Genomic DNA, 57,671 nt, shown 5'->3' with positions numbered 1-57,671 from the left:
GCCCGTTTTTCTGAAAAACCTGGCTTTGAGCATCTGCAGTCGTTGCAAAAGAAGGTAGTTAATGATGAGCGCAAGGCACTTTCTCTCCCTGATGGATTGCACGCCCGAAGAGCTTAGCAGCGTGATTCGTCGAGGCATCGAGCTCAAGGACCTGCGCAATCGCGGCGTGCTTTTCGAACCGCTGAAAAACCGTGTACTGGGCATGATTTTCGAAAAATCGTCCACCCGCACCCGTTTGTCCTTTGAAGCGGGCATGATCCAGCTCGGCGGTCAGGCGATCTTCCTGTCGCCGCGTGACACCCAGCTGGGGCGTGGCGAACCCATCGGCGATTGCGCAATCGTCATGTCACGCATGCTGGATGCCGTGATGATCCGTACCTTCGCCCACAGCACCCTGACTGAATTCGCAGCCAATTCTCGCGTCCCAGTGATCAATGGTCTGTCAGACGATCTGCACCCGTGCCAACTGCTGGCCGACATGCAAACGTTTCTGGAACACCGCGGCTCGATCAAAGGCAAGACCGTGGCTTGGATCGGGGACGGCAACAACATGTGCAACAGCTATATAGAAGCAGCCATCCAGTTCGACTTCCAACTGCGCATCGCCTGCCCGGAAGGCTATGAACCGAACCCCGAGTTCGTGGCCCAGGCAGGCGAACGCGTCACCATCGTACGTGCCCCGCAAGACGCAGTAACCGGCGCCCACCTGGTCAGTACCGACGTCTGGACCTCCATGGGTCAGGAAGAAGAAACCGCCAAGCGTCTGAAGACGTTCGCGCCTTATCAGGTCAACAAGGCACTGCTCGATCTGGCGGCCGACGATGTGCTGTTCATGCACTGCTTACCCGCGCACCGCGGGGAAGAAATCAGCGAAGACCTGCTGGACGATCCCCGCTCCGTTGCGTGGGACCAGGCTGAAAACCGTTTGCACGCGCAAAAAGCGCTGCTCGAATTCCTTGTACAACCGGCGTACCACCACGCATGAGTCAACCTCTTCTGCTGAACCTTCGTGATCTGGCCTGTGGCTATCAGGGCCAGAGCGTTGTGCAAAACCTCAACCTGCACCTCAACGCCGGCGACATCGGTTGCCTGCTGGGCTCTTCAGGCTGCGGCAAGACCACCACCCTGCGTGCAATCGCAGGCTTTGAACCTGTGCATCAAGGTGAAATCCAGCTGGGCGGCGAAATCATCTCCAGCGCAGGCTTCACCCTCGCGCCGGAGAAACGTCGCATAGGCATGGTGTTTCAGGACTACGCGCTTTTTCCTCATCTCAGCGTGGCCGACAACATTGCATTTGGTATTCGCAAACTGCCGAACAAAGACCGTATCACCGAAGAACTGCTCGAACTGGTCAACCTGAAAAACCTCGGCAAGCGTTTCCCCCATGAGCTTTCGGGTGGCCAGCAGCAACGTGTGGCGCTAGCGCGCGCCTTGGCGCCTGAGCCACAGCTGCTTCTGCTGGACGAGCCGTTCTCCAATCTGGATGGCGAGTTACGTCGCAAGCTGAGCCACGAAGTGCGGGATATTTTGAAAGCCCGCGGCACCAGCGCCATTCTGGTGACACACGATCAGGAAGAAGCCTTCGCTGTTAGTGACCACGTTGGCGTGTTCAAAGAGGGCCGGTTGGAACAGTGGGATACGCCTTACAACCTCTACCACGAACCGCTGACCCCTTACGTGGCGAGCTTCATTGGTCAGGGTTACTTTATTCGCGGCCAGTTACTGAGCCCGGAGTCGGTGCAAACAGAGCTTGGCGTCCTGCAGGGCAACCGCGCCTACACATGGCCAACGGGCGGCGCCGTCGACGTGCTGCTGCGCCCCGACGATATTGTCTATGCGCCGGACAGCGACCTGAAAGCCAGAATCATCGGCAAGACCTTCCTCGGCGCATCGACGCTGTATCGCTTGCAACTACCGACCGGCAGTCAGCTGGAATCCATCTTCCCAAGCCACGTCGATCATCTTCCAGGCGCAGAAGTTGGCATCCGTGTGGCGGCTGAGCACCTTGTGATGTTTCAAACCAGCGGCAGCACCGCTGCGCAAATCCCCCACACCGACTCAGGTGTAAGACGTTTGAGCAGCGCTCACTGAACTAGGTGAAGCACAAGCGACGTAACGCCCGCGTCGCCTGTGCTTCAAACCCGCCCAATATTCGCAAAGGTCGCCCGCGTCTGCTCTGCCAGCACTGAGGGCGCCAATTCGACCTCCAGCCCGCGTCGACCGGCGCTCACATAAATCGTCTCAAAACCCTCAGCGCTGCTGTCTATAAAGGTACGCAAGCGCTTCTTCTGCCCCAGCGGGCTGATCCCGCCCAACAAATAGCCGGTCGAGCGCTGCGCCGCTGCCGGGTCTGCCATTTCGGCTTTTTTCACTCCGGCGGCATGTGCCAGCGCTTTTAGGTCAAGACTTCCGACGACCGGTACGACAGCCACCAATAATTCACCCTTTTCACTGCTGGCCAACAACGTCTTGAACACCTGAGCGGGCGCCAAGCCAAGCTTTTCCGCCGCTTCATGACCGTACGAAGCCGCTTTGGGGTCATGTTCATAGCTGTGTATCCGATGTTCGGCGCGAACTTTTTTCAGCAGGTCCAGTGCAGGGGTCATGAGCATTCCTGTCGTTCGGTGATGGCACACTTGAGTGGGTGGATTCTAGGGCAATTCGGCCCTCAAGACGCGCTGGAACGGGCGTTCCATATGGATACCATATGAACTGGGCGCTGAATCGTTACATCCTCCCCTACCAATTTGTAGTCTTTGCTTACAGAAAAACCAATACCAAAACATCCGGTAAAAGTCAGAATGTGAATGGTCGTTCACTTTCGACCTTTGACAGCAGTGTTTCTTGTCTATATTTTTTCGATTCTGAATATATCAGCCAAAATTATGTTCCTATTTACCCGCACACGAAAAACCGGGATAAGCCATTCCCGGTATGTGTGCAGCTCCACTGCCACCTGACTGACGACGTCAAAAAACAACAAAAACGAGGTTTTACACATGACGACTGCATCGCAGCACCCCACGCTTTCAGGCCAGTGTATGGCCGAGTTTCTCGGTACCGCACTTCTCATTTTCTTTGGAACCGGTTGTGTCGCGGCGCTCAAGGTCGCGGGCGCAAGCTTCGGCTTGTGGGAGATCAGCATCATCTGGGGCATTGGCGTGAGCATGGCGATTTACCTCACGGCGGGCGTGTCAGGTGCTCACCTGAACCCGGCCGTCAGTATTGCGCTGTGCCTGTTCACCGACTTTGAAAAACGCAAACTGCCGTTCTATATCCTCGCGCAGGTCGCGGGGGCGTTTTGCGCCGCTGCACTGGTGTACACGCTGTACAGCAACCTGTTCTTCGATTACGAACAAGCCCATCAAATGGTGCGCGGCAGTAAAGAGAGCCTGGAACTGGCGTCTGTTTTCTCGACGTACCCGCATCCATCCTTGTCGACGCTGCAAGCCTTTCTCGTGGAAGTGGTGATTACCGCCATCCTCATGGGCGTCATCATGGCCCTGACAGACGACAAAAATGGTCTGCCACGCGGGGCAATGGCGCCTTTACTGATCGGCCTGCTGATTGCCGTCATTGGCAGTTCGATGGGCCCGTTGACCGGTTTTGCAATGAACCCTGCACGTGATTTCGGGCCTAAGCTGATGACTTTCTTTGCGGGCTGGGGTGAAGTTTCGTTCACCGGCGCACGCGATATTCCTTATTTCCTGGTTCCAATCTTTGCACCCATCGTGGGTGCTTGCCTCGGCGCAGCCATTTACCGCGGGATGATTGCCCGCCACCTGCCTGCCGTCGAACCTGTGGCAACGGATGCCCAAGCAAGCGCTGAAGTGAAAACCCAAGCGTCCTGATATCGACTTATGAAACGGGGCGCACGAGACTCTGCCCGTTATCTTCTCGCGCCCTGAACCCATTACTTCATTCTGCAAGGCAATCCCATGACCGACATTCAGAATAAGAACTACATCATTGCGTTGGACCAAGGCACCACCAGTTCGCGAGCGATCATCTTTGACCGTGACGCAAACGTGGTCTGCACCGCCCAACGCGAGTTCCAGCAGCATTACCCGCAAGCAGGCTGGGTCGAGCACGACCCGATGGAGATTTTCGCGACCCAAAGCGCGGTGATGGTAGAAGCCCTGGCGCAGGCCGGCTTGCATCACGATCAAGTCGCGGCCATCGGTATCACCAACCAGCGTGAAACAACCGTGGTATGGGACAAGGTCAGCGGCCGTCCGATCTATAACGCCATCGTCTGGCAGTGCCGACGCAGCACTGAAATCTGCGAACAGCTCAAGCGCGACGGCCACGAACACTACATCAGCGACACCACCGGCCTGGTGACTGACCCGTACTTCTCCGGCACCAAGCTGAAGTGGATCCTCGACAACGTTGAAGGTAGTCGCGAACGCGCCCGCAAAGGCGAACTGCTGTTCGGCACTGTCGACAGCTGGCTGATCTGGAAATTTACCGGCGGCAAAACCCACGTCACCGACTACACCAATGCCTCGCGCACCATGCTCTTCAACATCCACACGCTGGAGTGGGATGCGAAGATGCTGGACATCCTGGACATCCCGCGTGAAATGCTGCCGGAGGTGAAATCGTCCTCCGAGATCTATGGCCGCACCAAAAGCGGCATCGCCATTGGCGGCATCGCGGGCGACCAACAAGCCGCGCTGTTTGGCCAAATGTGCGTTGAGCCGGGCCAGGCCAAAAACACCTACGGCACCGGTTGCTTCCTGCTGATGAACACCGGCACCAACGCGGTCAAGTCCACCCACGGTATGCTGACCACCATCGCCTGCGGCCCCCGTGGCGAAGTGGCGTATGCGCTGGAAGGCGCCGTATTCAACGGTGGTTCAACCGTGCAGTGGTTGCGCGACGAATTAAAGATCATCAACGACGCCCACGACACCGAGTACTTTGCCAGCAAGGTCAAAGACAGCAATGGCGTGTACCTGGTACCCGCCTTTACCGGTCTTGGCGCACCGTATTGGGACCCGTATGCACGGGGCGCCCTGTTCGGCCTGACCCGTGGCGTCCGCGTTGATCACATCATTCGTGCAGCACTTGAGTCGATTGCCTACCAAACCCGCGATGTGCTGGACGCGATGCAGCAGGACTCCGGCGAACGCCTCAAAGCCCTGCGCGTGGACGGTGGTGCTGTGGCCAACAACTTCCTGATGCAATTTCAGGCTGACATTCTGGGGACCATGGTCGAACGTCCACAAATGCGCGAAACCACTGCGCTGGGTGCGGCCTATCTGGCGGGTCTGGCGTGCGGGTTCTGGAGCAGCCTGGACGAGTTGCGCGGCAAGGCCGTGATTGAACGCGAGTTCGAACCCACCCTTGAAGAAGCCAGCAAAGAGAAACTTTACGCTGGCTGGAAAAAGGCCGTGAGCCGTACCCGCGACTGGGAACCCCACGAAGAAAACAACTAAGTCCCACGCCAAATACAGCAGTTGGCGCTTCACGCGCTGGCTGCTGCATGCTGGCTTGCTCTCACCTGCGAGTAGCAGACGGCGCTTTCCTGCGGCATCATGGACGAATTTGCTTCGCCGCCCAAAGGAAACTCCATGAATCTGCCTCCACGCCAGCAGCAGATCCTCGAACTCGTTCGCGAGCGCGGCTATGTCAGCATCGAGGAAATGGCGCAGTTATTCGTTGTCACGCCCCAGACCATTCGTCGCGATATCAACCAGTTGGCAGAAGCCGATTTGTTGCGCCGCTATCACGGTGGTGCGGCGTATGACTCCAGCGTAGAAAACACCGCCTACGCCATGCGCGCCGATCAGATGCGCGATGAAAAACGCCGCATTGGTGAAGCCATTGCCGCCCAGATACCTGACCACGCCTCTCTTTTTATCAATATCGGGACGACCACCGAGTCCATCGCCCGGGCACTGCTCAATCACAACCACCTGAAAATCATCACCAACAACTTGCACGTTGCCTCGATCCTGAGCGCAAAGGACGACTTCGAAGTGCTGATTGCAGGGGGCAACGTGCGCCGTGACGGCGGTATCGTCGGCCAGGCCAGCGTCGACTTCATTAATCAGTTCAAGTTTGACTACGCCTTGGTGGGCATCAGCGGTATTGATTCTGACGGCAGTTTGTTGGATTTCGACTATCAAGAAGTGCGCGTATCCCAAGCCATTATTGCCAATGCCCGACAGACCATTCTGGCGGCGGACTCGAGCAAATTTGGTCGCAATGCCATGGTGCGCTTGGGGCCCATCTCCCTGATTGATTGCCTGGTCACCGACCAACCACCTGTCCCGGAGCTGGCGCAGTTGTTGGCACAGAACAAAATCCGCCTCGAAGTGGTTTAACCCCTCCTGCGCAAGATCGGGGCTCGCGCTGGCCGAGCCCCTCGGGCGCTTCGCGGGTCAGTCCTGACCTGCCCACCCAGCGTAAATGTTCGAAATTCTTCCTTTATCCGGTCTTCGATGAGTTTTTTCAATCGAAGCAGGCTGGCTGTGCGCGTGTTTATCCGCTACCATTTTCGAAAATGAACATTAATGTTCGAATTCAAATATGCGTATTCAACGCGAGGCTCCTTCATGTCGCACACCACCTTGCCTGCCACGCCTCTTGCCGAGGTTTACGACGTTGCCGTGATTGGCGGCGGAATTAACGGTGTCGGCATCGCCGCAGACGCTGCTGGCCGCGGCCTGTCAGTGTTCCTCTGCGAAAAGGATGACCTCGCCAGCCACACGTCCTCAGCCAGCAGCAAGCTGATCCACGGCGGCCTGCGCTATCTGGAACATTACGAGTTTCGTCTGGTGCGTGAAGCCTTGGCCGAGCGTGAAGTGCTGTTGGCCAAAGCCCCGCACATCGTCAAACCGATGCGCTTTGTATTGCCACACCGCCCGCACCTGCGTCCGGGCTGGATGATTCGTGCTGGCCTGTTCCTGTATGACCATTTGGGCAAACGTGAAAAATTGGCCGGCTCAACCAGCCTCAAATTTGGCGCCGACAGCCCGCTAAAAGCGGAAATCACCAAAGGTTTCGAATACTCGGACTGCTGGGTTGATGACGCACGCCTTGTCGTACTCAATGCCATGGCTGCGCGTGAAAAAGGCGCTCATGTCCACACCCAGACCCGTTGCGTCGGTGCGCGTCGTAGCAAAGGCCTGTGGGAACTGAACCTGGAACGCGCTGACGGCAGCCTGTTCTCAATTCGCAGCAAAGCACTGGTCAATGCCGCAGGCCCGTGGGTGGCCAAGTTCATCAAGGACGACCTGAAACTGGACTCGCCTTACGGCATCCGCCTGATCCAGGGCAGTCACTTGATCGTGCCGAAGCTGTATGACGCGCCGAACGCGTTCATTCTGCAGAACGAAGACCAACGCATCGTGTTCACCATTCCGTACATGGATCAGTTCACCATCATCGGCACCACTGATCGCGAATACACAGGCGACCCGGCCAAGGTCAGCATCACTGAGCAAGAAACGGATTACCTGCTGAATGTGGTCAACGCTCACTTCAAAAAACAATTGAGCCGCGACGATATCCTGCGCACTTACTCCGGGGTGCGTCCGCTGTGCAATGACGAGTCCGACAATCCGTCCGCCGTAACCCGTGACTACACGCTGGCTTTATCTGGCGCGCCGGGCGAAGCACCTTTGTTGTCGGTATTTGGCGGCAAGCTGACCACCTACCGCAAACTGGCAGAGTCGGCGATGGTTCAACTGACTCCGTTCTTCACCCAGATCAAACCCAGCTGGACGGCAGCCGCTACCTTGCCCGGTGGCGAAGACATGACCACCCCGGCGGCACTGAGCGCAGCCTTGGTCAGTAAACACAGCTGGCTGGATGCCGCTATCGCCAAGCGCTGGGCCATTACGTATGGCAACCGCGCCTGGACGCTGCTGGAAGGCGCGCAAGGTCTGGAAGATATGGGTGAGCACATTGGCAGCGGCTTATACAGCCGCGAAGTTGACTACCTGTGCAGTCAGGAATGGGCTCTGGACGCTCAGGACATCCTGTGGCGCCGCACCAAGCTGGGGTTGTTCACCACCGCCGAAGAACAGCAACACCTGGCCCACTACATGGCCAGCCTGAACCTCAAACACCGCAAGGTAGAAGCCGCTTAACTCTCCCTTTAACGCCCACCTCGATGTGGGCGTTTTTTTATCGCGACGCGCCCGAATCATTCGGATTTCCGAACGCGGTCCTTCATGCAAGTTCGGCTTTCCGGGCAACCGCATGTTCACGCCTGCCTGCAACAAACCTATAACCCCATATAAATCATAGTGTTAGCTTTAATAACAGGATCTGGCACGACTCATGCTCTACACTCTGGGCCGACTGCTTAAACAGCCTTAGCCTGTTGAGTTGTTCGAAGTACATAAAGGGTCCAGTGAACTGGCTCAATAAAAAAAACAATGTCGAGGAACCACCGATGCGCATCGTCCCGCAACTTTTGGCCGCAGCCATTACTGCAGCCCTGATTAGCACTCCAGTTTTTGCAGCCGAATTGACCGGCACACTGAAGAAAATCAAAGAATCCGGCACCATCACCCTTGGGCATCGTGACTCCTCCATCCCGTTCTCCTACATCGCGGACGCTTCCGGTAAACCGGTGGGTTACTCCCACGATGTGCAACTGGCAATTGTCGAAGGCTTGAAAAAGCAGCTCGACATGCCGGACCTCAAGGTCAAGTACAACCTGGTCACCTCCCAGACCCGCATCCCGCTCGTACAGAACGGCACAGTCGACGTTGAATGTGGCTCTACCACCAACAACGCCGAACGCGCCCAGCAAGTCGACTTCTCGGTCGGCATCTTCGAAATCGGTACGCGTCTGCTGTCCAAAAAAGACTCGCCATACAAAGATTTCGCTGACCTGAAAGGCAAAAACGTCGTGACCACCGCCGGGACCACTTCCGAGCGCATTCTCAAGGCCATGAACGCCGACAAGCAGATGGGCATGAACGTGATCTCGGCAAAAGACCACGGTGAAGCGTTCAACATGCTCGAATCGGGCCGCGCCGTCGCATTCATGATGGACGACGCCCTGCTCGCCGGTGAAATGGCCAAGGCCAAGAAGCCCGCTGACTGGGCTGTAACCGGTACGCCACAATCGTACGAAATCTACGGTTGCATGATGCGCAAAGGCGATCCTGAATTCAAAAAGGCCGTGGATGACGCCATCGTTGCGACTTACAAGTCTGGCGAAATCAACAAGATCTACGACAAGTGGTTCCAGCAGCCAATCCCGCCTAAGGGGCTGAACCTGCAGTTCCCGATGAGCGACGAGCTGAAAGCGCTGATCGCAAACCCTACCGATAAGCCTGCTGACGACAAGCCAAAAGCCTGATGCCGGTTACTACCGGGCGTGAATAATCGCGCCCGGTAGCCTTGATCACCCGCTGTACTCGCTACTGACTGCATTAGAGAGCACTCGACCCGCCGGTTGTCGAGCGGGGAGCGTGTGCCTGACGATCGTGTCAGGTGAGAACGGATTCCCTGAAGCAAGTGCTTGTGACTAGAACCATCTGAGGGGAGACCCTGCATGAATTACAACTGGGACTGGACCGTGTTTTTCAAGTCCACCGGCGTAGGCAGCGAGACGTATCTCGACTGGTTTATTTCGGGCTTGGGCTGGACCATCGCGATCGCTGTCGTCGCCTGGATCGTTGCCTTAATGCTGGGTTCGCTGCTGGGCGTGATGCGCACCCTGCCGAACCGCTTCATCGCCGGCATCGCCACCCTTTACGTTGAAATCTTCCGTAACGTACCGCTGCTGGTGCAGTTGTTCATCTGGTACTTCCTGGTGCCCGATCTGCTGCCGCCGGACTTGCAGGAGTGGTACAAGCAAGACCTCAACCCGACCACCTCGGCTTATCTGAGCGTCGTGGTGTGCCTGGGCCTGTTCACCGCCGCCCGGGTGTGCGAACAAGTGCGTACCGGTATCGAAGCGCTGCCCCGCGGTCAGGAGTCAGCCGCTCGCGCCATGGGTTTCAGCATGACGCAGATTTACTGGCACGTGCTGCTGCCTCAGGCGTACCGGATCATCATTCCACCCCTCACCTCCGAATTCCTCAACGTGTTCAAGAACTCGTCGGTGGCCTCGTTGATCGGTTTGATGGAACTGCTGGCGCAAACCAAACAGACAGCCGAATTCTCAGCCAACCTGTTTGAAGCCTTCACATTGGCCACGTTGATTTACTTCACCTTGAACATGAGCCTGATGTTGCTCATGCGCCTGATCGAGAAAAAAGTCGCCGTACCCGGCCTCATGTCTCTGGGGGGCAAATAATGGACTTCTTTGATTTCAGCGGGATCGTCCCTGCCCTGCCGGGCCTGTGGAACGGCATGATCATGACCCTCAAGCTGATGGTGATGGGTGTGATCGGCGGCGTGGCCCTGGGGACCGTTTTGGCCCTCATGCGCCTGTCTTCAAGCAAGTGGCTGTCCAATCTGGCGGGCGCCTACGTTAACTATTTCCGCTCGATTCCGTTGCTGCTGGTGATCACCTGGTTCTACCTGGCCGTTCCCTTCGTGCTGCGCTGGATCACGGGTGAAGACACCCCGATCGGCGCCTTCGAGTCGTGCCTGGTGGCATTCGTCATGTTCGAAGCGGCGTACTTCTGCGAGATCGTGCGAGCGGGCGTACAAGCCATTCCTAAAGGCCAGATGGGCGCCGCCAAAGCGCTGGGCATGAGTTACGGCCAGGCCATGCGCCTGATCATCCTGCCTCAGGCATTCCGCAAAATGACCCCGCTGCTGCTGCAACAAAGCATCATCCTGTTCCAGGACACCTCGCTGGTTTACACCGTAGGCCTTGTGGACTTCCTCAATGCCTCGCGCTCAAGCGGCGATATCATCGGCCGCTCCAATGAGTTCCTGATCTTCGCCGGTCTGGTGTATTTCATCATCAGCTTTTCCGCCTCGCTGCTGGTCAAGCGTCTGCAAAAAAGGTTTGCCGTATGATCTCGATCAAGAACATCAACAAGTGGTACGGGGACTTTCAGGTACTGACCGATTGCAGTACTGAAGTCAAAAAAGGTGAAGTGGTGGTGGTCTGCGGGCCATCGGGCTCCGGCAAGTCGACCCTGATCAAGTGCGTCAACGCCCTTGAACCGTTCCAGAAAGGCGACATCGTAGTGGACGGCATCTCGATAGCCGACCCTAAAACCAACCTGCCGAAATTGCGTTCGCGCGTGGGCATGGTGTTCCAGCATTTCGAACTGTTCCCGCACATGACCATCACCGAAAACCTGACCATTGCTCAGGTCAAGGTACTGGGGCGCAGCAAAGCCGAAGCCACCAAAAAAGGCCTTGAGTTGCTGGAGCGCGTGGGCTTGTCGGCCCACGCCCACAAACACCCTGGCCAACTGTCGGGCGGCCAGCAACAGCGTGTGGCGATTGCCCGTGCGCTGGCGATGGACCCGATTGTCATGCTGTTTGACGAACCCACCTCAGCCCTCGACCCGGAAATGGTCAACGAAGTGCTCGACGTAATGGTGCAACTGGCCCACGAAGGCATGACCATGATGTGCGTAACCCATGAAATGGGCTTTGCCCGCAAAGTGGCCGACCGGGTCATCTTCATGGATCAGGGCAAAATCGTCGAAGACTGTCAGAAAGATGAGTTCTTTGGCGATGTGAGCGCCCGCTCGCAACGCGCTCAGGACTTCTTGGGCAAGATCCTGCAGCACTGATAACTCAACCACCCGTCAGGGTGTTCGCCACATGCCTGTAACCGGGCGCAGCCTGCGTCCGGTTACAGCATTGGCCACCTCTTTATTGCGCAGTGGTTGACCCAAGGCATCTGTGATGAAATGCGACCCCACACTTTATCGCGGTGCCCCGCCCTCACTTGCCGTGAAACCTCGTCTGCTGCGCCACTGGCTGTTGCCGCCCCTGATTATCCTGCTGACTATCGGCCTGGGGTACGCGGGCTATCGCGTCAGCGAGCATTTCGGCATCCGCGCCCTCAGCGAAAACGGTGAACGCCAGCTGGAGCTGCACGCCCGCACCGTCGAAAGTGAACTCGGCAAATACACTTACCTGCCCAGCTTGCTGGAGCTTGAGTCCAGCGTATCGAAGCTGTTGGCCGACCCGGATTTGCAGAATCGCACCACCGTCAATCAATACCTCGAAGGCCTCAACCGCCGCAGCCGCAGTCGCGCCATCTATGTCCTCGACACCACGGGGCGGGTGCTGGCCACCAGCAACTGGCGAGATGCCGACAGCTACCTGGGTGAAGACCTGTCCTTTCGGGCGTACTTTCAAGACGCCGTACGCGGCCAACCGGGGCGCTTCTACGGCATCGGCAGCACCAGCGGCGAGCCCGGTTACTACTTGGCCCACGGGCTGGAAGAGCAAGGCAAAATCATCGGCGTCGCGGTCATTAAAGTGCGCCTGGAAGCCCTGGAAGAACGCTGGCAGCGGGCACGGCTTGAAGCCTACGTCAGCGATGAGAACGGCATCATCATCTTGTCCAGCGACCCTACCCGGCGCCTGAAATCAGTCAGACCGCTTTCGGCCGACACCAAAGAAAAACTCGCGCGCAGCCTTCAGTACTACTGGTGGCCGCTCAACGAGCTGCAACCGTTGCAGCGCGAACAGTTGGCTGAAGGCGTCGAGAAAATCACCTTCGCCACCAACAGCGAAGTCATCACCGATCATCAGCAAGTCAGCTACCTGGCGCAAACGCGCAACCTCAACGACACACCCTGGGACATCACCCTGCTCACGCCCCTGCAAGACCTGCGTCGCGAGGCGGCGAATCAGGGCATGCTGGTGGCTGTCGGCTTTGCCCTGCTGGCCTTCCTGCTCATCGCGTGGAACGAGCGGCGCAAGGTGATTGCCACCCGGCTGGCCGCACGCGAAGCCCTGCAAGAAGCCAACAATCAGTTGGAACGGAAAATCACCGAACGCACCACCCATCTGCGCGCCAGTAACGAACGCCTCAAAGGGCAGATACGCGAACGGCGTCAGGCCGAAGACACCCTGCGCCGCGCCCAGGACGAACTGGTGCAAGCTGGCAAACTTGCTGCGATCGGGCAAATGTCCACCAGCATTGCCCACGAACTTAACCAGCCCTTGGCCGCCTTGCGCACGCTCTCGGGCAACACGGTCCGGTTCCTGGAGCGTGGCGACTTGAAAGTGGCGGCTGAAAACCTCGGCACCATCAACAACCTGGTGGACCGTATGGGCCGCATCACCGCCAACCTGCGCTCATTTGCGCGACGCGGCGACGACGATGGTCATGCCAGCCTGAGCCACGCCGTAGACGCCGCCTTGCAACTGCTCGATGCCAGGCTGCAAGCGTCGGGCGCAAGCGTGCAGCGTGATTTCAGCGACGCCCATTTGAAAATTGACCAGACGCGGCTCGAGCAAATCCTGATCAACCTGATCGGCAACGCGCTTGATGCCATGCAGGGCCAAAGCACGCCGCCGCACGTGTGGCTCGAAGGCGATGTCAGCGAAGGCAAATATCGCCTGCACGTGCGCGACAACGGCCCGGGCATTGACCCCGAAACCCGCAAGCACCTGTTTGAACCGTTCTTCACCACCAAACCCGGCGAGCAAGGGCTCGGGCTCGGCCTGACCCTGTCGGCCAGCCTAGCGGCCGCCGCCGGTGGCAGCCTGAGCGTTGAATTCCCGGCCAGCGGTGGTGTTGCGTTTGTCCTTTTATTACCGTTGCTGCAACCCGTTAAGGCCGAGCCGCTATGAACCCTGAATTAAGCGTCCTGATTGTCGAAGACGACCCCCATGTCCTGCTGGGTTGCCAGCAGGCGCTGGCCCTGGAAGACATCCGCAGCGAAGGCGTAAGCAGCGCCGAACAAGCCCTGGCACTGGTGGGTGATAATTTCCCCGGCATCGTCATCAGCGATATTCGACTGCCCGGCATTGATGGCCTCGAACTGCTCAAACGCCTCAAGGCCCGCGACCACAGCCTGCCCGTGGTGTTGATTACCGGGCACGGCGACATTTCCATGGCCGTCGGCGCAATGCGCGATGGGGCCTATGATTTCATGGAAAAACCGTTTTCCCCCGAGCGCCTGGTGGACGTCGTGCGTCGCGCGCTGGAACAACGCAGCCTGGCCCGTGAAGTGTGGTCGCTGCGTCGGCAACTGGCGGAGCGCGATTCCCTGGAAGGCCGCATCATTGGGCGCTCCCCCGCCATGCAACACTTGCGCGAACTGATTGCCAACGTTGCTGATACGTCTGCCAACGTGCTGATCGAAGGCGAAACCGGCACCGGCAAGGAATTGGTCGCCCGCTGCCTGCACGACTTCAGTCGACGCCAGCCCCAACAGTTCGTCGCCCTGAACTGCGGCGGCTTGCCCGAGAACTTGTTCGAAAGTGAAATCTTTGGTCACGAAGCCAATGCCTTCACGGGGGCGGGCAAACGGCGGATCGGCAAAATCGAACACGCCGACGGCGGCACGCTGTTTCTCGATGAAGTCGAAAGCATGCCCCTGAACTTGCAAATCAAACTGCTGCGGGTGCTGCAAGAACGCACACTCGAACGTCTGGGCTCGAACCAGAGCATTGATGTCGATTGCCGCGTGATTGCGGCCACCAAATCCGACCTCGACCAACTGGGCAAAGCCAACCAGTTTCGCAGCGACCTGTACTACCGGCTGAACGTGGTCACCCTCGAACTGCCGCCTTTGCGCGAGCGCCGCGAAGACATCCTGCAATTGTTCGAATATTTCTTGCAGCAATCCTCCTTGCGCTTCGACCGCGCCGCGCCCGAGCTGGACAACCAGACCCTCTCCAGCCTCATGAGCCACGACTGGCCCGGGAACGTGCGCGAGCTGCGTAACGTGGCTGAGCGCTTTGCCCTGGGGCTGCCCGCGTTTAAGAAAACCGGCGGCAGTGTTGCGCAAGGGCTGGGGTTTTCAGAAGCGGTGGAAGCCTTCGAGCGCAACCTGCTCAACGACGCCCTGCAACGCAGTGGTGGCAACTTGACTCAAGCCAGCCAGGAGCTGGGCATGGCCAAGACCACCCTGTTCGACAAAGTTAAAAAATACGGTTTGGCGCACTGATGGATCTGATTTTAAAAGCGGCACTCGGGGCAGGCGTGGTCATCATTCTGGCCATGCTGGCAAAAACCAGAAACTACTACATTGCCGGGCTGGTGCCGCTGTTTCCGACCTTCGCCCTGATCGCGCATTACATCGTGGGCAAAGGCCGGTCCATCGAGGACCTGAAAACCACCATCGTGTTCGGCATGTGGTCGATCATTCCCTACTTTGTTTACCTGGCGGCCTTGTACGTGCTGGTCGACCGCATGCGCCTTGAAGCCTCGCTGGCGCTGGCAGCGGTGGCCTGGCTCATGGCCGCAACCGTATTGGTCAGCGTCTGGGTCAGGCTCCACTGACCCCAAACCGGCGGCGCCGCTCACCTCGCTGACACCTTGGCCCGTCCCTTGCATTTACCCCTTAACGCCCGCCGAGCTTGATCCGGCGGGGATTGAATGGGGTAAAGCTGACGTTGAACATTCTCGATCTCGATTCCAGTCTGACGGCGCAACCCGCCATCGCTGAGCGGCTGCTGGATGGCCGCGCCACGCGCTTTGACCTGCTGGCGCTAGGCCCGCAACTGCGGTTATGGTCCACCGAGCGCACCTACCGGCGCTTCGTGCAGCAGTTGAAAAAACGACCGCCGCGCCCGGCGCACCGACCTGAACTGTTCTTTGTCGGTTCCGGCGACTATCACCACCTGACCCCGGCATTGCTCAGCGATTTGCCGGAGCCCGTCAGCCTGATCCACTTTGACAATCACCCCGACTGGGTGCGCCTGGCGCCCAAGCGCCATTGCGGTTCCTGGGTCAATCGTGCGCTCGAAATGCCCGACATTGCGCGCATCATCACCCTGGGACCGTGCAGCGATGACCTGGAAAACCCGCAAATCAAGGGCGGCAATCTGGGCGCCCTGCAACGCGGGCACTTGCAACTGTTCCCGTGGCAGCACGCACCCACTCAAGTCTGGGGCCGCATCGGCGATGGGCCGGGCCATAAGCAACATGAAAACCTGCTGCACTGGCGCAACCTTGTGGACGAGGACTGGCCCGCGTTTATCGACGCCCTGATCGACGACCTGCCCACCGGGGCGGTGTGGATCACGATCGACAAAGACGTGCTAGCCAGTGAAGACGCCGCCACCAACTGGGATCAAGGCGGCATGCGCCTGAACCACTTGCTGCACGCCATCCGCGCCTTGGCCGCACGCACACGTGTACTGGGGATCGACGTGTGCGGCGAGTTTGCCAAGGCCCCGCACCGCAACTGGCTCAAACGCTGGGAGGCGAAATCCGACCAGCCCCCGCCGCAGCGTTGGAGCGAGCAGGACCTGCTGCGCAATGCCCACACCAACGAGGCATTGATCACACTGTTTGAGGAGCTTTTTCCGTGACCCTGATCGTGATTGCGCTGGTGGCGTTTTCCATCGTGCTCGATGTGATCGGGCAGCTGTGTTTCAAGGTCGGCCTCGACCGCTTGCCTGAGCTGGAAGGCGGGTTCCGCCTCAATGCCTTCTGGGCACAAGTATTTAACGCACCGATGCTGTGGGCCGGGATCGCCGCCTACGTGATCGAGTTTTTCGTCTGGCTGGAAGCGCTGTCGCGCGCGCCCTTGAGTCTGTTGTTTCCCGCCGCAGCCCTGGCGTATTGCGGCGTGGTGTTCGCTGGCAGCGTGCTGCTCGGCGAACACGTCAGTCGGCGCCGCTGGCTGGGCACACTGGTGATTACCGTTGGCGTGATGCTGGTCTGCATCGCCGGGACCTGAGGAGTTGAACATGCAATCTGAAAACACCCTGAGCACTGCCGCAGACGGTTGGCTTCACGGGCGGTTGGGCACCGTTGTGCTGTGGGCGCTGCTGATTGCGCTGGAAAGCAGTGGGCAGATCGCCACCAAAGTGGGCGGCGACCAACTGGGACAGATGGACTTCAGCCTGCAATGGCTCCACGCGGTGATGATGAACCCCGGCGTGTGGGTCGCCATTGCCTGCTACATCGGGGCGTTTTTCGTGTGGATGCTGATTCTGCGCCGCAGCAGTTTGTCGCTGGCATTCCCGTTGAGTTCGCTGGTGTTCGTCGGCGTCTTGCTCGGCTCGTGGCTCGGACTGGGGGAACACATCAGTGTGCTGCACTGGGTGGGTGTGGCCGTGATCATAATCGGCATCGCCCTGCTGGCCGACGGTGAACCTGAGCATTGATCCGCCTGCGCACAGGGCGGCAGCAGGGTCAGAATGTATAACTGATGGCCGTCTGCACGCTGCCCTGGTTCACCTCGCCCCGTTCTTTGACGATGCTGCTGTCCGCGGCCGATCCCAGCAGGTGCATCCAGCTGGCACTGGCCACCAGCGACCAGTGCGCGGCCAGCGGGAACTCAAGGTTCTGGGTCAGGCTGATCTGCTGGAACCCGCCGCTGGCCTTGTACGCGCCGATGCCTGACACTTGCGCTTCACGGCTGCTGACACCAAAAAACGTTGAGGTCTGACGCCCGTCTGCGAAATGAGCGGCTAACTGGCTGCTGCCAATAATCCCTTTCCCCAGTGGGTAGCCCAACTCGCCACCGACTTGCCCCAGCACCCCGCCCTGACCGCCTGCGCCGCCCACCGCTTGCCCCAGCTTGGCGTACACCCGCCAGAATTCGGCCGGGCTGTACTGCACAAAACCGCCCAGTTGGGCCATGTCCGAGACATCGCGCAAACCACGCAACGAGCCGTTGGCATCACGCCCCGGCAGGTAGTTAACGAACGGCCCCACCGTCCAGTCGCCCGCCTGGAGCGCACGCCAGCTCAGGCCATCCTCAGTGTCCAGGCTGACATCGCCCCACTCCACATCGACATACGGCAACGGCACGGTTTCATAACGGCTGGCGCTCGGGTCATAAGGCTGATAACCCACACCTGCACCGATCTCGCCAGTTGGGCCATCGGCGGCGAACACCCCCACCGAACCGAACAGGACAAACAGCAAAACAGCAGGCAAGGGCGTTTTCATCTCAGGGGTTCCGTGGAGGTTCAGGCGCGCATCAATCCCTGTTTTGCCCACCATGCGCAAGCACTGATGTTGTTTGTAGCAACCTACAAAAATTGTAGCTTCCACCCCCCCGCTGAACCCCCGTCTCGCTCAAAGCCCCGGCCCGCCGGGCGTGCGCAGGTTGGCACAGTCAATGCAATCCCCTGTTGCAAGCGCACTGTGCGCACCTCCTCCACAGGACAACGCAGATGATGCAATGGCATATCGTGTGTGACTTCGACGGGACCATCACCCGGACTGACCGCCTGCGCCGCCCACCGCTTGCCCCAGCTTGGCGTACACCCGCCAGAATTCGGCCGGGCTGTACTGCACAAAACCGCCCAGTTGGGCCATGTCCGAGACATCGCGCAAACCACGCAACGAGCCGTTGGCATCACGCCCCGGCAGGTAGTTAACGAACGGCCCCACCGTCCAGTCGCCCGCCTGGAGCGCACGCCAGCTCAGGCCATCCTCAGTGTCCAGGCTGACATCGCCCCACTCCACATCGACATACGGCAACGGCACGGTTTCATAACGGCTGGCGCTCGGGTCATAAGGCTGATAACCCACACCTGCACCGATCTCGCCAGTTGGGCCATCGGCGGCGAACACCCCCACCGAACCGAACAGGACAAACAGCAAAACAGCAGGCAAGGGCGTTTTCATCTCAGGGGTTCCGTGGAGGTTCAGGCGCGCATCAATCCCTGTTTTGCCCACCATGCGCAAGCACTGATGTTGTTTGTAGCAACCTACAAAAATTGTAGCTTCCACCCCCCCGCTGAACCCCCGTCTCGCTCAAAGCCCCGGCCCGCCGGGCGTGCGCAGGTTGGCACAGTCAATGCAATCCCCTGTTGCAAGCGCACTGTGCGCACCTCCTCCACAGGACAACGCAGATGATGCAATGGCATATCGTGTGTGACTTCGACGGGACCATCACCCGGACTGACGTCATCGACAACATTCTTCAGCGCTTCGCCGACCCGAGCTGGCAAGCCATTGAAGCGCAATGGGTGCAGGGCGAGATTGGCTCGCGGGAATGCCTGAGCCGCCAACTGTCACTGGTCAACGCGTCACCCGCGCAATTGCTGGCCTATTTCGACAGCGTTGAGATCGACCCGGACTTCCCGGATTTCGTCGATCACATCATTGCACGGGGCGCCTCCCTCGAAGTCGTCAGTGACGGCATCGAACAAGGCATCGCACGGATTCTGGCCCGTCACTACGTGACCTTGCTGCCGATCCTTGCCAATCGGCTGCGTCAGGTCGACCAGCACAGCTGGCGCATCGATTTCCCCTACGCCAGCGACGCATGCCGCGCGGCCTCGGGTAATTGCAAATGCGCCTCCACCCCCGCAGGCAAACGCGTGCTGGTGATCGGTGACGGTCGCTCAGACATGTGCGTGGCCGCCAAAGCCGACTTTGTGTTTGCCAAGGACAGCCTGGCCGACCATTGCGAGCGCAATGGCATTCCATACGCGCGCTTCGATTCGTTCGCTGAACTGCCCGCCTTGCTCGCCCAATTGCCGAACCATGCCGCCAACGCCCCCCACTTTTCTCGTGAACAGCAGGAACTCTTCAACCATGTCTGACATCCGAATCGCCACCCCTGAAGACCAGATCCTTCTGGAAAAAGAAGCCAAATACTGCTCTTACGGCGACACCGTTCACTACATTGAGCCCCCGCGTATTTTCAGCCGCTGCGAAGGTTCCTACGTTTGGGACACCGAAGATCAAGCCTACCTCGACCTGCAAATGTGGTACTCGGCGGTCAACTTCGGGTACGCCAACCCGCGCCTGAACAACGCGCTGAAACAGCAAATCGACACCCTGCCGCAAATCGCCAGCCAGTACCTGCACAAGGGCAAAATCGAGTTGTCGGAGTGCATCGCCGTCGATGCCAAAAACAAGTTCGGTCTGGACGGCCGTGTGCACTTCAACGTGGGCGGTTCGCAGTCCATCGAAGACTCGTTGAAAGTGGTGCGCAACGCCAGCAACGGCAAAAGCCTGATGTTCGCGTTCGAAGGCGGCTACCACGGGCGTACCCTCGGCGCGTCCTCGATCACGTCCAGCTACCGCTACCGTCGCCGCTATGGCCACTTTGGCGAGCGCGCCAACTTTATTCCGTTCCCGTACCACTTCCGTGGGCCGAAGGGCATGACCAAGGAAGAATACGGCAGCCATTGCGTGCAGCAATTCGCCCGTTTGTTTGAGACGGAATACAACGGCGTGTGGGACCCGAAAGTCGGCCAGAGCGAATACGCCGCGTTTTACGTCGAGCCGATTCAGGGCACTGGCGGCTACGTCATCCCCCCGATGAACTTCTACAGCGAGCTCAAGCACGTGCTGGATCAGCACGGCATCTTGATGGTGGTCGATGAAATCCAGATGGGCTTTTGGCGCACCGGCAAGCTGTGGTCGATTGAGCACTTCGACGTCAAACCCGACGTGATCGTATTCGGCAAAGCGTTGACCAACGGCCTCAACCCGCTGGGCGGCATTTGGGCCCGCGAAGAGCTGATCAACCCGACGGTATTCCCGCCAGGCTCCACCCACTCCACCTTCGCCTCCAACCCGCTGGGCACAGCCGTGGGCCTGGAGATGTTCAAGATGACCCACGAAGTCGATTACGGCGCGATGGTCATGGCCAAGGGCAAGTACTTCCTGGCCGGGTTGCAGGACCTGCAAAAGCGTTACCCGATCATCGGGGACGTGGACGGCCTGGGGCTAGCGTTGCGCTGCGAAATCTGCGGCCCGGACGGCTTTACCCCGGACAAGGCGACCCTGGACTACATGGTGGAAGAAGGCATGAAGGGCGACATCGACATCGATGGCAAACGTCTGGGCCTGATTCTGGACGTGGGCGGCTACTACAAAAACGTCATCACCCTGGCCCCGTCGCTGGAAATCAGCTACGCAGAAATCGACCTCGGCATCGCCCTGCTCGACCGCCTGCTGCACCGGGCCATGCAGCGGTGAACGCGGCCGTTTCACTGACAGGCGCCATCGACCTGGGTGAAGGCGACGCCGGTTTCGTGATCGGCACCGGTGAGGTCGCGGTGTTGTTGATCCACGGCTTGACCGGCACCCCGACAGAGTTGCGTCGGGTGGCCATGGGCCTGGCCAAAGAGGGCTGTACGGTGTACGTCCCGACGCTGGCCGGGCATTGCGGCGACAACGCCGATTTGCAAGCCACGGGCTGGCAAGACTGGTACGCCAGCGCCCGCAACACCTTTGTCGGCATTCGCCAAAAACACGCTCAGGTGTTTGTCGGTGGGCTGTCCATGGGCGCGGTGATGTCGATGCACCTGGCCGCCGAACACCCTGGGCAGGTCACGGGTTTGCTGCTGTATTCCACGACCCTGCGCTACGACGGCTGGAACATGCCAAAAGCGGCGGTATTGACACCGCTGCTGATGGCGATTCCGTTCGGCGTGCACCTGTGTCGCTTCAACGAAACACCGCCCTACGGGATCAAAGACCCGCGTTTGCGCGCCATCGTTGAACGCCAGATGAAAGCAGGCGAAAGCAGTCATGCCGGGCTGTTGACCATGTCGGGCGTCAGCGTGCGCGAGTTGCATCGCCTGATCGCGGCAGTCAAACGCGCCATGCCTAAGGTGATGACGCCCGCGCTGGTGATTCATTCCCGTGAAGACGACATCACCAGCCGCTGGAATGCCGATTATGTCGAACGTCGCCTGGGCGGCCCGGTGACTAAGGTGCTGCTCGACAACTGTTACCACATGATTACCGTCGACTTGCAATACCGGCGCGTGATCGAGTTAAGCGTTGATTTCGTGAGAAACCACAGCGCCGTTTCAGAGGCCGCCGCGCCGTACGCGCAACAGGCCTGACAACAAGGACGCCACATGATTGAAGCCCACGCCTTTTCATCGATTCAGGCCATCGAACGCGACGCCTGGAATGAGTGTTTTCCAGACGCGCTGGAGGATTGGGATTACATCGTGGCGGTAGAAAAGGCCGGCATTGAGGGATTCAACTGGCGTTACCTGACGCTGTTTGAAGGCCCGACCCTGATTGCCGTCGCCACCGCCTTCACCACCTGCTATCGCCTTGACACCACTGTGCAAGGGGTTGGCAAGCGTTTTACCGAAGCACTCAATCGAGTGCTGCCGGGGCTGATGCAATTACCGCTGTATGCCATCGGCTCGCCGGTCACCGAACAATGCCGCGCCGGCACCGCCCGCCACATCACCCCGTCACAGCGCCCCGCGCTGTTAGGCCGCTTGCTGACCCTCGCGCAACAGGATGCCCGCGCGCTGGGCATCGGCCTGATGGCAGTCAAGGACGTGCCGAGCCATGACGACGATTGGGCAAACAGCTGCAAAGGCGCCGGGTTTCAGTCCATGCCCAGCTTGCCGAGCGCGCTGCTGCCTGTGCCGTTTGACTCGGTCGACGGTTACTTGGGGTCGCTGGGCAAATCCACCCGCAAAGACATGCGCCGCAAATGGCGCGCGCCGGGGCCGCAGGTCGAGTGGCGCAGCCACATCGACGACGTGCTGCCCGACGTCATGCGTTTGTACGAAGCCTCGCTGGCGCGCAGCGACCTGCAATGGGAGCGCTTACCCTCCGCGTATTTCACGGGTATCCTCCAGCAACTGGGTGACCGGGCCCTGTGCGCGCTGTACTGGATCGATGACACGCTGGTGGCCTTTAATCTGGTGCTGCTCGATGAGCACCGGTTGATCGACAAGTTTTTCGGCCACGACCTGGCGCTGACCCGCGAATACAACCTGTATTTCAGGAGCTGGCTGGTGAACGTCGACTACTGCATCCGTAATGGCATCGGGCTGTACGAATGCGGGCAAGCCGGTTACGCCAGCAAGATTCGCCTGGGCTGCACGTTTGAAGGCAACACACTGTTTTTTCGTCATCGCAACCGGCTGATCAATAACGCGCTCAAACTGGTCAAACTGTTCATCCGCCCTGACCGCCATGACCCTGCCATGGCCGCCGCTATAAGCGAGTCCTAATGCCGACCACGTCCGACGCATCGCGCCCCCCGCAACCGTTCAAGGTCTCGCGCTGGACCGTGCAACGCAAACTGGTGCTGGCCTTCTGGCTGGTGAGCGTCATCCCGACCATGATCGCCGCCGAACTGGCCGCCACCACGCTGTCACAGATTTTCGACAGCAACGTGCGGGTCTGGCTGCAAGAGTCGACCAAGATTGTCAAGGATGAGATCAGCGAAATCCTCGCGGACAACGCCCGAGTGGCCAAGCTGTTCTTGCAATACACGCACCCGCAGACCGACCGAACAGTCATTCGCCACGAACGGCTGACCGCCGACATTGCCGATGCCTTGGGTATCGATGTGGTCGCCCTGATTCGCGACAGTGACCACAAAGTGGTGTTCAGCACCGCCAGCGACAACATTGTCGATCAGATCAGTCTGGCGCCGAACGCGGTGTTGCAGACCATCAAGGTAGGCGAAGTGCCGACTGGCACCGTCGTCTCGACGTTCCCTACCACTCAGGACGGTGTGGATTACCAATTATTGGTCGCGACCTACATGGACAGCAGCTTCCTGACCAGCGTGGCCGAAGTCCACTCGCTCGATTTACGGCTCTATCTGCACAACCCCAGCGGCTTTGCCGAGATTTTCTCCAGCCAGCGCTTTGAAGACCGCCAACCTACGGTGCCTCAGGCCATTGAGCAAACCCTGCGCGACACCAAACTGCCCAGCGAACAGTTCACCAGCCGCTACAGCGGTTTGTACTGGCCGATCCTGAACGACACTGGCGAACTGCAAGGCGTGATTTACAGCGGCCTGCTGCGCCACACCAGCCTCGTAGGGCTGGTCAACCAGACCAACCTGTTTGTGCTTATTTTCCTGCTCGGCTCGGTACTCTCGCTGACGGTTGGCTGGCTGGTTTCCGAACGCCTGACACGCCCGTTGCGGGCGCTTTCCGAAGGGGTGCGCGCCGTCACGGCGGGGGATTACAACCAGCGCGTGGCGGTGTCCGGTAACGATGAACTGGCTGAGCTCAGTAGCACCTTCAACCACATGACGGTGCGTTTGGGTCAGCTGCATCACCTCGAAGCGCAACTGCGGCGCCGCGATCGCCTGCACGCGCTGGGGGAAGTGGCCATGGGCCTGGCCCACGAAATCCGCAACCCGCTGGGCATCATCAAAACCGCCACCCAATTGCTGCACCGGCGCGCCGACCTGGGCGACAACGACAAGCGCCACCTTGAGTACGTGGTCAGCGAAGTCACGCGCATCAACGACCTGATTACCGAATTTCTCGACTTCGCCAAACCCCGTGCGCCCGTGCGCTGCGTTCAGCCCGCACGGCCTCTGGTGGAGGACATTCTGGGGTTCTGCAAACCCGAACTTGAGTCTCATCGCGTTGAAGCCCGCATCGATGATCAGGCACCCGGCGCCACCTTGTATGCCGATGCGCGGCAGTTGAAGCAGGCGTGCCTGAACCTGATCATCAACGCCATCGACGCCATGCCCGACGGCGGCCACCTCACCGTCGGCATTGCGCAGGAAGACGATTACACCGTCATCAGCATTACCGACACGGGCGAAGGCATTGCGCCCGACATGATGGAGCGGATTTTCACGCCCTTTGTGACGACAAAAGCCTCGGGCACAGGCCTGGGGCTGGCCAAGGTGTTCTCAATCATGGACAGCCACGACGGCCGCATCGAATGCGTCAGCGACAAAGGCGCCGGTGCCACCTTCAATCTGTATATTCCGGCCCACGGAGGGGATGAGTCATGAGTCATAACGTGCTGGTGGTCGACGACGAACCGAAGCTGTGCGACCTGCTCAGTTCGGCACTCAGCCAGAACGATGTACAGGTGTTCACGGCAGGCAATGGCTTGCAGGCGCTGGCGATCCTGGAACAGCAAGACATTGATCTGGTGATCAGCGACTGGCGCATGCCGGGCATGGACGGCCCGCAATTGCTGGCCGAGGTCAAACAGCGCTACCCGCAGTTGCCCGTGATTGTGATGACCGCCTACAGCACCGTAAAAAACGCCGTCCAGTCGATGCGCAATGGCGCCTACGACTACATCGCCAAACCCTTTGACATTGACGAGCTGGACATCACCGTCAACAAGGCCCTGCAATTTCGCGACATCTTGCGCGACAACGCCCGCATGCGCGCAGAACTGGACGAACATCAGCACGTTGATAGCCTGATCGGTGACAGCCCGAGCTTTCGCCGCGTGTTGCAGGCCATCGACTCCGTGCGTGACAGCAGCGCCACCATTCTGCTGACCGGCGAAAGTGGCACCGGCAAAGAGATGGTCGCCCGCGCCATTCACAAACATGGCAGCCGCGCCGACAAGCCGTTTGTCGCGGTCAACTGTGCGGCGATTCCTGAAGGTTTGCTTGAAAGCGAGATGTTCGGCCACCGCAAAGGCGCGTTTACCGGCGCCGTAGCCGACCGTGTCGGGCGTTTTCTACAGGCCGACAAAGGCACGTTGTTTCTCGATGAAGTCGGTGACATGCCGTTGGCGCTGCAAGCCAAGATTCTGCGCGCGCTGCAGGAGCGGGTCATCGAGCCGGTGGGAGATCCCCGCGAGCGCAAGGTCGACGTGCGGGTCATTGCGGCCACCAACAAAAATCTGCTGGAGGCCGTGGCCAATAAAGAGTTTCGCGAAGACTTGTACTACCGCCTGAATGTGTTCCCGATCCCGCTGCCCGCCTTGCGCGAGCGTGTGGAAGACATTGCCCCGCTGGCCCGCCACTTCGCCCACAGCCTGGGCGCGACGGCCGGTAAACGCATCACCGGCTTCAGCCCCGACGCCTTGCAGGCCATGGCCGAATACAACTGGCCGGGCAACATCCGCGAACTGCAAAACTGCGTTGAGCGCGCCACCATCGTGGCCACCAGCCAGACCATTGAAGACAGCGACTTGCCGCCGTACCTGTTTACCCCACAACCGAATCAACACGGCGCCGTACCGCAATTGGGCCCCAGCGTGCCGCCGGACCTTGAGGCCGCCTTGGCCGAGGTCGAGAAAGCGTACATCCTGGCGGCCTTGCAACAGGCCAACGGCGTGCAGGCGGCTGCGGCGCAATTGATCGGTATTTCAGAAAGAAGCTTTTGGTATCGACTGAAAAAGCTGAACATCCATGTCGAAAAAATAGCCCGCTAAAGTCAGGCCACTTCAGCCCGTAGCTTGCGGGCGGCGGCCACCATGTTGATCAACGCGGCTTCGGTCTCGGCCCAGGCGCGGGTTTTGAGGCCGCAATCGGGGTTGACCCACAACCGTTCTGCCGGGATGCGCTGCGCGGCCTTGCTCAGCAATTTGACCATTTGCGCCGTGTCCGGCACCCGTGGCGAGTGGATGTCATAGACCCCCGGTCCAATGTCGTTCGGGTAATCGAACGCTTCAAAGGCCTCCAGCAACTCCATGTCCGAGCGCGAGGTTTCGATGGTTATCACGTCGGCATCCATCGCGGCAATCGACTGGATCACGTCGTTGAATTCGCTGTAGCACATGTGGGTGTGGATCTGGGTTTCGTCACCTACGCCCGAGGCGCACAGGCGGAAGGCTTCCACCGCCCAGTCCAGGTACTCCTGCCACTGCGCGCGGCGTAACGGCAAACCTTCGCGGAACGCCGCTTCGTCAATTTGCACAATCTTGATACCGGCTTTTTCCAGGTCGAGCACTTCGTCACGGATGGCCAGCGCCAATTGTCGCGCTTGCACGTTGCGCGGCACGTCTTCGCGCGGGAATGACCACATCAACATGGTCACAGGGCCGGTCAGCATGCCCTTCATGACTTTGTCGGTCAGGCCTTGGGCGTACGTGATCCACTCCACGGTCATGGCGTTGGGGCGGCTCAGGTCGCCAAAAATGATCGCCGGTTTCACGCAGCGCGAACCGTAGCTCTGCACCCAGCCATAGTGAGTGAACACGTAGCCGTCCAGTTGCTCGGCGAAGTATTCGACCATGTCATTGCGTTCGGCTTCCCCGTGAACCAGCACGTCCAGACCGAGGCGCTCCTGAGTCTCTACGGCATTGCGGATTTCACTGTGCATGGCGTCGGTGTATTCGCTGGTCGACAACTTGCCCTGTTTGTACGACTGACGCGCCAGACGAATCGAAGCTGTCTGCGGGAAGGAGCCGATGGTTGTGGTCGGAAACGCTGGCAGGTTCAAGCGCGCACGCTGCACTTCGATACGTTCGGCAAAGGGCGATTGACGCTGGCTGTCAGCAGCCGTGATGGCCTCCAGGCGCGCTTGCACCGCCGGTTTATGGATGCGCGGCGAGTGGGCGCGACTGTGCTGTAGCGCGCGGCTTTCGGCCAGCGCCAGTTGCACCTTTGGGTCTTGCGGGATGTTCAGTGCGTCACGCAGCACGGCGATTTCGCTGCATTTTTGTTTGGCGAAGGCGAGCCAGCTTTTGAGCTCCGCGTCCAGTTGGGTTTCGCGGTCCAGGTCCACCGGGCTGTGCAACAGCGAGCACGAACCGGCGACCCACACATTGTCCCCAAAACGTTCTTCGGCCAGTTGCAATTGCGCCAAGGCGTTTTCCAGGTCGCAGCGCCACACGTTGCGACCATTGACCAGTCCCAGCGACAGCACTTTATAGGTCGGCAGGCGATCCAGAATCCCGTGCAACTGGTCCTGAGCACGCACCAGATCAACGTGCAGCCCTTCCACCGGCAGGCTGACCGCCAGACCGAGGTTGTCTTCCAGCCCGCTGAAGTAAGTCGCCACCAGTTTTTTCAGGGGCGAGTACTGAAGAATGTGATACGCGCGTTCGAAGGCGTTTTTCCAGGCTTGCGGCAAGTCCAGCGACAGGATCGGCTCGTCGATCTGCACCCACTCCACCCCTTGCTCAGCCAGGCGCGAAAGGATCTGTGCGTACACCGGCAGCAGGTTTTCCAGCAGGTCGAGTTTGTCGAACGCGTTGCCTTTGGCCTTGCCCAGCCACAGATACGTCAGCGGACCGATGATGACGGGCTTGACCTTGTGGCCCAACGCCAGCGCTTCATCGACTTCCTCAAACAGTTCGTTCCAGCTCAGCTCGAAGCGCTGATCCGGCGTAAATTCCGGGACCAGGTAGTGATAGTTGGTGTCGAACCACTTGGTCAGTTCCTGAGCGTACTGGCCTTGGCTGTGTTCGCCGCCGCAGCAGCTGTGGCTGGCGCCACGGGCCATGGCGAACAGGGTGTCCAGGGTCGGGCGGCCGTTGTGGTCCAGCGTGTTGGCGAAACGCGCCGGGATCGCCCCGAAGGTCAGTGAATGAGTCAGCACCTGGTCGTACCAGGCGAAATCGCCCACGGGCAGCAGATCAATACCCGCGTCTTTTTGCAGTTGCCAGTGTTTGGCGCGCAATTCACGGCCCACGGCTTGCAGCGCGGCGTGGTCGATGTCGCCTTTCCAATAGGCTTCAAGGGCTTTTTTAAGTTCGCGATCCGCGCCGATGCGTGGGAAACCAAGATTGTGGGCCAGGGCCATGACGGCATTCCTCCATGTCAGTAATGGCCCAATTATCGACAGACGGTGCAACATGAGACAAACTCAACGTTTTCGTGTTCATCATCAAAATTACTCATGGAGCACCCGTGCTGGAAATTCGTCACCTCAAAACCCTGCACGCCTTGCGCGAATCCGACAGCCTGGTGGAAGCGGCAGAACGCCTGCACCTGACCCAGTCGGCGTTGTCTCATCAATTCAAAGAGTTGGAAGAACGCATGGGCATGCCGTTGTTCGTGCGCAAAACCAAACCCGTGCGCTTCACCAGTGCCGGTTTACGCCTGTTGCAACTGGCCGACGCCATGCTGCCACTGATGCGCAGCGCGGAGCGTGATATCGCGCGTCTGGTGGGCGGCACGGCCGGACGCCTGCACATGGCCATCGAATGCCACAGCTGCTTTCAGTGGCTGATGCCGACCATCGACCAGTTCCGCGATGCATGGCCCGAGGTGGAGCTCGATCTGGCCTCGGGGTTTGCCTTCGCCCCGCTCCCGGCGCTGGCCCGAGGCGACCTGGACCTGGTGGTGACTTCCGACCCGCAGGAGATTGCGGGCCTGACGTATGTGCCGTTGTTCACCTACGAAGCCATGTTGGCAGTGGCCAATCAGCACCCGTTGGCCAGCAAGCCGTTTATCGTGCCCGACGACCTGAAAAGCGAAACGTTGATTACCTATCCGGTGGAACGTGATCGCCTCGATATCTTCACCCGCTTTCTGGAACCCGCCGACGTGGAGCCCGCGCAAGTGCGCACCTCGGAGCTGACCGTCATGATGATGCAACTGGTCGCCAGCGGGCGCGGCGTCTGCGGCATGCCGCACTGGGCGCTGCATGAATACAGCTCGCGGGGGTATGTAAAGGCCAAGCGCCTGGGGGAAAAAGGCTTGTTCGCCACGCTGTACGCAGCCATTCGGGCAGACATGCTGGATGCGCCCTACATGCGCGACTTCCTGCTGACTGCCAAGGACACCTCGTTCTCGACGCTGGACGGTGTCAGCGCGGTGCGTTGAAATGCGCTCTGCACCTGTCGACGCCGGGCGCAGCTATGCAGCTGCGCCTGCCGGGTCATCCGGTCGATTGACCTGCCGGCGCATGTGCACCCGATCGTAATAGTCCTCGCCCACCCTGATGGCGCAGTCTTCCAGGCCCGACTGTTGAAACCCGCAACGGGTGTACAGCGCCAATGCCGGGAGGCTGTTCGCACTCACCGTCAGCTCAATCACGTTGAGATCGGGTTCTTCTTCAGCCAGTGACAACACGGCCTGCACCAACTGCTCGCCCAGCCCCTGCCCCCGGCAGTGTTCACCCACATACAAGCCAAACAAGGTGGCCTTGTGCTGCATGTCTTCCCAGGGTTCGAACGCCAGACCGACAACCCCCACCAGCTGCCCCTCCACAAACGCGCCATACAGCGTGCTCAGTTCGTCATCCAGCTGCGATTGCCACCAGCTCAGCGGCATTGTTTCGCGACGGGTAATGCTAGAGACAAAGGCCTCGGGGTGCTGTGCGTACGCCTCAAGCATAAGCTGGCGATACGCCCTGGCGTGTGAAGGATTAAGCAGTTCTATAGCCATTACAGGTCCACGTCATACGGTTTTTCGTTGCTCAAGCATCAGTCTCACGGCCAGCGCAGCCAGCACCCCGCCCATCACATAACGCTGCACGGCCAACCACAGCGGGTTGCGCACGAACCAGACGGCAATGCCGGAAGCGAACAATGCGATCAACAGATTCACGGTGAAACTGACGCTGATTTGCGTCAGGCCCAACAGGATACTTTGGATAAACAGCGAACCGTGCTCCGGGCTGATGAACTGCGGAAAAATCGACAGGTAGAACATCGCCACCTTGGGGTTCAGCACACTGGTCAAGAACCCCATCAGAACCTGCCTTGACGGGGCATCCGGCAGCAACTCCCGGGCTTCGAACGGCGAGCGCGCGCCGGGTCGCACCGCTTGCCAGGCCATCCATAAGAGGTACAGCGCGCCTGCCCACTTCAAGGCTTCATAGGCCAGTGGAACCGCGAGGAACACGGCCGTAAGCCCGATCGCAGCCGCCAGCATGTGCACGAAAAAGCCGGCCACCACGCCCAGCAGCGACGTCACGCCCGCCTTACGACCCTGACAGATCGAACGTGAGATCAGGTAGATCATGTTCGGCCCGGGCGTCAGCACCATCACCAGACACGCGGCGGCAAACATCAGCAAATCATGGGCAGGCATCAGGGACAGTCCTTGTCAGCAGTCAGTCGGGATCAGGCAGGAATAATCTGACGGTAGAACGGCAAAATCACATCACGGGTCAAAGGGGCCAGGGTTAGGCCACCGTCCCCGCACGGATCAATCCACTGCACTTCCTCGATCTCCGCAGCCGGGGCCACGACCGCATCGATGTGCAGCAAAAACAGTTCGGCCTGCACTTCAAACCCCGGTTCATTCACCGCAGGCGCGCAAAAATGCCCCAAATAGGTGGCACGGGCCGGGTCGATCGTGAGCGCCAGCTCTTCTTCCAGCTCTCGGGCCAACGCGTCGATGGGTTGCTCATGGGCATCGATTTTGCCACCCGGTTGCATGAACGCTTGGGTACCGCGCTTGCGCACCAGCAAGGTCTGACCGTCAGGGCCGATCAGCACGGCCGCCGCGATGCGAATGGTGTTGGGAGGGATAGCGCAGGAAATATCTGAAGAACTCACAAGAATCAGCCAACTAACCAGAAAGAGCGCGAAGGATCACATGACAGCCATCTGACGAAAAGACACAGATAGCGCGCTGCCAGCTTCAGTCTGTATGGTGAGGTCCTTGAAAGCCCCGTCATTGATGCTGTTTGGGGTCACGCCACGACTTTCGTCGGGATGCTGCGCCCTGCGAAATCTCGTTCAATGGCGAGTCTGCTTTCTGTACTGGCGCTTGCTTGATACAGGGCAAGCACCTCCCCGGGGAAACCTCCAGGCTAAAGAGAGGGTCCCAAGGGTCAGTACGCCATGTTTCAACGCTGCCTGAGCGAGCGCAGATTCATGTCGTACCGGGCCTGACCGCACCGTGAGTCCCCGCTCGTGCTAAAGACGAGCCCTTCAGGCGCAATGGCCTGACTGAACAAATAAGCCTGAAACAGGAAACCGTATGAGCCTGTCACTGTTGAGCCGTTATGCGTTTTTTGCCTTCTGCGTGATATTCACGCTTGCCAGCCTGCCGTTCATGCACCACGAGTGGTTGTGGCCGTTTACCGCGGTCACCCTGGTGTTGAGCCTGATCGGTATTTTCGACCTGCTGCAAACACCCCACGCGGTGCGCCGCAATTACCCGATTCTGGGCAACATCCGCTACATGGTTGAAACCATCCGCCCGGAGATTCGCCAGTATTTGTTGGAGTCCGACAGCGATGCGCTGCCCTTCTCCCGCGCCCAACGCTCGCTGGTCTATTCCCGCGCCAAGAATGAAAGTGCCGATAAACCGTTCGGCACACTGATTGACGTGTACCAGTCGGGCTTCGAGTTCATCGGCCACTCCATGCGCCCTGCGCCGCTGAGCGACCCGGCCAGTTTTCGGGTGATGGTAGGCGGCCCGCAGTGCACCCAGCCGTACTCCGCGTCGGTGTTCAACATCTCGGCCATGAGCTTTGGCTCCCTCAGCGCCAACGCGATCCGCGCACTGAACCAGGGCGCCAAGCTGGGTAATTTTGCCCATGACACGGGCGAAGGCAGTATCAGCCCTTACCACCGGGAAAACGGCGGCGACCTGACCTGGGAACTGGGCAGCGGTTATTTTGGGTGCCGCACCGCCGACGGGCGCTTCGACCCGGAGCGCTTCGCCGTCCAGGCGCAAAACCCGCAAGTGCGCATGATCGAAATCAAGATGAGCCAAGGCGCCAAACCCGGCCATGGCGGGATCTTGCCTAAAGACAAAGTGACGCAAGAGATCGCTGAAACACGCGGCATCATGATGGGTGAAGACTGCATTTCGCCGTCGCGGCACAGCGCGTTTTCGACCCCTATCGAGCTGATGCGCTGGATTGCCCAATTGCGCGAATTGTCCGGGGGAAAACCCGTGGGCTTCAAATTCTGTCTGGGTCACCCGTGGGAGTTCATGGGGATCGCCAAGGCGATGCTTGAAACCGGCATCCTCCCGGACTTTATCGTGATCGACGGCAAGGAAGGCGGCACAGGCGCCGCCCCGGTGGAATTCACTGACCACATGGGTGCGCCCATGCGCGAAGGGCTGCTGTTCGTGCACAACACGCTGGTGGGGCTGAACCTGCGCAGCAAGATCAAACTGGGCGCCAGCGGCAAAATCGTCAGCGCCTTCGACATCGCCAGCGTGCTGGCCATCGGCGCGGACTGGGCCAACTCTGCGCGGGGCTTCATGTTCGCCATCGGCTGCATTCAGTCACAGTCGTGCCACACCAACCGATGCCCCACCGGCGTTGCCACCCAAGACCCCTTGCGCCAACGCGCACTGGTGGTGCCCGACAAAGCGCAGCGGGTGTTCCACTTCCATCGCAACACGCTCAAAGGGCTGGCGGAAATGCTGGCGGCGGCAGGTCTGGACCACCCGTCACAGCTACAAGCCAAGCACTTGGTACGCCGAGTCTCGGCAACCGAAGTCAAACTGTTCTCCCAATTACACGTCTTCCTCAAGCCCGGTGAGTTATTGACCGGTGAAGTCAATGGCGAGTTTTATTCGCGCATGTGGCAAATGGCACGAGCAGACAGCTTTGAACCCAACGTGATTGCGACGGCATAAGGTTCAGTCGTGCGGCACCGGGGGAATGAACATGCCTATCCCCCGGTCGCTTGAAAGAAACGGGGACACTTAAAAAAACACCGGTATTAATTAGTTACTTCTTACATTTCAATACATGCTCACCCACTGACTGACACCATCAACTATTTAGACTTTTTAGCGCACGACAAACTTTCTAGACTCGTATTTTTAACTGTCTGGAGACAACTCGATGCCCACACCCACACCGGTTTTAAATACAGCATCTGAAACCCTGCCCAACTTGCAAGAAGTGGGTATTCACCACGACTTTATAAAAAATACTGTCCGTGAGGCCGTCAGGCAGGCGCCGCACCAAGTCATGTCAAAACTGCCTGAACATGCACTTTCTCTTCCGGCATGGTACACCGGCGCCACGCAGGCCCAACGCGAAGCCCTTAAAGAAATACAGGCCCTTAATAGCCTGTCAATGACAGCCGTCAACACGTACTTGGATCAGGTGCAGACCGTTAATACGTTTGCAAGCCCATTATTAAAAGCGGCGTTACTCAAACGATTCGGCATTGAATGCGACGTCGAAAAAAACATCATCACTCACACCAAACTCAATCTATTCACCCAAGAAGTCGAAAGTTCCACGACGCAAACGTTACTGCAAGCAGCCCTGCATAACTTCGACGAAAGCCAGGCGCAACCCGACGGTTTTCCGAAAGGTTCTTACTTGTGGACACATCAATCAGAGGGCTCTGACAAACCGGCGCCACGCGTGATTGATATCCCGCCGGTTGATTTTGCTCGCCTGTGTCGAGACCTGGATATCGGTGGCAAGTACCAGGCTCACCTCACGCGCATTTTCAATCCCGCTGACAGCGCCGCTAATCATCAATTGATCCACACCTTCGAACGCCATGATCGCGATGTGTTGATGCTACAGGCTCAGATTGCACTTATGAAAGGTGACATCAGCACCAGTACCCATAGCCTGTTGATACGTTATGCCCAGGGTGAAGAAAAACCTTTATTCAATACATTGCCCTTGACGTGTAATGCCCTGCACATGGACGACATCCCGTTCAACTCCATGATTCTGTCACATGGCGACCCGCTTGAACTGGATCGTCGTTGCATACTTTATATACCCGGCGACCCAATCAGTTGCATCAAAGAGTACCCCTCCATCCGCATGGCCTCGGCCGACTGGATGAGAAAAATGCAAGATGCGCAGTACCGTCAGTTTTTTATCCACCTGGCGCCGCAGTCTCAAAAACTTAGGCTTCTCAAACGTTTGAACTTACGGTTTATCAAGCACAATAACGACCCGCTTGAAATGACGCGCACACCCGTGCGGGGCAATCTGTTTAGTCATCTCGTTGAATATAAGAAGTTTCAGCTCCTGAACGACGCACGTTTTCTAGCCGTGCCCACGTCGGAAATAAATCGCGTCTCGCTGATCAACCGACTTGAGCATTATTTCGACGTCAGCCTGAATGTACTCAATGTCGCCGCGCTATTTATCCCCGGACTGGGGGAGGTGATGACGGTGGTCTTCGCCGCACAGATCCTGACCGACCTCTACCACGGCATTGAAGCGTGGGAGCAAAACGATCAGGCACTCGCCTGGTCCTATACCCGAAGCGTATTGATCAATGTGGCCTTTATTGCGGCGGCAGGAAAACTGGCCAAGGAATTGACGGCGCCGCCTGTCATCGAAAAGTCGCCGCTGGTTGAAGAGCTGGACATGTTTGAACTGCCGGACGGCAGCCAACAGCTCTGGAAACCGGACCTCACTCAGTTTGAACATGACGTTCCCCACACGGCCTCGACCAAAGCAGACAAACGCGGACTCTATACTCACCAGAACAAAAGTTATGTGGCACTGGAAGGCAAGCAGTATCAAGTGCAGCACCAGTCTGAAAATACCTACCGCCTGAAACACCCCAGCCGGCCTGACGCCTATTCGCCGTTAATCACCTCCAATGGTCAAGGTGCCTGGATACATGAAATTGAAGAAATCGACACATGGGCAACCACTACCTTTGTTCGTCGCCTTGATGCATCCCTCCAGGGGCTCAGCGATGAGCAGGCACTGTCTTTATTAAAAGCTTCGGGCACAGAGGAATCAGCCGTACGACAGAGTTTTATCGATCAGAAAGCGCCTCCCGCCCTGCTGGATGATTGTGTTCAGCGACTCAAAGCGCGTCTTGAACTCAAGCGATTCATTGCACAGATGCGGGCGGGCGACACAACAGCCGATCCTTTATTGCAACTTACAGTGATGACCCACCACGAAATGTGGACCCCTAAAAAAACCCTGCGCTGCATCGACAGTTCTGGAAAGGTCATCATGGAATATGGACCTGTCAGTGAAGGTAAAACACCTGTTATCCAGGTACTCGACAGCCAAGTACGTGAGGGCCAATTGCTTAAGACAGTACTGATGTCGTTAAGCAATGCGGAAATCGAATCCTTGATCGGAACAGACCCCGTGACGGGTACTGTCGTGCTTGACCTGAACGAACAGGCAACGTTATTGAGTTCCAGAATTGCTGACCACGCGCAACACCTGCAAGAAAACGTGCTGGACGCGGTGTACGCGCAGTCTCAGGAGTCTGAGGATCTGTGGGTGAAGAAACTGAAAGAGGCGCATCCAACACTGCCGCTGTCCGCCGCCAACGAAATCATCAGCACAGCCAACACCTCTGAAATCGTGCAGTTGGAAGCAGGCCGCATTGCGTTGCGTTTACAAGAGGAGGCCCGACTGCTTGAGGAAGAAAACCGGCTAATGCGTGCCTATGAAGGGTTTTACTTCGATTACCGCACTTCGCCAGATGCCCACAAACTGATACTCCACAGCTTGGCCGACATGCCAGGTTGGCCCACGGATTTCAGGCTGGAAGTTCACGACCTTAAACTCTCTGGAACGCTGCTCGATCAGGTGGGCGCACCGGATGCATCGATTCGTAAAGTACTGGTCAAACAAGGTGATCGCTACATCACGTACAACGGCGAGGATCAAATGCTGCATCCTCTGGATGACATGTATACCAGCGTACTGCATGCCTTGCCCGACCTACAAAGAGCCGAGTTAGGCTTCCCTCACACCAGTCAGGGTCAACAGCTCAAAGAGGCGCTGAAACAGCACCAACCGCTGACACGCTCCAGGCTGCGTACCGTATTGGGCATGCCCCCGGAGATACTCGCACCCCGCTCACCGCTTCGCCTGGCAAAAGGACGCACCGGTTACCCGCGACTGGACATCGAGGGGGCACGTTGTACCCGGGCACCGTTTGCCTGTATTTCCACTCATCCTCGAAGAATCCGGCATTTGAAGTCCAAGTTGTACCCCGCCCACAGTACTGAAGACGTTCAGAACTTTATTGGCGTTGACAGCTTGTTCAGCCGCGAAGGTTTGAATCGACTTGAAGCACTGAACAAAGAGCTCAAAGGGTTGAAAAAGACCCTGGAAGACTGGCAACAAGAACCTTTGGAGTTTGTGCAAATCAGCGACGCGCATATTCGCCAGGTGCACCTGCGTGACAAAGCCCGTTTCGCCGACAAGCTGATCAAATGCTGGCAGCGCACCCCCGACTCAGGAAACTTGGTACATGGCTCGCGACTGGATTTCAGCAATACTCAGCTAGGAACCTTGCCCATCCTGGAGGCCGATTTCAGTCATGTCACTTCACTGAAAATGAATAATCAATACCTGCACCCTAGTATGGATTCGTTTTTAAAGCACTTCCCCTCACTGCACGAGCTTTCTCTGGAGTCCACCCATCTACGCAAGCTCCCTGAGTCACTGTTCACTTTGCAGGAGTTGAACGTGCTCAAGTTGCACAAGAACAAGCTGGCATTCACTGCAGAGACTGCCGGCAAACTCGCCAACCTGAAAAAAATCACGGTGCTTGACCTCAGCCATAATAAGTTAGATCTCCTGCCTGATTTCAGCCAGATGACTGAACTACGCCGTCTGAACTTAAGCCAAAACCGACTCACGCAATGGCCAGCGGGGGTCAACCAATTGCAGCATTTAACGCACTTCGACTTGCGCGCAAACAGCATCACTTCGCTGCCGGCTGGGTATTTTCAATTGCCTGCAATCCGATTGAGATCGACTTTTCTACATGACAATCCGCTGAACGCCCGGACCCATGATTTAGTCAATGAACTCAGAACCCGTTTAGGGCTTCCCCTTGAGACACGTGTCCATGTAGCCGATACGCCGCACCCGGCCAATTTGTGGCTGAGCGCCGATACGCCACCTGCCGATATCCGTTTAAAAAATGAGCTGTGGGACGCTTTACACGCCGAGCCCGACTCTGAAAATTTCTTCAAGGTCATACGCGATCTGGTTGCCAGTGCAGATTATGAGCGTGACCGCATCCTGTTGACGGATCGGGTCTGGCAGGTACTTGAAACCGCGGCACTAGACAGCGAATTCCGTGCGACCGTGTTTGCACACTCGATTGAAAATGAAACCTGTGTCGACCGCGTCTCCACCCTTTTCAGTCGCTTCGGTTACAGGGTGCTGCTGCGCGAAGCCTTATTGGCTGAAGGGGCTGAAAAAGAACTCGCCTTGCTTAAGTTAATGAAAAGCGAAGTTCGGCTGATCGAACTCAATGACATCGCTCAAACCCAGATTGAACTGCAGCAGGCCGCCTATGAAACCGCTCGACGCAACGCCCAATTGCCCGTGTCGGAGATTGACCGCCTTAAACCCGACCCGCTAGAGGTGAAACTGATTTACCAGGTTGACCTGGCGAAGCGGTTGGAATTGCTCTGGCAGCCAGCCCATATGAAGTTCAGGAATGTCGCCAAGGTAACGCCGGCTCAAATTGAAGATGCCTACCAGATCGTCGTCAATAAAGAAGCCAGGCCCGGTTTTATGGCCAAGCAACTCCTTGAGCAAGAACCGTGGAAAAACCATATCGAATCAACGTATAAAGCCAGCATCAAAACCAGCAATGCCTTGTTCGATCAACGCTATCTGGAACTTGAAAACCTGCGTGAAACACACCAATTGTGGGTGGATGCGACGCAAGCCGGCGATCAGGCACTGCTGACGAGTCTGCAAAGCGAACTCAAACAGCTGGCAGAAAAACTGGTGATTGATGAACGCAAGGTTTTCACACAATCATCGGCGTTTGAAGACCTCTACCATGCCGAACTGACCGCAGTGGCCACCAATAAGGCCAAAACCCTCGAACAGATCACGCAAGGCATTCTCGATAAAAAGCCGCTTGAGGTCATTGAGGAGGAATAAAAAGGGATTTAAACGTCTCAACGTCGATGATCAGAGACACGGCGTAATATCAAGACTTTGCAATTACTGACAATTGCCTTCACCCTGCGCGCCGCCGCTGTGCGGCGCGCAACCTCTGCTGCGCAGGCCGGACTTTTTCTAATCTTGATATCTGAGTACTTCCGTGATGACGACCGGACGCGACCACCGCATCGATTTCTTTCGCGCACTGGCGCTTATTTTTATTTTCTGGGATCACATCCCGCACAACCCGCTGGCTGAACTGACCGTGCGCAACTTCGGTTTCAGTGATGCCGCTGAAATTTTCGTTTTTCTGGCCGGGTATGCCGCGGTACTGGCTTACGGAAAAATCGCACAGCGGGACGGCTTTCTTCGGGCAGGCATTAAAATTCTGCGCCGCGCCTGGGTGTTGTACGTGGTGCATATTTTCTTGCTGGCGGTACTGATGGGCATTGTGTTCTTTGCCAACAATCACGTCGAAACCCGAGATCTGGTGCAAGAAATGGGGTTGCAGTACTTTTTGAGCAACCCGCAACAGGCGCTGACCGACGAACTTTTATTGCGTTTCAAGCCCAACTTGATGGACCCGTTACCGCTTTACATCCTGCTATTACTGGGCTTAGCGCTGGTATTGCCCTTGCTGCTGCGCAAGCCTGCGATGGTGGTAGGTGTTTCTTTTCTGGTGTACCTCACGGCCCCCTACTGGAACCTGGCGGCACAAGAAGGTGGGGTGTGGTTTTTCAACCCGCTGGCGTGGCAGTTCCTGTTTGTACTCGGCGGCGCTGCGGCCCTTTGGGCGCAACGCGATAAAGCGCCTGAAACCCGCCCGCTGATGCGTCAACCGCTGTTCTTGGGTTCAGTAACATACCTGGTGCTCGCAGGGCTGCTGGCTCTGTCCTGGAAGTGGCCTCAAGTGCACGATGCCCTCATGCCGCTGTGGCTGGGCGAGCACTTGTACCCGATCAGCAAGACCAACCTGTCCTCTGTGCGTTTATTGCACTTTCTGGCACTGGCTTACGTGGCTGCAAAAGTGGTCCCCCACAGTCACTGGCTCAACCTTTGGCTGGTACGGCAAGCCTGTCGCATGGGGCGTTATTCGCTGGAAGTGTTTTGTTTGGGGGTGATTTTGGCGCCACTGGCCGACATGCTCAATGCACTGGGCGGTGACACACTGGCGATCAAACTGATCAGCGCCGTGTTGGGCGTGGGGATGATGGCGGTACTGGCAGCGTGGCTGGACTGGAACAAACAGTTGAATGCCACTGCAAAATAACCGTGCCGCAACGAGTTCACTCGCTCCGGCACGGTGTGTCACTGGGTCAGTGCATCAGCTTTTTTTCAGCTGCGCGCCCGGGTTTGGCTCGCTCACCTGAGTCGGCTGCAACTTGAACACGTAAAACAGCACGGTCAGCAGGATCAGGAACGCAGGCCCTACAAACAGCGCCACGCGTGTCTCCACAAAGTACGCCATCAGCCCGACCACCAACAGCAAGAACGCCAAAGCGGCATAGGAGCTGTACGGGTAGAGCCACATGCGGTATTTGAGGGCGGCGGCTTCTTCCGGGCTCAGGTTTTTGCGAAAGCGCAGTTGCGCCAGCAGAATCATCAACCAGGTCCAGATCGCGCCGAAGGTGGCGATGGCCGTCACCCACACAAACACTTTTTCCGGAGCCAGGTAGTTCAGCACCACGCCCAGCAACAACATTGCAATCGACAGCAATAACGCCTGACGCGGCACGCCGTTCTTGGAGGTTGTACCGAAATTGGCAGGCGCCTGACCATTCTGCGCCAGGCTGTAGAGCATGCGCCCGGTGCTGAAAATGCCGCCGTTGCACGACGACAATGCCGCCGTAATGACCACGAAGTTGATGATACCGGCAGCGGTCTTGATACCCAGACGCTCAAAGGTCATCACGAACGGGCTGCCCTGGGTGCCGATTTCGTTCCATGGATAAATCGACAGGATCACGAACAGCGCGCCCACGTAGAACAACAGAATGCGCCAGAACACCGAGCCAATCGCACTCGGAATGGTCTTCTGGGGGTTTTTCGCTTCACCGGCGGTGAGGCCGATCATCTCAACGCCCAAGTACGCAAACATCACCATTTGCAGGGACATCAGCACGCCCTGCACCCCATTGGGCATGAAGCCGCCGTGGGTCCACAGGTTGGAAATACCCAGCGCGACGCCATCGTTGCCAAAACCGAAGGCGATGATACCGATGCCACCGAGCACCATCGCAATGATGGTCACGATCTTGATCAGGGCAAACCAGAACTCGAACTCACCGAACGCCTTGACCGCGATCAGGTTGATCGAGCCCATGCTGATCAGCGCCGCGAGCGCCCAGATCCAGCGCGGGACATCCGGGAACCAGATCCCCATGTACACCGCCACCGCCGTGATTTCCGCGACGCAGGTCACCAGCCACAGGAACCAATAGTTCCAGCCGGTCAAAAAGCCTGCCAGCGGGCCCAGATAATCTTGTGCGTAGCGGCTGAACGAGCCGGCTACCGGGTTGTGCACGGCCATTTCGCCGAGCGCGCGCATGATCACCAGAATGGCCAGGCCACCGATGATGTACGACAGCATGATGGCAGGGCCTGCCATTTCAATTGCCTTGGCCGAGCCCAGGAACAGGCCGACGCCGATACAGGCGCCAAGCGCCATCAAGCGAATGTGACGCTCGCCCAGTTCACGCTTGAGCGGACCGCCCTGAGCGGTGTCGCTGTGGGGCTGGTGGTTGCCGACTGGCATAAAAGTACAACCTCATATTGTTATTGGATGTGGCATCAATCGGGCGTTCTATCAAGCCGGGCGTGTGGTCCGGCTCCCCTCTTGATCGGCCCGGACCTCGTGGGTCGACAGGTCAAAAGGGAAATGCCCTACTGAGATCGGCGGCGAGTATTGCACAGCGTTGGTGCACAGTCATGCCCCTACCTAGGACGTATTTACCTTACTTGAAGGCTCTATCCCTACGTTCTTGGGCGAATCGCCTCACCGCCGCAAGTGAGGCAACGGATGGGAATCCCGCGCGAAGAACGGCACACAAAGTTCTCGTGCCCGTGGCCCACCGTCTACGCTTGACTCAAGCGCAGCCAAAATGCGCACGTGGATCGGTCAACTATGGGCGCACTGTGGCATTCAAACTCCAGCAAACTCGCAGTGCCTGATACGGCAGTGGAGGACGCCCCGTCCCCGGCCCCACGGCACCGCGGGCGGCGTTATGGCTGGATGGCGTTGGGCGTGTTGCTGTTGATCGCGCTGGTGGTTCTGGGGTTCGCCATCGAAAAAGAAGTGCGCACGTCGCGGCTCCAGGCGCAAGCGTTCAGTCGCTTTGCCGCAGCCCTGAACTATTCGATGCACGCGGGCGCCAGCGACTCCATGCTGTATCCCGGCGCAGGGCCGTTCGACAAGCGCTTGGGTTACAGCTCGCTGGGCGACTTTTTGCCGCGCCTGTTAAAACGCGATTACGTGATTGCCGAGCAAACTCGCTTCTCACCAGAACTGTTGAGCTACAGCAAGAAAGGGTTTTTCGTCCCCTACTCGGAAAAGATTCAGGCCGGGCTCTCCATCACGGACTGCTCGGGCGCACCGCTGTACCACTACAACTACCCGCAGCAGCTGTATTCCGACTTCGCCAGCATCCCGCCCGTGGTGGTGCAGAGTTTGCTGTTCATTGAAAACCGCGACTTGCTCGACCCCGCCCAGCCGTTGGCCAACCCGGCGGTGGACTGGCCGCGTTTCGCTATGGCCGCCTGGTCACAGGTGGCCAAATTACTCCACTTGCCCGGCCAGTCAGCGGGTGGCAGCACGCTGGCCACCCAGCTTGAAAAATACCGGCACTCCCCCGATGGGCTGACCGTGTCGGGCAGTGAAAAACTGCGGCAGATGGTGTCTGCCAGCGTGCGCGCGTATCAGGATGGCCCCGACACCTTAAAAGCACGCCAGACGATTGTGCGTGACTACCTCAACAGTGTGCCGTTGTCGGCGGTGCCCGGGCATGGCGAGGTGCACGGTATGGCCGAGGGCTTGCGCGTCTGGTACGGCGCCGATTTCAATCAGGTCAATCAGCACCTGGCCAGCACCGCCAGCGACCCGCAAAGCCTGGCGCAACGCGGGTTGGCGCTGCGCGAAGTGCTGTCACTGATGATTGCCCAACGCCGACCTTCGCATTATTTGGCCAAAGGCCGCGACGAGCTGGCGGGGCTGACTGACAGCCATATCCGCCTGCTGGCCCAGAATCAGGTGATCAACCCTGCTCTGACCACTGCAGCACTGGCCAGCCGTGTGACTTACCGGGACTGGAACACCGCCCCGACGATCCAGCCGATTGAAACCAACAAAGGCATCAGCGTGGCCCGCGGTCGTTTGTCGGCCCTGCTCCAACGCCCGCTGTATGACCTTGACCGCCTCGACCTGTCAGCCACCAGCACCTTGCAGTACGACTTGCAGCGCCAGGTCAGCGAATACCTGCGCAACCTGGCCGACCCCGCTGTTGCCGGCAAACTCGGACTGCTGGGCGAGCGGTTGCTGACCCCCAGCAGCACGGCGCAGGTGCGGTACAGCTTCACCTTGTTTGAGCTGACGCCCGATGGTGCCCGCGCACGGGTGCAAACCGACAGCACGGACCAACCGTTCGACATCAATGAAGGGAGCAAACTGGAGCTGGGCTCGACCGCCAAGCTGCGGGTGATGACCACTTACCTGCAAATCATCGCTGAGTTGCATGAGCGGTACGCGGGCCAGTCCAGCGCCAACCTGAAGAAAGTCCAGATCAATGAGCAAGACCGCTTGAGCCGTTGGGCCGTGGACTACTTGATCCGCGACCCGAACGCGAGCCTTGCTGGCATGCTCGATGCAGCGCTCAACCGCACCTATTCGGCAAATCCTGGAGAGCGTTTTTTCACCGGCGGCGGTATGCACCACTTCAACAACTTCCGCATTCAGGACAATGGCCGTAACCCGACCCTGCGCGACGCGATCCGTGAATCCATCAACCTGCCGTTTGTGCGCCTGATGCGCGACGTGGTGCGTTACACGACGTATCAGGCACCGAGCAACAGCGCAGAACTGCTCAAGGACGACCTCAACCCCCGTCGGCAGGAATACCTGGCGCGCTTTGCGGACCGTGAAGGCACCACCTACATGCTCAAGTTCTGGAAAAAATACAAAGGCAAGGATACGCAGGCACGCCTCGATACCTTTTTGGACAGCATGCACCCCACCCCTATTCGCATGGCGGCGGTCCACCGGTATCTGTTTCCGCGCGCCGATCAGGCGACTTTCAACAGTTTTGTGCGTTCGCATTTACGCAGTGACAAGGTGCCTGACGAGCGCCTGGCCAAACTCTATCAAAGCTACAGTCCTGGCGCGTATGACCTGCCGGATCAAGGCTACATTGCCAAGGTCCACCCGCTGGACCTGTGGTTGATGGGGTATTTGCTGAACAACCCGCAAGCCACCTTTCAGCAAGCCGTCGCCGCCAGCCAGTTTGAGCGTCAAGAGGTTTACAGCTGGCTGTTCAAAAGCCGACACAAGAGTGCCCGTGACAGCCGGATTCGCACGATGCTGGAGATTGAAGCGTTCCTCGATATCCACCAGCGCTGGCAGAAAGTCGGTTATCCGTTTGATCACCTGGTGCCTTCGCTGGCCACCGCGCTGGGCAGCTCGGGGGATCGCCCTGCAGCGCTCTCCGAGCTGATGGGGATTATCTTGAACGATGGCGTGCGTTTGCCGGTGTTGCGCATCGATACCCTGCATTTTGCCGCCGACACCCCCTACGAAACCCGCCTGATCAATGACCCCGACAAAGGCGAGCGGGTCATGCCCAGTGAAGTGGCCACCGCATTGCGCCAGGCCCTGTCACAGGTGGTAGACGCCGGTACGGCACGTCGCGTGTCCGGCAGTTTCAAACAACCCGACGGCAGTGTCTTGGCCATGGGCGGCAAAACCGGCACCGGCGATAACCGCATCGAAAGCATGGGCGCTGGCGGGCGGCTTATCAGTTCCAAGTCGATCAACCGTACAGCGACGTTTGTGTTCTACATCGGCGAACAGCACTTTGGCACCCTGACAGCGTTTGTGCCCGGTCGCTCGGCCGAAGCCTTCACGTTCACCTCCGCGTTGCCGGCGCAAGTGCTCAAAGGCATGGCGCCCATCCTCACCCCCTATCTGCAACCCGCCACCCACACGTTATGTCATCCGCCCACCGCACAGTTGTAACCCCTGGACACACCCGCAGCGGCCCCCCCTGCGCTCACTTGAGAATCGTTACCGTTCATCCTTTCGGCTTGAACACTCTTAAGATATATCTTAAGTTGTATCTAACTTATACAGAGAGCGAAGAGAACATGAGCGAACATCATCACCCCCACCACCGCGAGCATGGCGTGCACGCGGATGGTTTCGAGAAGCGCCCCGGCCGTGAACGCGGTGGACGAGGCCCTCGTGTATTTGCCCCGGGCGATCTGAAATTGCTGCTGCTGGCCCTGATCGCCGAACAGCCTTGCCACGGCTATGACCTGATCCGCCAGATCGAAACCCTGTTCGAGGGCGCGTACAGCCCAAGCCCCGGCGTGATTTACCCGACCCTGACGTTCCTTGAAGAAAGCGAGATGATTCAGGGCGAAACCGAAGGCGGTAAAAAGCGTTATGCCATCACCGAGGCGGGTCGCCAGTCGTTGACTGAACAGGCGATTGCGCTGGACGGCGTGCGGATGCGCATTGACGTGAGCAAGCGCTCGCTGCGCGGCCATGACCGGCCGGAAGAAATCCACGAGGCCGTGCACAACCTGCGCCACGCCCTGCAAATGCACCACGGCCGCTGGAACCCGGAAGAAATCCTGCGCGTTCGCGACCTGCTCAACACCACCGCCAAAGCCATCGTCGACGGCCCCGTGACTGACCGGCCCACGCAGGAGAATGCCCAATGAATGCCGCAACGCCGCAGACCATTCACCGCGTCATGCATGAAATAAAACGCCGAAAACTGACGGTACTGCGTGTCGTCGACCTGACCCCGCGCATGCGCCGCATCACCGTCGGCGGGCCTGAGCTGGCCGGTTTTATCAGCTTGGGCAGCGATGACCACGTGAAGCTGTTCTTCCCGCAAACCGCTGAAGAACAGGCGTCACTTGAAGGGCTGGAGCTGAGCGCCGGCCTGAAAAGCAGCAGCCTGCCACTGATGCGCGACTACACGCCGCGTCGCTTTGATCTGAAGACAGGCGAACTGGACATCGATTTCGTGCTGCACGGCGACGGCCCTGCGTCCACTTGGGCGGCGCAGGCGCAACCCGGCCAAACCCTGCACATCGGCGGCCCGCGGGGCTCAATGGTGGTGCCGGATATGTTCGACAGTTATCTGCTGATCGGCGACGAAACGGCCCTGCCCGCCATCGCCCGCCGTTTGGAAGAGTTGCCGGCCAACCGCCGCGCCACGGTGGTGGTTGAGGTCGAAAATGCGGCAGAAGAACAACCGTTCCAAAGCGCCGCGAGCGTTGAGGTGATCTGGGTCCACCGCGATCAGGCCACTGAAGACCTGCTCAAAACGGTCGAGCAATTGAAGATGCCCGAAGGCCAGTTGTACGCATGGGTGGCGACCGAAAGCGCACTGTCGCGCAAAGTGCGCAGAGTGTTGCTCGGCACCCATGGTTTGAATGAAGAGTGGGTGAAAGCCGCTGGCTACTGGCGGCTGGACACCAGCGCCGAAGAATAAGCCGCCTGGCGGATCGCTGGCGCAGCGCCATGATTCACCGGCGCTCATCTCCTACTTCCAGCGATCCAGCCCCACCACGATGACGGCCACGACGATAAACCCCGCCAATATGCCGCTGGCATTCATGATCGTCAGCGCGTAGCCCAGTTTGTCTACATCCACAAACGGATACGGGTAGACGCCTAACAGATGCCCGCGTAGCAGGATGTAGCCGAAGTACACGAGGGGGTACAGCACCCACAGCCCGATGTGACGGATACGCAGCGCCCCTTTAGGCACGCACCACCACCAATACAGCGCGTACAGCACCGGCATCACATCGTGCAGCAGCTCATTGGCGAGCCATTGCAGCCCCTCGGGTTGCCAAAGGTTGCGCAACAACAGGCTGTAGGCAACGCCCACCACGATCATGCTCACGCAAATTCCGCTGCTGACCTTGGGTTGCAGGAAAAACCGCCTGCCCGCCGAGTCACGCCGTGTGGCTTGGCAGGTCAACACCGCTGCGGCCAGGGTGTTGGTGAGGATGGTGAAGAAACCGAAGTAATTCACCAGCCCGCCCAACAGGCTGGCGCCTGACGTCCAGCGCGCCATCAGGATCAGGTCGAGCTGAATCGCCAAGCCGCTCCAGCCGAGGATCGCCAGCCAGGAGCACAGCGTGCGTACAGTGGCTGCGCTGAATGTCGTCGGGCGAGAAGTCATCGGGCCGTCAAATATCGCGCTTGGTGCGGGCGTATTTCACATACAGCTTCTCGACCTTTTCCCGCGCCCAAGGGGTTTTACGCAAGAAGGTCAGGCTCGACTTGATGCTCGGGTCACTCTTGAAGCACCGAATATCAATGCGTTGCGCCAGCCCTTCCCACCCGTAGTGCGCCACCAGCGCGGTCAGGATGTATTCGAGCGTCACGCCGTGCAGGGGATCGTTGTTGGGTTCAGTCATGCCGAGCCTTAAGTAAGCAAAAGAAGGAAAGCCGCGCACCTTAGCCGAGCGCTGCCTCAGGGGGAAGTGCGCGTGCCCTGCCGCAGTTTAGCCCTGAGTGGGCATACGGGATGAAAGTTCCCCTTGGCGACCATTAAAGTGATGTTATATTGTAACCGTTATTATCCCGATAGCGCGTACGCCGCGTCCGTTTTTCCCTGCCCACCTTGCCAAGGAACTTGCAATGTCGTCCCCTGCTTTGCCCCGCCCTCTTCGCCGTTTACCCCTCACCCCGTTGGCCGCCGCTCTGCTCATCGCCTCTCCCGCCTACGCCCTGGAACTGCAACCCCAAGTGATTACCGGCAACCCGCTGGGCAGCAGTCAACTGGCGTCCCCGACCACCGTGCTCGAAGGTGACGACCTGACCCTGCAACAGCAAGGCAGCCTGGGCGAAACCCTGAACAAGCAACCCGGCGTGTCGTCGTCCTACTTTGGGCCGGGCGCCAGCCGCCCGATCATTCGCGGCCTCGATGGCGACCGTATCCGCCTACTGCGCAATGGGGTGGGCGCGCTGGATGCCTCGTCACTGTCCTATGACCACGCCGTGCCGCTGGACCCGGTTAACGTCGAACGGATTGAAATAGTGCGCGGCCCCGCTGCCCTGCTGTACGGCGGCAATGCGATTGGCGGGGTGGTCAACACCTTTGACAATCGCATCCCCACCGAGGCCATTGAGGGCATTCAGGGTGCCGGGGAACTGCGTTATGGCGGCGCAGCCACAACGCGCAGCAGCGCAGGCAAACTCGAAGCCGGCGATGGCAGCTTCGCCTTGCACCTGGACGCGAATGCACGGACCTTCAATGACCTGAAAATCCCCGGCTACGCACGCAGCCGTCATGCACCGCAAAGCGAAGACGGCGACGAGAAGAAAGGCCGTCTGGGCAACAGCAATGGCCGACAGGATGGCGGTGCTGTCGGCGGTTCCTACACGTGGGACGACGGATACGCGGGCCTGTCCTACAGCAACTACGACGCCAACTACGGTTCGCCAGCGGAGCAGGATGTGCGCATCCGCATGAAACAGGACCACTACGCGTTCGCCTCAGAGCTGCGCAACCTGCAAGGCCCCTTCAGCTCACTGAAATTCAACGCGGGCTACACCGACTATGAGCACCGTGAAATCGAAGACGGCGAAGTCGGCACCACCTTTAAAAACAAGGGGTATGAAGCCCGGATAGAGGCCAGGCACGTACCCCTGGGCCCTCTTAATGGAGTGGTGGGTGCACAGGTCAATCGCAATGAGTTTTCTGCCTTGGGCGAGGAAGCGTTCGTCCCGCACACCGACACCCACAGCGGCGCGCTATTCATTCTCGAAGAGCTTCAGGCCACCGACCGCCTCACACTCAGCCTGGGCGGGCGACTGGAGCGCACGGTGGTTGACCCGGACGCCAAAGGCAATGAGCGCTTCAGCGCAGCGGACAGCTCAAAAAACTTTACCGCTGGCAGCGTGTCTTCTGGCGCGGTCTTTAGCCTGACACCGGTCTGGTCGCTGGCAGCCACGCTGGGCTACACCGAGCGCGCCCCGACGTTCTACGAGCTGTACGCCAACGGGGCACACGTGGCCACCGGGACCTATGAAGTGGGCAACGCCAACCTGTCGAAAGAAAAAGCCGTCTCCAGCGACCTTGCACTGCGTTTTGACAACGGCACCCACGCAGGCAGCGTTGGCGTGTTCTACAGCCATTTCTCCCATTACATCGGCCTTCTGGGTACAGGTCGCACGCTCAATGACGAAGGCGAACCTGACGCCGATGGCATTCCCGAATACACCTACTCCGGGGTTCGCGCACGTTTCACCGGGTTTGAAGCGAAAGATCATTGGAAGCTGGGCGAAAGCGCCTACGGTAAATTTGCACTAGAACTGGCTGGCGATTACACCCGCGCCACCAACCTCGACACAGGCCAAGCCCTGCCGCGGATTGCCCCCTTGCGCCTGAGCAGCGGTTTGCTCTGGGAGCTGGACCGCTGGCAGGCGCGGGTGGACGTCGAACACGCCAGCAATCAGGGGCGCGTCCCGGACAACGAGTCCGGCACAGACGGCTACACCACGTTGGGCGCCAGCGCCGGTTATCACTTTGATCTGGGCGGCAGCCAATGGCTGGCATTCGTCAAGGGCGAGAACCTGACCAACCAGACCGTGCGTTATGCGAGCTCGATTCTGCGAGACATCGCACCAGCCCCCGGCCGCAGCATTGAAGTGGGCTTGCGTACGACGTTTTAACGCAAGCGGCTAGCAAAAACGCCTGCGGCCCACGCCCGCAGGCGCTCGGCAACAGCTCTGGATGGGCATAAAGTCATGACCTGAGCAAAAAAATAAAAGCAAACACCCGCTCAATCGCTACGCTCCCACTCCGTTCTCACTGTGTCACTGTTACATCCATGGAGCGTCAGGAGTCCCTATGAACGGAAGCTATCGTCACACCACTGCCTCAAAAATTCTGCATGAAATCCTGCACTACAGACGTCGTTTTTCCGGTAGCGATCAAGATATTTCCCTGGAAAACGAACTCGTCATCCTCACCCAATTGCCGCGCATTCAGACATTTGTCAGCGCCAATCTGCCGATTCACTTTATCCTCCCGGCATTCCCCGCCAAATCCCCTAACCCCAACAAAGTGCTCGGCACCGTGCCGGACATGGCGGAAAAACTGGCGCTGACGTTTCTCAACTCGCTTTGCGAGAACATCAAAGCCCACTATGCGCCAGGCGCGAGGCTGACCATCTGCTCGGATGGGCACGTATTTTCTGACCTGATCAACGTCAATGACGACACGATCAACACCTATCAAGGCAAGATCAAAGCATTGATTCACGATGAGCAAATGAATTGCCTGGACGTCTTGAACCTGGGGGATATCGACGAGTTCGCCGCCTTGACCGATGACTATGACGTGCTGCGCAGCACCTTGTTGCAAGGCTATGCAGACCCGCTGGAAGACATCCGCACGTTCCTGATCAACGATGAAGACGGCACCCGCCTGTACCGGGCCATTACGCGTTTCATGTTTGAAGACGGCTTGATGCCCGACTACCAGGGCTCCAAAACGGCACTGCAGCGGGACGCTCGACAGCGCGCCTATGGGGTGATTCAAAGCAGTTGGGCCTGGGGCAATTTACTGGCGCAGTGCTTCCCGGATGCCATCCGCCTGTCCATTCATCCGCAACCGGCATCGAGCCTGAAAATGGGCATTCACATGCTGCCCACCAAAGATGACTGGCTAACCCCGTGGCACGGCACGGCTGTCGAAGTGGACGGGACATTCTTGCTGATGAAAAAGACCGAAGCCGTGGAGCTGAACGCCGAACCGGTCTGGGTGGATGGCAAGCACAGCCACTATACGCTGGACTCGCGAAAGTCCGTCGCACACGCGTGAGCCGCCCCCTGCGTCTGAACGTTCACCCTCTGACTTTGGTAACCCGTTATGGAAAACACACGCGCTTTCAAGGCCAGCCTTCACGCACCCTTTGGTTTACTGATCACCCCCGGCTTTGCGGGGCAAACGGCTGAACAACTGGACGTTGAAGTACTCAAACAGCTGGCGCGCGAGCACCACTTACTGATCCTGCGCGGATTTGCTCCGACCTTCGTCGATTCAGCCAGCTTCACCCGCTTTTCCGAGCAATGGGGTGAGATCAAGATGTGGCCCTTTGGCGCCGTGCTTGACGTCAAGGAACACCCGGACGCCACCGACCATATTTTTGATCACAGCCTGGTTCCGCTGCATTGGGATGGCATGTACAAGCCGACAATTCCTGAGTTTCAGTTGTTCAATTGCCTCTTTGCACCCGGCGAAGATGAAGGAGGCCGTACGACGTTTCTGGATACCCAAGGATTGCTGGCGCGCACGCCCAAAGCCGTGATCGAACGTTGGCGCCGCATCAGCGTGACCTACCGTATTCGCCAAGTGGTGCATTACGGCGGACAGGTGTGCTCGCCCTTGCTGGTGGAGCATCCGCGTACCGGCCAAACCGTCTTGCGTTACAACGAACCGGCTCAGGATGACGTACGGTTCCTCAACCGCCATGCATTGCACTACCACGGCCTCAGCCCTGAACAGGTGCAAGGGTTCGAGGAGGACTTGCAGGCCCGGCTGCATGACCCGCGCGTTTACTACCGGCATGCGTGGCAACAAAACGACGTGGTGATCGCCGACAATTTTTCCCTGTTGCACGGGCGCGAAGCGTTCACCGCGCGCTCCGCGCGGCATCTGCAACGCGTGCATATTCACGCCAATCCCGTTTGCCATAACAGCGCCCTGCAACCACAGGGCTAAGCCGCAACCTCGCTCATCGTCACGTTTGGCGATGAGCGAGGTCGGGGTCTGGCGCGCTACCCGGCGACGCAGTCATTAACCCAAGACGTGTAAAAAACACATGCTGCGCCCCATTTCGTCTCCGTGCGAGGGAGATCGACGAAGTTTTTTCACCCCGCATGCGTTCGCCGCCCTGACCCGGCAAAGCCAGCAAATACAGGGCCGTAAAGCCCTGAGACGATCGGTCGCAGCAGACTGTTACCAATTACGAAATGATCCATGTCATTTAAAGTGCTGTTTCAAAACGTTTCAGCACTTTATCATTCCATTTTTAGAGGCTGAACCGTTTCATTACGCCTCAAAATTCAGAAGGGCTAGCACTTCTTGCCAAAGACAGCGCTACCACAGCCACAGCCACAGCCATACCTATAAAGACTCGCAACCTCAACCTATGTCCAAATTTCAGATTTTGCGCAAACACAGTGCGTTGTTTCCTATTGCCGGGCAAAAAGCCGTGAACCTGATGGGCGGACTCACCGCTCTGGGGCTGGCCACCTGCGTCAACGCGGCCCCTGCTTTCGACAGCGATTCCAAATGGATGCTCGGTGACTGGAATGGCACCCGTAGCGAGCTGGAGCAAAAAGGCTACGCCTTCTCCCTCGATTACGTGGGCGAGGTAGGCTCCAACCTGCATGGCGGTTATGACCACGACCGCACCGCGCGCTACAGCGACCAGTTCGGCCTGGGCACGCACCTGGACCTGCAAAAGATTCTGGGGTGGAGCGATGCCGAGTTTCAGCTGACGATCACCCATCGCAGCGGCAACAACATCAGCAACGACCGCATCAATGACCCGCGCGTGGGCGGGTTCACCTCCGCTCAGGAAGTCTGGGGCCGCGGCCAGACCACTCGCCTGACGCAGATGTGGTATCAGCAGAAATTCTTTGACCAGAAGCTCGACATCAAAGTCGGCCGCTTTGGTCAGGGCGAGGATTTCAACAGCTTCCCTTGCGACTTTCAGAACCTTGCGTTCTGCGGCTCGCAAGTCGGCAACTGGGCTGGCAGCATCTGGTACAACTGGCCCGTCAGCCAGTGGGCGTTGCGCGTCAAATACCACTTGACCCCTGAGTTGTATGCGCAGGTCGGTGCTTACGAGCAGAACCCGTCCAACCTCGACCGCGGCAATGGTTTCAAGCTCAGCGGCAGCGGCACCCAAGGCGCGGTATTGCCGGTTGAGTTGGTGTGGACGCCAAAAATCAACGGCCTGCCAGGGGAATACCGTGCCGGTTACTACTACAGTAGTGCCAAGGCAACCGATGTTTACAAAGATGCCAATGGCCAGCCGGCAGCCTTGAGCGGCGAAGCCTATCGCAGCAGTTCGAGCAAGCATGGCATGTGGTTGGGTGTGCAGCAGCAACTCACCAGCCGCGCCAGCGATCTGTCGAGGGGCTTGAGTGTGTTCGCCAATGCCACCGTTCACGATAAAAAAACCAATCCTATCGATAACTATGTTCAGGCGGGCATCGTTTACAAAGGCGTATTCGATTCACGCGCCAAAGACGATATCGGCTTTGCCGTGGCACGGGTTCACGTCAACCCGGCGTACCGCAAAAACGCCCAGGCGACCAATCAGGCCCGTGCTGTCTACGATTTCGACAACGCCGATTACCTGCCACCCCAAGACACTGAATACAGCGCCGAACTCTACTACGGCGTGCACGTGACCAACTGGCTGACCGTTCGACCGAACCTGCAATACATCCGGCACCCCGGCGGCGTGAGCCATCTGGACGACGCGCTGATCGGCGGTCTGAAGATTCAAAGCTCGTTCTGATTCTGGGACGGACTCTCGCGACGAGCACGAAGCTTGAAGCTGACTCACAAGGACTTACTTCACTGATTCGCACCCGCCTGGCGCTGTGTTCTGCAGGGCCTGCGCGGGGACACTATCAACGTAACGGAGAACCACACTATGAGCACTGAAGGTGCTTCAAGTCGTAGCCGCCTGTTACCGACGTTGCTCGGTATCCTGCTGCTGCTAATGGGCCTGGCCATGCTGGTCGGGGGTATCAAGCTGGTCACGCTGGGCGGGTCGCTGTACTACCTGCTGGCAGGTATCGGCTTCGGTCTGTCGGGCGCATTGCTGATGGCGGGACGCCGCGCGGCGCTTGGCTTGTACGCAATCGTGCTGTTCGCCAGCACGGTTTGGGCACTGATGGAAGTGGGCCTGGACTGGTGGCAATTGGTACCGCGCCTGGCCCTTTGGTTTGCGATCGGTATCGTACTGCTACTGCCTTGGTTGCGTCGTCCGCTGACGGGCAGCCAATCGGCGCCGGTCACGACGGGCGCACTGAGCGTCGCCGTGGTACTGGCAGGTCTGGCTGCACTGGCCAGCCAATTCACCAGCCCCGGCGAAATCAAAGGCGAACTGGACCGCGATGCCGTTCCAGGCATGACCAACACCGCACCGGCCATGCCGGACGGTGACTGGCAGTCCTACGGGCGTACTGCCCATGGCGACCGCTACTCGCCGCTGAAAGAAATCACCCCGGAAAACGCCCACAAGCTGGTACCAGCGTGGACATTCCGTACCGGTGACATCCCGGGCGAAGGCGATCCGGGCGAAACCACGGCCGAGAACACCCCGCTGAAAGTCAACGGCATGCTGTACGTGTGCACCCCGCACAGTCAGGTGATTGCCCTTGATCCGGACACCGGCAAGGAAATCTGGCGTTACGACCCGAAGATCAGCACGCAGAACGCTGAAAACTTCAAAGGTTGGGCCCACATGACCTGCCGTGGCGTGAGCTATCACGACGAAGCGGCCTATGCCAACACCGCCACCGAGCAGAACGCTGCCGAGCCAGCGGCTGAAGCAGCCACGGCGACCGCCAGCAACTCGTGCCCGCGTCGCCTGTTCCTGCCGACTGCCGACACCCGTCTGATCGCGCTGAACGCCGACACCGGTAAAGTGTGCGAAGCGTTCGGTGACCACGGTGCCGTCGATCTGCGCCACAACATCGGTAGCTTTGCACCGGGCGGTTACTACTCCACGTCGCCACCTGCCGTGACCAAAGATCTGGTCGTGATCGGCGGCCACGTGACCGACAACATCTCCACTGACGAGCCGTCGGGCGTGATCCGTGCATACGACGTACGTACCGGCAAGCTGGTATGGAACTGGGACAGCGGCAATCCGCAAGACACCACGCCGATTGCTGAAGGCCAGACCTACACCCGCAACTCGCCTAACATGTGGTCGATGTTCGCGGTCGATGAAAACCTCGGCATGCTGTACCTGCCGATGGGCAACCAAATGCCTGACCAATATGGCGGCGACCGTACTGAAGACTCCGAGCGTTACAGCGCCGGCGTGACCGCGCTGGACATCAACACCGGTAAAGTCCGTTGGTATCGTCAGTTCACGCACCATGACCTGTGGGACATGGACGTGGGCGGTCAACCGACCCTGATGGACCTGAAAACAGCTGATGGCGTGAAACCGGCTCTGCTGGCGTCCACCAAACAAGGCAGCATCTACGTTGTTGACCGTCGTACCGGCGAAGACATCGTACCGATCCGTGAACTGCCGGCTCCGGGTGGCGCTGTAGAAGGCGACCACACCGCACCGACCCAGCCACGTTCGGACCTGAACATGATTCCGCCGGAACTGACCGAGCGTGACATGTGGGGCGTGACACCGTTTGACCAAATGCTGTGCCGGATCAACTTCAAATCCCTGCGTTACGACGGCATGTACACCCCGCCATCGCTGCAAGGTTCGATCGTTTATCCGGGCAACTTTGGCGTGTTCGACTGGGGCGGCATCTCGGTTGACCCGATCCGTCAAATTGCCTTCCTGAACCCGAGCTACATGGCCTTCACCTCCAAACTGGTTCCCCAGGCGGAAGTGGCGGCAATGGGCCCGCGTAAAGGCGAGACCTCCGGCGTACAACCGAACAAAGGCGCGCCCTACGGCGTCATCCTTGAGCCTCTGTTGTCCCCGTTGGGCCTGCCTTGCCAGGCACCGGCATGGGGTTACGTTGCAGCGGTCGACCTGACCAACAACAACGTGATCTGGAAACACAAAAACGGCACCGTGCGTGACAGCTCGCCGGTACCGATCCCATTGTCGATGGGCGTTCCAAGCCTGGGCGGGACCTTCACCACCGCAGGTGGCGTAGCCTTCCTGAGCGGCACCCTCGACCAGTACCTGCGTGCCTACGACGTCCGTAACGGCAAGCAGCTGTGGGAAGGTCGCCTGCCAGCAGGCGGTCAGACCACCCCGATGACCTACACCGGCAAGGACGGCACGCAATACGTCGTCGTCATGGCGGGCGGTCACGGCGGTCTGGGCACCAAAAAAGGTGACTACATCATGGCGTTCAAACTGGCCGACTAAGTAACACGGCTCGTTAAAAGAGAAGCGGCTATCGAGAGATAGCCGCTTTTTTATGGGTGCAAGGTGCTACACCTTCAGCCCCGCTACAGACAGTTCGACAAGGCCAGGCACATAAGTCGCGCTAACACTGACAACAATCCTTGTAATTTTAAAAATACATTTGTTTGTAGGCGCATTCATTAAAATAAAAAAGAACCCACCTACAATCAATCCTCCACCACACCACATACTTAAAGTACTTCAAGGGCTATAAATAGGCTTTTCACTTTTCAGCATTTGGAAAACAGCGAGAGACACTCTATGCCGCCTATTTCTACGACCCAAAAAAACCAGTTCAACAACTATAAAAAATGATCTCCTTGGCAGAGTCTGACTGGCAGAAGGCTGACCTGGATAAGGTATCCAACCTCAACGTTACCATTGAAGGCGTCAATTACTTAAAGGATCAACATGGCCGAAACTTCCACCATTTCTGCACCACCTCCTATCTTGGACTTGACTATCATCCCGCACTATTGAAAGGCGCAATTGATGCCCTCACCCTGACCGGTTCCTTGCGCATACCCAACTCAAAGAATCGATGCAAACTCAATATCCTGGAAAATTATGAGCAGGAACTATCATCACTTTTTTCCGCCCACTGCCTGAGCACGCTTTCCTGCAGTGCGGCCAGCGCTGGCCTACTTCCACTACTCGCCAGCGGAGTCTTCACTCAAAATACTGCTCCGTTGATGTGCTTCGACCAATATGCCCATTATTCAATGAATCACATCAAGGCTTCTTGCTCAGATGAAACGGAGGTTGTTACCTGCCCCCACAATGACATGAACTATCTGGAAAGCCTATGCAAGAAAAATAGACGCGTTGCCTATATTGCAGATGGCGTTTACAGCATGGGCGGGATCGCCGATATTGAAGCCATAAAATACCTGCATCATCGGTATGGGGTGTTTATTTACATAGATGATTCGCACGCCGTTTCAGCCGTAGGAAGACAGGGCTCAGGCTATGTCAGAACCCACATAAACCCACTTGATCAACACTGCATTGTCGTAGCGTCCCTGGCAAAATCATTCGGCGCCAGTGGCGGCGTAGTTATGTTCGGCAACACCGAACACAAACAAAAAAGCCTGCGTTATGGAGGCCCGTGCAACTGGTCGCAAAGCCTTAATAGCGCCGCTATTGGTGCGGGTCGAGCATCCATAGCTTTGCACCTTACTGATGAACTGACGAACCTTCAAAACAAGTTGCTCGCCAACATTATGTTCTTTGACAGCCTTATAAAAACAAAACAGAACGGCAGCTTTACCCCTATACGTCTTATTCACTGCGGTGAGGCAGGGACAGCAACCCGTGCCGCTTCCTATCTGGCAGAAAATGGTTTCTTCACCGCCTCTGTATTTTTTCCGGTTGTCCCTAAAGATCAAGCTGCACTTCGTATTACGTTGCGAGCTGACATGCCCTCCGAACTCATTCAACAATTTTGCTCTCTCGTGCATGCATATTGGCATGAGCATAATTTACCCACTTTGGCCGGACTGTAAAAAATAAGCGGCCTCCATCGCCCACTCACAGAGAACCGCAATGATTAAAGCTGCAAACAGTGGCGTGATCGTCAGCATGGCCTGTATGACTGTTTTCCTGGCACAGCTAGGAATGATGATTTATTTGCCGGGCGTTCCAGCGATTGCATACTCCTTTCATGCATCAAGTAGTGTGGTTTCGTTGTCACTGCCAATTTACTTAGGGGAAATCCTGAAAAAGACTTCCTGATTTGGCAAAATCCCCGGACACCAATCGCCGAGCTTTTCGATGATGAAGCAAATGACCTTCGCCGATGCCGAGTACGCCGGTAAGCGCAAGCAGACCCGCAA

At 58.4% G+C, this 57,671-nt stretch carries 44 protein-coding genes and 1 pseudogene; 35 read left to right on the top strand and 10 right to left on the bottom strand.

Annotated elements, in window-relative coordinates; all coding sequences use genetic code 11:
* The first annotated feature begins 64 nt into the window (after positions 1-64).
* Both argF and V6F78_RS21645 read left to right on the top strand, forming a co-directional pair.
* A complete protein-coding gene (argF, locus tag V6F78_RS21650; protein ID WP_047292620.1) occupies positions 65-985 on the top strand; it encodes an ornithine carbamoyltransferase in 921 nt (306 codons plus the stop codon).
* Complete coding sequence (locus tag V6F78_RS21645) at positions 982-2,091, top strand: ABC transporter ATP-binding protein (protein WP_047273996.1); 1,110 nt, start codon at positions 982-984, stop codon at positions 2,089-2,091. Before argF ends, V6F78_RS21645 begins: the two co-directional genes overlap by 4 nt.
* Before the next feature lie 44 nt (positions 2,092-2,135).
* Here V6F78_RS21645 and ybaK read toward each other — a convergent pair whose 3' ends face one another.
* Positions 2,136-2,606: a Cys-tRNA(Pro) deacylase gene (ybaK, locus tag V6F78_RS21640; protein ID WP_047273994.1), complete on the bottom strand. Its 471-nt coding sequence runs from the start codon at positions 2,604-2,606 to the stop codon at positions 2,136-2,138.
* Positions 2,607-2,999: 393 nt separating this feature from the next.
* Between ybaK and V6F78_RS21635 the strand changes: the two genes are divergently transcribed.
* The 14 genes from V6F78_RS21635 (at position 3,000) to V6F78_RS21570 (ending at position 17,190) form a co-directional block, all read left to right on the top strand.
* Positions 3,000-3,851: an MIP/aquaporin family protein gene (locus V6F78_RS21635; RefSeq protein ID WP_047273992.1), complete on the top strand. Its 852-nt coding sequence runs from the start codon at positions 3,000-3,002 to the stop codon at positions 3,849-3,851.
* Positions 3,852-3,938: 87 nt separating this feature from the next.
* Positions 3,939-5,444, top strand: a complete 1,506-nt coding sequence (gene glpK, locus V6F78_RS21630) for a glycerol kinase GlpK (RefSeq protein WP_047278725.1) — start codon at positions 3,939-3,941, stop codon at positions 5,442-5,444.
* 135 nt (positions 5,445-5,579) lie between these two features.
* Positions 5,580-6,335: a DeoR family transcriptional regulator gene (locus V6F78_RS21625; protein WP_047292469.1), complete on the top strand. Its 756-nt coding sequence runs from the start codon at positions 5,580-5,582 to the stop codon at positions 6,333-6,335.
* Between the two features lie 231 nt (positions 6,336-6,566).
* Positions 6,567-8,105 (top strand): glycerol-3-phosphate dehydrogenase, encoded by a 1,539-nt coding sequence (gene glpD / locus V6F78_RS21620; protein WP_169838970.1) that lies wholly within the window; start codon positions 6,567-6,569, stop codon positions 8,103-8,105.
* A gap of 308 nt (positions 8,106-8,413) precedes the next feature.
* A complete protein-coding gene (locus V6F78_RS21615; RefSeq protein WP_047292467.1) occupies positions 8,414-9,331 on the top strand; it encodes a glutamate/aspartate ABC transporter substrate-binding protein in 918 nt (305 codons plus the stop codon).
* 195 nt (positions 9,332-9,526) lie between these two features.
* On the top strand, positions 9,527-10,273 hold the full coding sequence (locus tag V6F78_RS21610) for an amino acid ABC transporter permease (RefSeq protein ID WP_047273983.1): 747 nt from the start codon (positions 9,527-9,529) through the stop codon (positions 10,271-10,273).
* Positions 10,273-10,947, top strand: coding sequence for an amino acid ABC transporter permease (locus V6F78_RS21605; RefSeq protein ID WP_047273982.1), 675 nt, complete (start codon positions 10,273-10,275; stop codon positions 10,945-10,947). Before V6F78_RS21610 ends, V6F78_RS21605 begins: the two co-directional genes overlap by 1 nt.
* The gene (locus V6F78_RS21600; RefSeq protein WP_047273980.1) at positions 10,944-11,678 is read left to right on the top strand and encodes an amino acid ABC transporter ATP-binding protein; all 735 of its coding nucleotides are present in this window, start codon (positions 10,944-10,946) and stop codon (positions 11,676-11,678) included. Before V6F78_RS21605 ends, V6F78_RS21600 begins: the two co-directional genes overlap by 4 nt.
* Positions 11,679-11,793: 115 nt before the next feature.
* Positions 11,794-13,698 (top strand): sensor histidine kinase, encoded by a 1,905-nt coding sequence (locus V6F78_RS21595; protein ID WP_047292465.1) that lies wholly within the window; start codon positions 11,794-11,796, stop codon positions 13,696-13,698.
* Entirely contained in the window at positions 13,695-15,020 is a 1,326-nt protein-coding gene (locus V6F78_RS21590; protein WP_047278732.1) for a sigma-54-dependent transcriptional regulator, read from the top strand. Before V6F78_RS21595 ends, V6F78_RS21590 begins: the two co-directional genes overlap by 4 nt.
* Before the next feature lie 8 nt (positions 15,021-15,028).
* Positions 15,029-15,355 (top strand): GlpM family protein, encoded by a 327-nt coding sequence (locus tag V6F78_RS21585; protein ID WP_169835823.1) that lies wholly within the window; start codon positions 15,029-15,031, stop codon positions 15,353-15,355.
* Between the two features lie 113 nt (positions 15,356-15,468).
* Positions 15,469-16,389, top strand: a complete 921-nt coding sequence (locus V6F78_RS21580; RefSeq protein WP_332728226.1) for an arginase — start codon at positions 15,469-15,471, stop codon at positions 16,387-16,389.
* Complete coding sequence (locus V6F78_RS21575) at positions 16,386-16,760, top strand: EamA family transporter (RefSeq protein WP_047292459.1); 375 nt, start codon at positions 16,386-16,388, stop codon at positions 16,758-16,760. Before V6F78_RS21580 ends, V6F78_RS21575 begins: the two co-directional genes overlap by 4 nt.
* A gap of 10 nt (positions 16,761-16,770) precedes the next feature.
* Entirely contained in the window at positions 16,771-17,190 is a 420-nt protein-coding gene (locus tag V6F78_RS21570) for an EamA family transporter (protein WP_047292457.1), read from the top strand.
* 28 nt (positions 17,191-17,218) lie between these two features.
* Here the strand turns inward: V6F78_RS21570 and V6F78_RS21565 are convergent, their stop codons facing one another.
* Together V6F78_RS21565 and V6F78_RS21560 are read right to left on the bottom strand one after the other, a co-directional pair.
* Positions 17,219-17,980 carry a MipA/OmpV family protein gene (locus V6F78_RS21565; protein ID WP_332728223.1) on the bottom strand — a complete coding sequence of 254 codons (762 nt, stop codon included), beginning with the start codon at positions 17,978-17,980 and terminating at the stop codon, positions 17,219-17,221.
* A gap of 270 nt (positions 17,981-18,250) precedes the next feature.
* Positions 18,251-18,664, bottom strand: a pseudogene (locus V6F78_RS21560) (MipA/OmpV family protein); the annotation flags it as partial.
* 227 nt (positions 18,665-18,891) lie between these two features.
* On the opposite strand from V6F78_RS21560, the gene V6F78_RS21555 reads away from it, so the two are divergent.
* Genes V6F78_RS21555 through V6F78_RS21530 form a run of 6 tightly spaced genes read left to right on the top strand, consistent with a single transcriptional unit; the run spans position 18,892 to position 26,137 of the window.
* Positions 18,892-19,587: an MtnX-like HAD-IB family phosphatase gene (locus V6F78_RS21555; protein WP_169838934.1), complete on the top strand. Its 696-nt coding sequence runs from the start codon at positions 18,892-18,894 to the stop codon at positions 19,585-19,587.
* Positions 19,580-20,974: an aspartate aminotransferase family protein gene (locus tag V6F78_RS21550; RefSeq protein ID WP_047278740.1), complete on the top strand. Its 1,395-nt coding sequence runs from the start codon at positions 19,580-19,582 to the stop codon at positions 20,972-20,974. Before V6F78_RS21555 ends, V6F78_RS21550 begins: the two co-directional genes overlap by 8 nt.
* Positions 20,971-21,849, top strand: a complete 879-nt coding sequence (locus V6F78_RS21545; RefSeq protein WP_047292452.1) for an alpha/beta hydrolase — start codon at positions 20,971-20,973, stop codon at positions 21,847-21,849. Before V6F78_RS21550 ends, V6F78_RS21545 begins: the two co-directional genes overlap by 4 nt.
* Positions 21,850-21,864: 15 nt before the next feature.
* The gene (locus V6F78_RS21540; protein ID WP_332728220.1) at positions 21,865-22,989 is read left to right on the top strand and encodes a GNAT family N-acetyltransferase; all 1,125 of its coding nucleotides are present in this window, start codon (positions 21,865-21,867) and stop codon (positions 22,987-22,989) included.
* Complete coding sequence (locus V6F78_RS21535) at positions 22,989-24,749, top strand: sensor histidine kinase (RefSeq protein ID WP_094991392.1); 1,761 nt, start codon at positions 22,989-22,991, stop codon at positions 24,747-24,749. The genes V6F78_RS21540 and V6F78_RS21535 overlap by 1 nt, the downstream gene beginning before the upstream one ends.
* Positions 24,746-26,137, top strand: a complete 1,392-nt coding sequence (locus V6F78_RS21530) for a sigma-54-dependent transcriptional regulator (RefSeq protein WP_047292447.1) — start codon at positions 24,746-24,748, stop codon at positions 26,135-26,137. The genes V6F78_RS21535 and V6F78_RS21530 overlap by 4 nt, the downstream gene beginning before the upstream one ends.
* A 2-nt stretch (positions 26,138-26,139) precedes the next feature.
* Here the strand turns inward: V6F78_RS21530 and metE are convergent, their stop codons facing one another.
* A complete protein-coding gene (gene metE / locus V6F78_RS21525; RefSeq protein WP_047292445.1) occupies positions 26,140-28,452 on the bottom strand; it encodes a 5-methyltetrahydropteroyltriglutamate--homocysteine S-methyltransferase in 2,313 nt (770 codons plus the stop codon).
* 107 nt (positions 28,453-28,559) lie between these two features.
* Here metE and metR point away from each other — a divergent pair, with 107 nt between their 5' ends.
* Complete coding sequence (gene metR, locus V6F78_RS21520; protein WP_047273951.1) at positions 28,560-29,477, top strand: transcriptional regulator MetR; 918 nt, start codon at positions 28,560-28,562, stop codon at positions 29,475-29,477.
* A gap of 33 nt (positions 29,478-29,510) precedes the next feature.
* Here the strand turns inward: metR and V6F78_RS21515 are convergent, their stop codons facing one another.
* The 3 genes from V6F78_RS21515 to V6F78_RS21505 are packed head-to-tail and all read right to left on the bottom strand — an operon-like array spanning position 29,511 to position 31,159.
* Positions 29,511-30,041, bottom strand: coding sequence for a GNAT family N-acetyltransferase (locus V6F78_RS21515; RefSeq protein ID WP_047292444.1), 531 nt, complete (start codon positions 30,039-30,041; stop codon positions 29,511-29,513).
* Between the two features lie 12 nt (positions 30,042-30,053).
* Positions 30,054-30,692: a LysE family translocator gene (locus V6F78_RS21510; RefSeq protein WP_047292442.1), complete on the bottom strand. Its 639-nt coding sequence runs from the start codon at positions 30,690-30,692 to the stop codon at positions 30,054-30,056.
* A 29-nt stretch (positions 30,693-30,721) separates the two neighbouring features.
* Positions 30,722-31,159: an NUDIX hydrolase gene (locus V6F78_RS21505; protein ID WP_080963763.1), complete on the bottom strand. Its 438-nt coding sequence runs from the start codon at positions 31,157-31,159 to the stop codon at positions 30,722-30,724.
* Between the two features lie 427 nt (positions 31,160-31,586).
* On the opposite strand from V6F78_RS21505, the gene V6F78_RS21500 reads away from it, so the two are divergent.
* The 3 genes from V6F78_RS21500 (at position 31,587) to V6F78_RS21490 (ending at position 39,721) form a co-directional block, all read left to right on the top strand.
* A complete protein-coding gene (locus tag V6F78_RS21500; protein WP_094991388.1) occupies positions 31,587-33,206 on the top strand; it encodes an FMN-binding glutamate synthase family protein in 1,620 nt (539 codons plus the stop codon).
* A 211-nt stretch (positions 33,207-33,417) separates the two neighbouring features.
* Entirely contained in the window at positions 33,418-38,448 is a 5,031-nt protein-coding gene (locus tag V6F78_RS21495) for a dermonecrotic toxin domain-containing protein (RefSeq protein WP_332728214.1), read from the top strand.
* A gap of 166 nt (positions 38,449-38,614) precedes the next feature.
* Positions 38,615-39,721: an OpgC domain-containing protein gene (locus tag V6F78_RS21490; protein ID WP_048374596.1), complete on the top strand. Its 1,107-nt coding sequence runs from the start codon at positions 38,615-38,617 to the stop codon at positions 39,719-39,721.
* 54 nt (positions 39,722-39,775) lie between these two features.
* Here V6F78_RS21490 and V6F78_RS21485 read toward each other — a convergent pair whose 3' ends face one another.
* Positions 39,776-41,206: an amino acid permease gene (locus V6F78_RS21485; RefSeq protein WP_047273936.1), complete on the bottom strand. Its 1,431-nt coding sequence runs from the start codon at positions 41,204-41,206 to the stop codon at positions 39,776-39,778.
* A 369-nt stretch (positions 41,207-41,575) separates the two neighbouring features.
* On the opposite strand from V6F78_RS21485, the gene V6F78_RS21480 reads away from it, so the two are divergent.
* The 3 genes from V6F78_RS21480 (at position 41,576) to V6F78_RS21470 (ending at position 46,166) form a co-directional block, all read left to right on the top strand.
* Positions 41,576-44,674: a transglycosylase domain-containing protein gene (locus V6F78_RS21480; RefSeq protein WP_094991322.1), complete on the top strand. Its 3,099-nt coding sequence runs from the start codon at positions 41,576-41,578 to the stop codon at positions 44,672-44,674.
* A 128-nt stretch (positions 44,675-44,802) separates the two neighbouring features.
* Positions 44,803-45,384, top strand: coding sequence for a PadR family transcriptional regulator (locus V6F78_RS21475; protein ID WP_047292433.1), 582 nt, complete (start codon positions 44,803-44,805; stop codon positions 45,382-45,384).
* Positions 45,381-46,166 (top strand): siderophore-interacting protein, encoded by a 786-nt coding sequence (locus V6F78_RS21470; protein WP_047292431.1) that lies wholly within the window; start codon positions 45,381-45,383, stop codon positions 46,164-46,166. The genes V6F78_RS21475 and V6F78_RS21470 overlap by 4 nt, the downstream gene beginning before the upstream one ends.
* Before the next feature lie 51 nt (positions 46,167-46,217).
* Here V6F78_RS21470 and V6F78_RS21465 read toward each other — a convergent pair whose 3' ends face one another.
* Positions 46,218-46,865, bottom strand: coding sequence for a Pr6Pr family membrane protein (locus tag V6F78_RS21465; protein ID WP_047278762.1), 648 nt, complete (start codon positions 46,863-46,865; stop codon positions 46,218-46,220).
* 7 nt (positions 46,866-46,872) lie between these two features.
* On the bottom strand, positions 46,873-47,103 hold the full coding sequence (locus tag V6F78_RS21460) for a VF530 family DNA-binding protein (protein ID WP_047273926.1): 231 nt from the start codon (positions 47,101-47,103) through the stop codon (positions 46,873-46,875).
* A gap of 223 nt (positions 47,104-47,326) precedes the next feature.
* On the opposite strand from V6F78_RS21460, the gene V6F78_RS21455 reads away from it, so the two are divergent.
* The 6 genes from V6F78_RS21455 (at position 47,327) to V6F78_RS21430 (ending at position 57,341) form a co-directional block, all read left to right on the top strand.
* Positions 47,327-49,363 carry a TonB-dependent receptor gene (locus V6F78_RS21455; RefSeq protein WP_047292429.1) on the top strand — a complete coding sequence of 679 codons (2,037 nt, stop codon included), beginning with the start codon at positions 47,327-47,329 and terminating at the stop codon, positions 49,361-49,363.
* 178 nt (positions 49,364-49,541) lie between these two features.
* The gene (locus V6F78_RS21450) at positions 49,542-50,516 is read left to right on the top strand and encodes an isocyanide synthase family protein (protein ID WP_314399860.1); all 975 of its coding nucleotides are present in this window, start codon (positions 49,542-49,544) and stop codon (positions 50,514-50,516) included.
* A 48-nt stretch (positions 50,517-50,564) separates the two neighbouring features.
* Positions 50,565-51,416 (top strand): TauD/TfdA dioxygenase family protein, encoded by an 852-nt coding sequence (locus tag V6F78_RS21445; protein ID WP_047292426.1) that lies wholly within the window; start codon positions 50,565-50,567, stop codon positions 51,414-51,416.
* 430 nt (positions 51,417-51,846) lie between these two features.
* Complete coding sequence (locus V6F78_RS21440) at positions 51,847-53,229, top strand: carbohydrate porin (protein WP_047292424.1); 1,383 nt, start codon at positions 51,847-51,849, stop codon at positions 53,227-53,229.
* A 138-nt stretch (positions 53,230-53,367) separates the two neighbouring features.
* The gene (locus tag V6F78_RS21435) at positions 53,368-55,797 is read left to right on the top strand and encodes a glucose/quinate/shikimate family membrane-bound PQQ-dependent dehydrogenase (protein WP_047292423.1); all 2,430 of its coding nucleotides are present in this window, start codon (positions 53,368-53,370) and stop codon (positions 55,795-55,797) included.
* 350 nt (positions 55,798-56,147) lie between these two features.
* Complete coding sequence (locus V6F78_RS21430; RefSeq protein WP_169858606.1) at positions 56,148-57,341, top strand: aminotransferase class I/II-fold pyridoxal phosphate-dependent enzyme; 1,194 nt, start codon at positions 56,148-56,150, stop codon at positions 57,339-57,341.
* Positions 57,342-57,671: the final 330 nt, after the last annotated feature.

The sequence above is a fragment of the Pseudomonas sp. ESBL9 genome (assembly GCF_036668715.1).
Classification (GTDB): domain Bacteria; phylum Pseudomonadota; class Gammaproteobacteria; order Pseudomonadales; family Pseudomonadaceae; genus Aquipseudomonas; species Aquipseudomonas lundensis.
Note: the sequence above shows the minus strand (reverse complement) of the source record. Positions and strands in the feature narration are given on the sequence as shown.

Coding starts and splice junctions, on each gene's coding strand:
- argF (WP_047292620.1), top strand. CDS start 65: ATGAGCGCAAGGCACTTTCTCTCCCTGATGGATTGCACGCCCGAAGAG.
- V6F78_RS21645 (WP_047273996.1), top strand. CDS start 982: ATGAGTCAACCTCTTCTGCTGAACCTTCGTGATCTGGCCTGTGGCTAT.
- ybaK (WP_047273994.1), bottom strand. CDS start 2,606: ATGACCCCTGCACTGGACCTGCTGAAAAAAGTTCGCGCCGAACATCGG.
- V6F78_RS21635 (WP_047273992.1), top strand. CDS start 3,000: ATGACGACTGCATCGCAGCACCCCACGCTTTCAGGCCAGTGTATGGCC.
- glpK (WP_047278725.1), top strand. CDS start 3,939: ATGACCGACATTCAGAATAAGAACTACATCATTGCGTTGGACCAAGGC.
- V6F78_RS21625 (WP_047292469.1), top strand. CDS start 5,580: ATGAATCTGCCTCCACGCCAGCAGCAGATCCTCGAACTCGTTCGCGAG.
- glpD (WP_169838970.1), top strand. CDS start 6,567: ATGTCGCACACCACCTTGCCTGCCACGCCTCTTGCCGAGGTTTACGAC.
- V6F78_RS21615 (WP_047292467.1), top strand. CDS start 8,414: ATGCGCATCGTCCCGCAACTTTTGGCCGCAGCCATTACTGCAGCCCTG.
- V6F78_RS21610 (WP_047273983.1), top strand. CDS start 9,527: ATGAATTACAACTGGGACTGGACCGTGTTTTTCAAGTCCACCGGCGTA.
- V6F78_RS21605 (WP_047273982.1), top strand. CDS start 10,273: ATGGACTTCTTTGATTTCAGCGGGATCGTCCCTGCCCTGCCGGGCCTG.
- V6F78_RS21600 (WP_047273980.1), top strand. CDS start 10,944: ATGATCTCGATCAAGAACATCAACAAGTGGTACGGGGACTTTCAGGTA.
- V6F78_RS21595 (WP_047292465.1), top strand. CDS start 11,794: ATGAAATGCGACCCCACACTTTATCGCGGTGCCCCGCCCTCACTTGCC.
- V6F78_RS21590 (WP_047278732.1), top strand. CDS start 13,695: ATGAACCCTGAATTAAGCGTCCTGATTGTCGAAGACGACCCCCATGTC.
- V6F78_RS21570 (WP_047292457.1), top strand. CDS start 16,771: ATGCAATCTGAAAACACCCTGAGCACTGCCGCAGACGGTTGGCTTCAC.
- V6F78_RS21565 (WP_332728223.1), bottom strand. CDS start 17,980: ATGAAAACGCCCTTGCCTGCTGTTTTGCTGTTTGTCCTGTTCGGTTCG.
- V6F78_RS21555 (WP_169838934.1), top strand. CDS start 18,892: ATGATGCAATGGCATATCGTGTGTGACTTCGACGGGACCATCACCCGG.
- V6F78_RS21550 (WP_047278740.1), top strand. CDS start 19,580: ATGTCTGACATCCGAATCGCCACCCCTGAAGACCAGATCCTTCTGGAA.
- V6F78_RS21540 (WP_332728220.1), top strand. CDS start 21,865: ATGATTGAAGCCCACGCCTTTTCATCGATTCAGGCCATCGAACGCGAC.
- V6F78_RS21535 (WP_094991392.1), top strand. CDS start 22,989: ATGCCGACCACGTCCGACGCATCGCGCCCCCCGCAACCGTTCAAGGTC.
- V6F78_RS21530 (WP_047292447.1), top strand. CDS start 24,746: ATGAGTCATAACGTGCTGGTGGTCGACGACGAACCGAAGCTGTGCGAC.
- metE (WP_047292445.1), bottom strand. CDS start 28,452: ATGGCCCTGGCCCACAATCTTGGTTTCCCACGCATCGGCGCGGATCGC.
- V6F78_RS21515 (WP_047292444.1), bottom strand. CDS start 30,041: ATGGCTATAGAACTGCTTAATCCTTCACACGCCAGGGCGTATCGCCAG.
- V6F78_RS21500 (WP_094991388.1), top strand. CDS start 31,587: ATGAGCCTGTCACTGTTGAGCCGTTATGCGTTTTTTGCCTTCTGCGTG.
- V6F78_RS21495 (WP_332728214.1), top strand. CDS start 33,418: ATGCCCACACCCACACCGGTTTTAAATACAGCATCTGAAACCCTGCCC.
- V6F78_RS21490 (WP_048374596.1), top strand. CDS start 38,615: ATGACGACCGGACGCGACCACCGCATCGATTTCTTTCGCGCACTGGCG.
- V6F78_RS21485 (WP_047273936.1), bottom strand. CDS start 41,206: ATGCCAGTCGGCAACCACCAGCCCCACAGCGACACCGCTCAGGGCGGT.
- V6F78_RS21480 (WP_094991322.1), top strand. CDS start 41,576: ATGGGCGCACTGTGGCATTCAAACTCCAGCAAACTCGCAGTGCCTGAT.
- V6F78_RS21475 (WP_047292433.1), top strand. CDS start 44,803: ATGAGCGAACATCATCACCCCCACCACCGCGAGCATGGCGTGCACGCG.
- V6F78_RS21470 (WP_047292431.1), top strand. CDS start 45,381: ATGAATGCCGCAACGCCGCAGACCATTCACCGCGTCATGCATGAAATA.
- V6F78_RS21465 (WP_047278762.1), bottom strand. CDS start 46,865: ATGACTTCTCGCCCGACGACATTCAGCGCAGCCACTGTACGCACGCTG.
- V6F78_RS21460 (WP_047273926.1), bottom strand. CDS start 47,103: ATGACTGAACCCAACAACGATCCCCTGCACGGCGTGACGCTCGAATAC.
- V6F78_RS21455 (WP_047292429.1), top strand. CDS start 47,327: ATGTCGTCCCCTGCTTTGCCCCGCCCTCTTCGCCGTTTACCCCTCACC.
- V6F78_RS21450 (WP_314399860.1), top strand. CDS start 49,542: ATGAACGGAAGCTATCGTCACACCACTGCCTCAAAAATTCTGCATGAA.
- V6F78_RS21445 (WP_047292426.1), top strand. CDS start 50,565: ATGGAAAACACACGCGCTTTCAAGGCCAGCCTTCACGCACCCTTTGGT.
- V6F78_RS21440 (WP_047292424.1), top strand. CDS start 51,847: ATGTCCAAATTTCAGATTTTGCGCAAACACAGTGCGTTGTTTCCTATT.
- V6F78_RS21435 (WP_047292423.1), top strand. CDS start 53,368: ATGAGCACTGAAGGTGCTTCAAGTCGTAGCCGCCTGTTACCGACGTTG.
- V6F78_RS21430 (WP_169858606.1), top strand. CDS start 56,148: ATGATCTCCTTGGCAGAGTCTGACTGGCAGAAGGCTGACCTGGATAAG.